52 protein-coding genes, 2 tRNA genes and 1 pseudogene (1 of these 55 only partly in view) are annotated in these 54942 nt (G+C 66.6%); 30 read left to right on the forward strand and 25 right to left on the reverse strand.

Features of this window, described 5'->3' with window-relative positions; all coding sequences use genetic code 11:
* Positions 1-189 precede the first annotated feature (189 nt).
* Both ACMZ91_RS04045 and ACMZ91_RS04050 read right to left on the reverse strand, forming a co-directional pair.
* Positions 190-2295 (reverse strand): phosphoglycerol transferase I, encoded by a 2106-nt coding sequence (locus ACMZ91_RS04045; protein ID WP_414578088.1) that lies wholly within the window; start codon positions 2293-2295, stop codon positions 190-192.
* A gap of 244 nt (positions 2296-2539) precedes the next feature.
* Positions 2540-4186, reverse strand: a pseudogene (locus tag ACMZ91_RS04050) (ABC1 kinase family protein); the annotation flags it as partial.
* Positions 4187-4394: 208 nt separating this feature from the next.
* On the opposite strand from ACMZ91_RS04050, the gene ACMZ91_RS04055 reads away from it, so the two are divergent.
* A complete protein-coding gene (locus tag ACMZ91_RS04055; protein ID WP_049463103.1) occupies positions 4395-5321 on the forward strand; it encodes a DUF808 domain-containing protein in 927 nt (308 codons plus the stop codon).
* Between the two features lie 355 nt (positions 5322-5676).
* Here ACMZ91_RS04055 and ACMZ91_RS04060 read toward each other — a convergent pair whose 3' ends face one another.
* Positions 5677-7215 carry a GGDEF domain-containing protein gene (locus tag ACMZ91_RS04060; RefSeq protein ID WP_032127140.1) on the reverse strand — a complete coding sequence of 513 codons (1539 nt, stop codon included), beginning with the start codon at positions 7213-7215 and terminating at the stop codon, positions 5677-5679.
* A gap of 105 nt (positions 7216-7320) precedes the next feature.
* On the opposite strand from ACMZ91_RS04060, the gene ACMZ91_RS04065 reads away from it, so the two are divergent.
* The 3 genes from ACMZ91_RS04065 to ACMZ91_RS04075 all read left to right on the forward strand — a co-directional run bounded on the left by ACMZ91_RS04065 (position 7321) and on the right by ACMZ91_RS04075 (position 9375).
* The gene (locus ACMZ91_RS04065) at positions 7321-7956 is read left to right on the forward strand and encodes an NAD-dependent epimerase/dehydratase family protein (protein WP_049401697.1); all 636 of its coding nucleotides are present in this window, start codon (positions 7321-7323) and stop codon (positions 7954-7956) included.
* On the forward strand, positions 7956-8663 hold the full coding sequence (locus tag ACMZ91_RS04070; protein WP_414578091.1) for a helix-turn-helix transcriptional regulator: 708 nt from the start codon (positions 7956-7958) through the stop codon (positions 8661-8663). Before ACMZ91_RS04065 ends, ACMZ91_RS04070 begins: the two co-directional genes overlap by 1 nt.
* 325 nt (positions 8664-8988) lie before the next feature.
* Positions 8989-9375 carry a VOC family protein gene (locus tag ACMZ91_RS04075; RefSeq protein WP_414578093.1) on the forward strand — a complete coding sequence of 129 codons (387 nt, stop codon included), beginning with the start codon at positions 8989-8991 and terminating at the stop codon, positions 9373-9375.
* 160 nt (positions 9376-9535) lie between these two features.
* Here ACMZ91_RS04075 and ACMZ91_RS04080 read toward each other — a convergent pair whose 3' ends face one another.
* Genes ACMZ91_RS04080 through pdhA form a run of 4 tightly spaced genes read right to left on the reverse strand, consistent with a single transcriptional unit; the run spans position 9536 to position 13415 of the window.
* Positions 9536-10921, reverse strand: coding sequence for a dihydrolipoamide acetyltransferase family protein (locus tag ACMZ91_RS04080; protein WP_414578095.1), 1386 nt, complete (start codon positions 10919-10921; stop codon positions 9536-9538).
* Positions 10918-11271, reverse strand: a complete 354-nt coding sequence (locus ACMZ91_RS04085; RefSeq protein ID WP_005411349.1) for an SH3 domain-containing protein — start codon at positions 11269-11271, stop codon at positions 10918-10920. Before ACMZ91_RS04085 ends, ACMZ91_RS04080 begins: the two co-directional genes overlap by 4 nt.
* Position 11272: 1 nt before the next feature.
* Positions 11273-12340 (reverse strand): alpha-ketoacid dehydrogenase subunit beta, encoded by a 1068-nt coding sequence (locus tag ACMZ91_RS04090; protein ID WP_414578097.1) that lies wholly within the window; start codon positions 12338-12340, stop codon positions 11273-11275.
* Entirely contained in the window at positions 12333-13415 is a 1083-nt protein-coding gene (pdhA, locus tag ACMZ91_RS04095; protein ID WP_414578099.1) for a pyruvate dehydrogenase (acetyl-transferring) E1 component subunit alpha, read from the reverse strand. The genes ACMZ91_RS04090 and pdhA overlap by 8 nt, the downstream gene beginning before the upstream one ends.
* Positions 13416-13750: 335 nt before the next feature.
* On the opposite strand from pdhA, the gene ACMZ91_RS04100 reads away from it, so the two are divergent.
* From ACMZ91_RS04100 to ACMZ91_RS04115, 4 genes are all read left to right on the forward strand, one after another.
* On the forward strand, positions 13751-14626 hold the full coding sequence (locus ACMZ91_RS04100; RefSeq protein ID WP_049401685.1) for a tryptophan 2,3-dioxygenase: 876 nt from the start codon (positions 13751-13753) through the stop codon (positions 14624-14626).
* 181 nt (positions 14627-14807) lie between these two features.
* Entirely contained in the window at positions 14808-16307 is a 1500-nt protein-coding gene (locus tag ACMZ91_RS04105; protein ID WP_014038761.1) for a peptide MFS transporter, read from the forward strand.
* A 19-nt stretch (positions 16308-16326) separates the two neighbouring features.
* Entirely contained in the window at positions 16327-16932 is a 606-nt protein-coding gene (locus ACMZ91_RS04110; RefSeq protein WP_336685333.1) for a thioredoxin family protein, read from the forward strand.
* Between the two features lie 226 nt (positions 16933-17158).
* A complete protein-coding gene (locus ACMZ91_RS04115) occupies positions 17159-18298 on the forward strand; it encodes a hypothetical protein (RefSeq protein ID WP_049461223.1) in 1140 nt (379 codons plus the stop codon).
* A gap of 82 nt (positions 18299-18380) precedes the next feature.
* Here the strand turns inward: ACMZ91_RS04115 and ACMZ91_RS04120 are convergent, their stop codons facing one another.
* Positions 18381-18938, reverse strand: a complete 558-nt coding sequence (locus tag ACMZ91_RS04120) for a MarR family winged helix-turn-helix transcriptional regulator (protein WP_005411341.1) — start codon at positions 18936-18938, stop codon at positions 18381-18383.
* A 66-nt stretch (positions 18939-19004) separates the two neighbouring features.
* On the opposite strand from ACMZ91_RS04120, the gene hppD reads away from it, so the two are divergent.
* Both hppD and hmgA read left to right on the forward strand, forming a co-directional pair.
* Positions 19005-20117 carry a 4-hydroxyphenylpyruvate dioxygenase gene (hppD, locus tag ACMZ91_RS04125; protein WP_414578103.1) on the forward strand — a complete coding sequence of 371 codons (1113 nt, stop codon included), beginning with the start codon at positions 19005-19007 and terminating at the stop codon, positions 20115-20117.
* A gap of 85 nt (positions 20118-20202) precedes the next feature.
* Positions 20203-21510: a homogentisate 1,2-dioxygenase gene (gene hmgA / locus ACMZ91_RS04130; RefSeq protein WP_414578105.1), complete on the forward strand. Its 1308-nt coding sequence runs from the start codon at positions 20203-20205 to the stop codon at positions 21508-21510.
* Positions 21511-21591: 81 nt separating this feature from the next.
* Here the strand turns inward: hmgA and ACMZ91_RS04135 are convergent, their stop codons facing one another.
* Complete coding sequence (locus tag ACMZ91_RS04135; protein WP_049422941.1) at positions 21592-22125, reverse strand: hypothetical protein; 534 nt, start codon at positions 22123-22125, stop codon at positions 21592-21594.
* A gap of 125 nt (positions 22126-22250) precedes the next feature.
* Between ACMZ91_RS04135 and ACMZ91_RS04140 the strand changes: the two genes are divergently transcribed.
* Together ACMZ91_RS04140 and ACMZ91_RS04145 are read left to right on the forward strand one after the other, a co-directional pair.
* Positions 22251-22907 (forward strand): hypothetical protein, encoded by a 657-nt coding sequence (locus ACMZ91_RS04140; protein ID WP_414578107.1) that lies wholly within the window; start codon positions 22251-22253, stop codon positions 22905-22907.
* Positions 22908-22980: 73 nt separating this feature from the next.
* The gene (locus ACMZ91_RS04145; RefSeq protein ID WP_032127153.1) at positions 22981-23946 is read left to right on the forward strand and encodes a sodium:calcium antiporter; all 966 of its coding nucleotides are present in this window, start codon (positions 22981-22983) and stop codon (positions 23944-23946) included.
* Positions 23947-24321: 375 nt separating this feature from the next.
* Here the strand turns inward: ACMZ91_RS04145 and ACMZ91_RS04150 are convergent, their stop codons facing one another.
* The 8 genes from ACMZ91_RS04150 to ACMZ91_RS04185 all read right to left on the reverse strand — a co-directional run bounded on the left by ACMZ91_RS04150 (position 24322) and on the right by ACMZ91_RS04185 (position 32518).
* A complete protein-coding gene (locus ACMZ91_RS04150; RefSeq protein ID WP_049401677.1) occupies positions 24322-24711 on the reverse strand; it encodes a Na+/H+ antiporter subunit G in 390 nt (129 codons plus the stop codon).
* A complete protein-coding gene (locus ACMZ91_RS04155) occupies positions 24708-24992 on the reverse strand; it encodes a K+/H+ antiporter subunit F (RefSeq protein ID WP_005411334.1) in 285 nt (94 codons plus the stop codon). The genes ACMZ91_RS04150 and ACMZ91_RS04155 overlap by 4 nt, the downstream gene beginning before the upstream one ends.
* Positions 24989-25495, reverse strand: coding sequence for a Na+/H+ antiporter subunit E (locus ACMZ91_RS04160; RefSeq protein WP_032127154.1), 507 nt, complete (start codon positions 25493-25495; stop codon positions 24989-24991). Before ACMZ91_RS04160 ends, ACMZ91_RS04155 begins: the two co-directional genes overlap by 4 nt.
* Positions 25492-27027 carry a monovalent cation/H+ antiporter subunit D gene (locus ACMZ91_RS04165; protein ID WP_277779212.1) on the reverse strand — a complete coding sequence of 512 codons (1536 nt, stop codon included), beginning with the start codon at positions 27025-27027 and terminating at the stop codon, positions 25492-25494. Before ACMZ91_RS04165 ends, ACMZ91_RS04160 begins: the two co-directional genes overlap by 4 nt.
* Positions 27024-27416 carry a Na+/H+ antiporter subunit C gene (locus ACMZ91_RS04170; protein WP_049401674.1) on the reverse strand — a complete coding sequence of 131 codons (393 nt, stop codon included), beginning with the start codon at positions 27414-27416 and terminating at the stop codon, positions 27024-27026. Before ACMZ91_RS04170 ends, ACMZ91_RS04165 begins: the two co-directional genes overlap by 4 nt.
* Positions 27416-30247: a monovalent cation/H+ antiporter subunit A gene (locus tag ACMZ91_RS04175; RefSeq protein WP_149908974.1), complete on the reverse strand. Its 2832-nt coding sequence runs from the start codon at positions 30245-30247 to the stop codon at positions 27416-27418. Before ACMZ91_RS04175 ends, ACMZ91_RS04170 begins: the two co-directional genes overlap by 1 nt.
* 333 nt (positions 30248-30580) lie before the next feature.
* Positions 30581-31066 (reverse strand): Mpo1 family 2-hydroxy fatty acid dioxygenase, encoded by a 486-nt coding sequence (locus ACMZ91_RS04180; RefSeq protein WP_032127158.1) that lies wholly within the window; start codon positions 31064-31066, stop codon positions 30581-30583.
* Positions 31067-31591: 525 nt separating this feature from the next.
* Entirely contained in the window at positions 31592-32518 is a 927-nt protein-coding gene (locus tag ACMZ91_RS04185; protein ID WP_032127159.1) for a phosphoribosylaminoimidazolesuccinocarboxamide synthase, read from the reverse strand.
* A 144-nt stretch (positions 32519-32662) separates the two neighbouring features.
* Between ACMZ91_RS04185 and ACMZ91_RS04190 the strand changes: the two genes are divergently transcribed.
* The 4 genes from ACMZ91_RS04190 (at position 32663) to yegS (ending at position 35497) form a co-directional block, all read left to right on the forward strand.
* Positions 32663-32992, forward strand: a complete 330-nt coding sequence (locus tag ACMZ91_RS04190; RefSeq protein ID WP_005411327.1) for a J domain-containing protein — start codon at positions 32663-32665, stop codon at positions 32990-32992.
* A gap of 30 nt (positions 32993-33022) precedes the next feature.
* Positions 33023-33697 carry a ribulose-phosphate 3-epimerase gene (rpe, locus tag ACMZ91_RS04195; RefSeq protein WP_032127160.1) on the forward strand — a complete coding sequence of 225 codons (675 nt, stop codon included), beginning with the start codon at positions 33023-33025 and terminating at the stop codon, positions 33695-33697.
* A 59-nt stretch (positions 33698-33756) separates the two neighbouring features.
* The gene (locus tag ACMZ91_RS04200; RefSeq protein WP_032127161.1) at positions 33757-34239 is read left to right on the forward strand and encodes a GNAT family N-acetyltransferase; all 483 of its coding nucleotides are present in this window, start codon (positions 33757-33759) and stop codon (positions 34237-34239) included.
* 322 nt (positions 34240-34561) lie between these two features.
* Entirely contained in the window at positions 34562-35497 is a 936-nt protein-coding gene (yegS, locus tag ACMZ91_RS04205; RefSeq protein WP_134950637.1) for a lipid kinase YegS, read from the forward strand.
* A 15-nt stretch (positions 35498-35512) separates the two neighbouring features.
* Here the strand turns inward: yegS and ACMZ91_RS04210 are convergent, their stop codons facing one another.
* The gene (locus ACMZ91_RS04210) at positions 35513-36376 is read right to left on the reverse strand and encodes an ankyrin repeat domain-containing protein (RefSeq protein ID WP_230080636.1); all 864 of its coding nucleotides are present in this window, start codon (positions 36374-36376) and stop codon (positions 35513-35515) included.
* Positions 36377-36481: 105 nt separating this feature from the next.
* On the opposite strand from ACMZ91_RS04210, the gene ACMZ91_RS04215 reads away from it, so the two are divergent.
* The 7 genes from ACMZ91_RS04215 (at position 36482) to ACMZ91_RS04245 (ending at position 44560) form a co-directional block, all read left to right on the forward strand.
* Positions 36482-38839, forward strand: coding sequence for a Tle-like phospholipase domain-containing protein (locus tag ACMZ91_RS04215; protein ID WP_134950636.1), 2358 nt, complete (start codon positions 36482-36484; stop codon positions 38837-38839).
* A 178-nt stretch (positions 38840-39017) separates the two neighbouring features.
* Complete coding sequence (trpE, locus tag ACMZ91_RS04220) at positions 39018-40493, forward strand: anthranilate synthase component I (protein WP_495497656.1); 1476 nt, start codon at positions 39018-39020, stop codon at positions 40491-40493.
* 67 nt (positions 40494-40560) lie between these two features.
* Positions 40561-41340 carry an SIMPL domain-containing protein gene (locus ACMZ91_RS04225; RefSeq protein WP_049461246.1) on the forward strand — a complete coding sequence of 260 codons (780 nt, stop codon included), beginning with the start codon at positions 40561-40563 and terminating at the stop codon, positions 41338-41340.
* A 2-nt stretch (positions 41341-41342) separates the two neighbouring features.
* Positions 41343-41930 carry an anthranilate synthase component II gene (locus tag ACMZ91_RS04230; protein ID WP_049424046.1) on the forward strand — a complete coding sequence of 196 codons (588 nt, stop codon included), beginning with the start codon at positions 41343-41345 and terminating at the stop codon, positions 41928-41930.
* A 16-nt stretch (positions 41931-41946) separates the two neighbouring features.
* The gene (trpD, locus tag ACMZ91_RS04235; protein ID WP_134950634.1) at positions 41947-42978 is read left to right on the forward strand and encodes an anthranilate phosphoribosyltransferase; all 1032 of its coding nucleotides are present in this window, start codon (positions 41947-41949) and stop codon (positions 42976-42978) included.
* A 74-nt stretch (positions 42979-43052) separates the two neighbouring features.
* The gene (gene trpC, locus ACMZ91_RS04240; protein WP_049401666.1) at positions 43053-43847 is read left to right on the forward strand and encodes an indole-3-glycerol phosphate synthase TrpC; all 795 of its coding nucleotides are present in this window, start codon (positions 43053-43055) and stop codon (positions 43845-43847) included.
* Positions 43844-44560, forward strand: a complete 717-nt coding sequence (locus ACMZ91_RS04245) for a haloacid dehalogenase-like hydrolase (RefSeq protein WP_032127168.1) — start codon at positions 43844-43846, stop codon at positions 44558-44560. Before trpC ends, ACMZ91_RS04245 begins: the two co-directional genes overlap by 4 nt.
* 65 nt (positions 44561-44625) lie before the next feature.
* Here ACMZ91_RS04245 and ACMZ91_RS04250 read toward each other — a convergent pair whose 3' ends face one another.
* Positions 44626-45387: a sulfite exporter TauE/SafE family protein gene (locus ACMZ91_RS04250; RefSeq protein WP_014038735.1), complete on the reverse strand. Its 762-nt coding sequence runs from the start codon at positions 45385-45387 to the stop codon at positions 44626-44628.
* 62 nt (positions 45388-45449) lie between these two features.
* On the reverse strand, positions 45450-46139 hold the full coding sequence (gene crp / locus ACMZ91_RS04255) for a cAMP-activated global transcriptional regulator CRP (protein WP_010482649.1): 690 nt from the start codon (positions 46137-46139) through the stop codon (positions 45450-45452).
* A gap of 149 nt (positions 46140-46288) precedes the next feature.
* Here crp and speD point away from each other — a divergent pair, with 149 nt between their 5' ends.
* On the forward strand, positions 46289-47083 hold the full coding sequence (speD, locus tag ACMZ91_RS04260) for an adenosylmethionine decarboxylase (protein ID WP_006473908.1): 795 nt from the start codon (positions 46289-46291) through the stop codon (positions 47081-47083).
* A gap of 168 nt (positions 47084-47251) precedes the next feature.
* Entirely contained in the window at positions 47252-47572 is a 321-nt protein-coding gene (locus ACMZ91_RS04265) for a DMT family transporter (RefSeq protein ID WP_005411314.1), read from the forward strand.
* Positions 47573-47609: 37 nt separating this feature from the next.
* Here the strand turns inward: ACMZ91_RS04265 and coq7 are convergent, their stop codons facing one another.
* Positions 47610-48254 carry a 2-polyprenyl-3-methyl-6-methoxy-1,4-benzoquinone monooxygenase gene (coq7, locus tag ACMZ91_RS04270; RefSeq protein WP_049401665.1) on the reverse strand — a complete coding sequence of 215 codons (645 nt, stop codon included), beginning with the start codon at positions 48252-48254 and terminating at the stop codon, positions 47610-47612.
* A gap of 197 nt (positions 48255-48451) precedes the next feature.
* Between coq7 and rplM the strand changes: the two genes are divergently transcribed.
* Positions 48452-48880 carry a 50S ribosomal protein L13 gene (gene rplM / locus ACMZ91_RS04275; RefSeq protein WP_005414692.1) on the forward strand — a complete coding sequence of 143 codons (429 nt, stop codon included), beginning with the start codon at positions 48452-48454 and terminating at the stop codon, positions 48878-48880.
* Positions 48881-48882: 2 nt separating this feature from the next.
* Entirely contained in the window at positions 48883-49275 is a 393-nt protein-coding gene (gene rpsI, locus ACMZ91_RS04280) for a 30S ribosomal protein S9 (protein ID WP_005411311.1), read from the forward strand.
* A 280-nt stretch (positions 49276-49555) separates the two neighbouring features.
* Here the strand turns inward: rpsI and ACMZ91_RS04285 are convergent.
* Positions 49556-49630, reverse strand: a tRNA-Gln gene (locus tag ACMZ91_RS04285).
* A gap of 55 nt (positions 49631-49685) precedes the next feature.
* Positions 49686-49762 (reverse strand) — tRNA-Met (locus tag ACMZ91_RS04290).
* Positions 49763-49881: 119 nt separating this feature from the next.
* Here ACMZ91_RS04290 and ACMZ91_RS04295 point away from each other — a divergent pair.
* The 3 genes from ACMZ91_RS04295 to bfr all read left to right on the forward strand — a co-directional run bounded on the left by ACMZ91_RS04295 (position 49882) and on the right by bfr (position 51434).
* Positions 49882-50502, forward strand: a complete 621-nt coding sequence (locus ACMZ91_RS04295) for an RNA pyrophosphohydrolase (RefSeq protein WP_032127170.1) — start codon at positions 49882-49884, stop codon at positions 50500-50502.
* A gap of 108 nt (positions 50503-50610) precedes the next feature.
* Positions 50611-50820 carry a (2Fe-2S)-binding protein gene (locus ACMZ91_RS04300; protein WP_005411309.1) on the forward strand — a complete coding sequence of 70 codons (210 nt, stop codon included), beginning with the start codon at positions 50611-50613 and terminating at the stop codon, positions 50818-50820.
* A gap of 143 nt (positions 50821-50963) precedes the next feature.
* Entirely contained in the window at positions 50964-51434 is a 471-nt protein-coding gene (bfr, locus tag ACMZ91_RS04305) for a bacterioferritin (protein ID WP_005419804.1), read from the forward strand.
* 58 nt (positions 51435-51492) lie between these two features.
* On the opposite strand, the gene ACMZ91_RS04310 is transcribed toward bfr, so the two are convergent.
* A complete protein-coding gene (locus ACMZ91_RS04310) occupies positions 51493-53691 on the reverse strand; it encodes an ATP-binding protein (protein WP_414578143.1) in 2199 nt (732 codons plus the stop codon).
* A gap of 1 nt (position 53692) precedes the next feature.
* On the reverse strand, positions 53693-54942 hold the 3' portion of the coding sequence (locus ACMZ91_RS04315; RefSeq protein WP_049424052.1) for an EAL domain-containing protein. 637 nt of this gene lie beyond the right edge of the window; 1250 of the gene's 1887 nt are visible here — the last part of the coding sequence; the start codon falls outside the window, past its right edge; the stop codon is at positions 53693-53695.

The raw sequence follows: 54942 nt of genomic DNA on the forward strand, positions 1-54942 counted from the left end.
CGGTGTCGGAGTGCGGGGTGTCAGCCGCATGGATGCGGCTGCCAAGCCTACAGGGACGTACTTGCGGCGTCCCCGCACTCCGGCACCGCCCCGCCAAACCACGGAATGCACTCTGTTGCTGTTGCTTCTGAGGTTGCCGGCCAGCGGCCGGCACTACCACGGGTGCAGGGCGCAGCCCTGCAAAGAACCCTATCCTCGTGGTCGGCTGCGCGAGGGCACCAGTGCGAACGTGTCCACCGCCAGCTTCTCGGCGTGGTTCAACCACGCGCGGATCTCCAGATCATCCACTTCGTGGTCCAGCCCGAACGACACGTTGATCTTGCCGTTGGCATCGGGCTGCACCCACTGCTGCGCCAGTACCACCTTGCGCTGCGAGGACACCGCCTCGATCCAGAAGCCGCGATCCGGGCGCGTGCTCGCCACCAGCTGCAGCATGTACTGGCCGGCACGGGTACGACGACCCTTCTGGGTGATCATGTGCGCCTGGCGCACGCTCGGGCGCGGGCCTTGGAACGCGTCCAGCGGTGCATCCACCGCGATGCCGCCACGCAGGTCGTTGTCGCGGTACAGCTTGATGCCGTTGTCGCGGTTGACCAGCAGGGCGCACCAGTCACCGTCGGCCGAGCCGTCCTCGAACGCGGTGCAGCGATCAACGTAGGCCAGGGTGTTGTCCGGGTTGGCATCATCGAACTGGCGCGAGGTGTTCTCCAGGTACACCGACTTCAACCCCCAGTCCTTGTCGTACTCCAGCAACACCGGAGGCTGCACGTGCTGCAGGCCGACCACCACCTGGTCATCGCCATCGATCTTCAGCTCGCGGGTCGGTTCGCCCAGCCACAGCGAACGGGCGAAGGCGAGGTATTGCGGGTAATCGCGGCCGCCGTCGCGCTGGGTGGCCACGCTGGCGCTGGGCGCGCGCTGGGTATCGATCAGTGAACGGCCGAAGCCCATCGTCTTCAGGTTCGGGTCCAGCAGGCTGAGCAGGGTCGCACCCGAATCCAGGGTGGTGCCGGCATCGGCGCTGAGCTGCTGCGGAGCAATGCCATCGCCCAGCAACAGCAGCAGGTTCTCGCGCTTCTGCCGGGTCAGGATGTGGGTCAGATCGTTGGGCATCGCCAGGTGGTCGGAGGCGATCACGATCAGCGTGTCCTTGCCGTACGGGCTGGCCTGGATGCGCTGCACCAGCTGCGAAATCAGCCGGTCGCTGCACTTGAGCGCGTTGAGCATGTTGATGTTGCCGTACTGGCTCTGGTAGCGCTCGCCCTTGCACGACACCGGCAGATGACCGGCCGGGTGGTGGGTGTCCATGGTCAGCGTGGTCAGCATGAACGGCGAACCGGCGCGCGAGAGCTGCTCGAAGCGCTGGTAGGCGGTATCCAGCAGCACGTCATCGTGCACGCCCCAGGCCGAGTAGTGGATGCGGCCGATCTTCTTCTGCTGCTTGAACCACGCCAGGTCATGCACTTCATCGAAACCATGGCTGGACAGGAACTGGCCCTTGCCGGCGAACTGGCCGTTGGCACCGCCCAGATAGTGGTTGGTATAGCCCTGCTGCTTCAGGTAATCGCCCAGGCACACGGCCTTGGGCAGGAAGCTGCCCATGCGGTCCATGCTGTTCTCATCGCCCTGCGAAGTGGTCAGCGGCACGCCGCACATCGATGAGACCAGGCCGGCGATGGTCCAGCCGCTGCCCTCGGCCGAGGCCAGGTTGCGCACGTCCAGCGACTCGGACGCCAGGCGGTTGAGGTTGGGCATCAGGCCGGGAAACACGGCCTCGTCCAGGTAGGTACGTTCCAGGCTCTCGCCGTAGATCCAGACGATGTTGCGCGGGCGCTGCAGCGGCTGCGTCGGCACCTGGTATTCGGGTGCGATGCGGGCGAAGTCGACCGGCCGCAGTTGCTGGTACAGGCGCTGGCCGTCGCGGGCCAGCGGACTGATCATGATCGTGGCCACCCACACGGCCGCGAAACCGGCGAACAATGCGCCACCATGGCCGGGCCGGCGCCAGCGCTTCACCCGCGTGGCGAACAGCGGCAGCAGCGAGACCAGCGCCAGCACGATGAAGCCGGCGATATAGCCCTTGAAGTCGGAGACACCGGCGCCTTCCATGTCGGCGCCGAGGTGGTACAGGGTGGCGGCATTGAGCCCATCACCGGACAGCTTGTCGATCAGCCACCACGCGCTGAGCATGAGCAGCAGCAGCGAGAACGCACCAGCCTTCCACCACACCCACTTGTCGGACGCGAGGAACAACCAGCACAGCAGCAACAACGACAGCAGCAGTATCCAGAGCATAGGCAGCTTCGGCAGTGACGGGGTGGTGGTGATGGACGTCGTACCGACGCGTGTCCATCCGACCGACGCTGCCAAAAGCACATGCACATGACAGGCCGATGACCCGATAGTGCATGCACGAACCTGACTGAAATGTTTGTTGAAACAACACGCGCGCAATCGCGCTCAGAAGGTAAAACGAGCGTGAAGGGCATCGTTGGATTGCATTAAAAACCGCATGAATACGGCGGTTTTCGCTGATGCGCTAGCGATGCCCGCGTTCTTCGCGTGCCCGCGCACGACGGTCGAACAGCAATGCACTGGTCACGATGCCAAGGCCGAGCACCACGCCGATGAACAGCAGAATCAGCGCAATGAGCGGGTAGCCGAACAGGTGCCAGCCGGTGTCGATCTTCATCATCATCGCCGCAGCCATGATCAATGCGGCACTGATGATGCCGGCAGCCACGCGGTTGGCGATCTTCTGCAGGTTCTCCATCAACCGCGATTCTTCCAGGCCGGTCACCTTCATCTGCAGGCGGTTCTCGGCCAGCAGCGCCATGATGTCCGACAGCTTGCGCGGCCCATCGCGCAGCAGCTGCTGCAGCTCCATCGCCTCGCTGGCGAGGTTGGCGGCAGACAGCGATTTCTTCAGGCGCGCACGCATCACGTGCTGCAGCTGGCGCTCAACGATGCGGCGGGTTTCCAGCTCGGGTGCCAGCAGCCGGCACACGGTTTCCAGATTGAGCAGCGCCTTGCCCAGCAGGCTCAGTTCCGGCGGCGTGCGCAGGCCGCAGGCGGTGGCGATGCGCACCATGTCCAGCACCACGCGGCCTTCGGAGAAGCTGCCGCTGGCGGCGTAGCGCGCGATCAGCTGTCCGGTCTCGCGCAGGTAACGCTCTTCGTCGAATGCCTCCAGCCGCGTGCTGATGCTGATCAGATCGTCGGCTACTTCCTCGCCACGGCCATCGACCGCGGCGAACAGGATCTTCAGCAGGCGCTCGCGCAGACGCGGCGGCATGTGCGCGACCATGCCCAGGTCGAAGATCGCCAGCCGTCCATCTGGCATCACCCGCAGGTTGCCCGGGTGCGGGTCGGCATGGATCTCGCCATGCACGAAGATCTGGTCCAGGTAGCCGCGGATCAGCGCCGCCGCCAGAGGATCCATCGATTGCTCGGTGCGGCGCACATCGGGAATCGCATCCACGCGCACGCCGGTGGCCAGTTCCATGGTCAGCACGCGCTGGCTGCTGTAGTCCCACAGCGGCTGCGGAATCCACAGGCGGCGGAACGGCTTCAGGTGCCGGCCGAAACGGGCCAGGTTCTCGGCCTCGGCGTGGTAGTCCAGCTCCTGCATCAGGGTCTTGGCGAACTCGTTGAGCCAGTCGCGCAGGCGCACGCGACGGCCCACCTGGGTCAGGTGGTCGGCGGCCAGCGCGAAGCTGCGCAGTGCCTCCAGGTCCGAGCGCAGCTGCGCGGCGACCTCGGGTTTCTGCACCTTCACCGCCACTTGGCGGCCATCGTGCAGCACCGCGCGATGCACCTGCGCGATCGAGGCACAGCCCAGTGGCTCGGGATCGAACGCGGCGAACAGCTTGTTCACCGGCGCGCCCAGCTCCTGTTCGACGATGGCATGGATGCGCTCGACCGGAATCTCGGCCACCTTTTCCTGCATGCGCTCCAGCGCCGTGGCGAACTCCACCGGCACCATGTCCGGGCGGGTGGACAGCATCTGGCCTAGTTTGACGAAGGTCGGTCCCAGCGCTTCCAGGTCGCTGACGAACTGTTCCGGGTTGCCATCGGCGGGGACGTCGGCCTGGTTGCTGGCCGCGTCCAGGTTCATGCCCGAGAACACGCCCGAATGGCGGTAGCGCATCAGCAGGCGCAGGATCTGGCTGCGCCGGTTCATGCCTTTGACCAGCGGAGGGTTGCCATTGGCGGTGGGCGGATTGCTCAAGCGACACTCCCATGCGACGAATACAGGTAGTGCCGGCCGCTGGCCGGCAATGTCCGGATTCCGCAGTGTCGCCGGTGGGCGGTAGGCACGCGGTGAATCCGACCGCTTCCGCAGCTGCCCCGGTATCGGTCAGAATCCGCTCATTCCCTCACTTGGACGCCCCATGGCCGGTGCCAGCCTGTTCGCCCTGCTCGACGATATCGCCTCCCTGCTGGACGACGTCTCGGTCCTGACCAAGGTTGCGGCGAAGAAGACCGCCGGTGTGCTCGGCGACGACCTGGCGCTGAACGCGCAGCAGGTCACCGGAGTCAACGCCAACCGCGAACTGCCGGTGGTGTGGGCGGTGGCCAAGGGCTCGCTGGTCAACAAGGTGATCCTGGTACCGGCGGCGCTGGCGATCAGTGCACTGGAGGCGTGGCTGCACAGCCGTGGCTGGAACGTGCCGCTGATCGTGCCATTGATGATGATCGGCGGTGCCTTCCTCTGCTTCGAGGGCGTGGAGAAGCTGGCGCATCGCTTCCTGCATTCGGCTGACGACGATGCCGAGCATCAGGCCGAGCGGCGCAAGGCGCTAGCCGATACCCAGGTGGACATGGTGGCGTGGGAGAAGGACAAGGTAAAAGGCGCGATCCGCACCGACTTCATCCTCTCGGCCGAGATCATCGTGTTGACCCTGGGCGTGGTCGCCACCGCACCGTTCACCAACCAGGTGGTCACCCTGGCCGTGGTTGCACTGGCGATGACGGTCTTCGTCTATGGGCTGGTCGCGGGCATCGTGAAGCTTGATGACGTCGGCCTGTACCTGTCGCGCAAGGGTGGGGCTGTGGCCGCCTTCGGTCGCGGCCTGGTGGCCTCGGCGCCGTGGCTGATGAAGTTCCTGTCGGTGGCCGGCACCATCGCCATGTTCCTGGTCGGTGGCGGCATCCTGGTGCACAACGTGCCGGCACTGCACCACGCGGTGCAGGCGCTGGGCGGCGAAGGGCAGTGGGGCTGGCTGATCAGCGCTGCGGCCAACATGGTGGTGGGCATCATCGCCGGTGCCATCGTGCTGGCGGCGGTGACCGGGTTCCAGAAGCTGCGCGGGAAGTAAGCGGCGGCCCATTGCCCGGTAGAGGCCGACCTTGGTCGGCGCTTTGTTTCCGCGTGTGCCAACCAAGGTTGGCACCTACCAAAGCGCTGTCCCTTGCGTTGGTAGAGGCCGACCTTGGTCGGCGCTTTGCCCCGGCGTGTGCCAACCAAGGTTGCCACCTACCGAAGCGCTGTCCTTTGCGTTGGTAGAGGCCGACCTTGGTCGGCGCTTTGTTCCGGCGTGTGCCAACCAAGGTTGCCACCAACCGAAGCGCTGTCCTTTGCGTTGGTAGAGGCCGACCTTGGTCGGTGCTTTGCCCCGGCGTGTGCCAACCAAGGTTGGCACCTACCGAAGCGGTTTGCGGTGGGCCGGGCGATCAACCCGCCTGTACGCGGTTCTTGCCCTGGCGCTTGGCGGCATACAGCGCGTCATCGGCGCGCCGCAGCAGGGTTTCGGTATCGTCGCCGGGCTGCCATTGCGCCAACCCGGCACTGAAGTGCACCGGCACGCGCTGGTCCTGCACGGTCAGCACGCGGTGCGCCAGTGAACGCTGCAGGCGCTGCACGGTGGCCATGCTGTCGGCACCCTGGGTCTCCGGCAGCACCAGCACGAACTCGTCGCCACCCAGCCGCGCGATGCCATCGGTGGCGCGCAGCAGCAGCTTGCACACGGCTACCAGGTGCTGCAGCAGCGCATCGCCACCGGCATGGCCGTGCGCATCGTTGGTCTGGTGGAAATCATCCAGATCGATTACCGCCACGCCCAGCGGCGAGTTGTTGCGCGCGGCGCGCGCCAGCTCGCGCTGCAGCAGTTCGTCCAGGCCACGGCGGTTCAGCGCCTGGGTCAGTGGATCGATGCGCGCCAGGTCACCGGCGGCGCGCAGTTCCTGCTCCAGCTCGGCAATGCGTTGCTCTGCACGTTCCACTTCCTGCCGCGCGTTGGCCAGGTGATCGCGCGCCTGTGCGGCCTGCTGCTGCACCTTGCCGGTATCGCGCATCACGTCCTGCAGCAGCTGATTGAGGTCGGCGATGCTGCGCGCTTCGCGCAGCTGCAGCGCATAGCTGCCAATGCGGTCGTGGTATTCGCCGGTGCTGGTGGCCATGCCGTCCATACGCTCGATGAACTCGCCCATCAACCCGCGCATCGCCGCCTTCGAATCGTCGATGCCCTGCCGCAGCAGGCCCTGCTTGTAGATCACTTCGCGCAGTTCGGCGCGGGTGCGCTCGACCGCCTCAGCTTCCAACGGCCCGTCCAGCAGCTGGCGTACTGCGGCGATCTGGCCCTGCAGCCAGCTGCGGTCATCCAGCAGCTCGCTCACGTTCTCCAGCAGCAGCGCGAACAGCTCAAGCAGCAGCGCCTGCTGCTCCTGCCAGCTCTCGGCACGCACGCCGACCTGGTGGCCGAGCTCGCGCACGCCCTGTTCGATCGGTTCCAGCGCCGTGCCCGGTTGCCACTGGCGCAGCTGCATGGCCAGCGTCTGCGCCTGCTCGCGCAGGTCCGGATCGTGCTGCAGCAGGGCCACCACCGCGCCGCCCAGCAGCAGGCGCAGCTGCTCGGACAGGCGCAGGCTTTCCGGCTGCCCATCCGGCGAATGCTGTTCGATGGTGCGGATGTACTTGTCGATCAGCTGCCGCATCGCGCGCCCATAGCGCGGCCAATCGGCGCTGGCCTGCGCCGACTGCAGGCGGTCGCCCATGTCGCCCAGTTCGCCGGGCAGGGTGGCCATGCCATTGGCGAATGCGGCCAGCAGCGGCTCCGGTGCGTCGGCCCCGGCGAACAGCTGCTGCAGCGCCACGCCACCGCCACCCTGCAGCACCACGCGGTCGCCCAGCCCATCGTCCACCACCGCGCGCACGCGTGCCGGCGGCCCAAGGGCGGTACCGGGGGCAGGGCGGTGGTCGGGCTGGTCCGTCATGGAGCAAATCCTGGGGCTGGCAGGGACTGGTTCCAGCATATCGGCGCGGCCGCCGACGGCTTGAACGGCTAGGATGGGCGACAGGATGCCGCAGTGGAGGTGGTGATGCGCGTGATGTTGCTGGGGGCGACCGGGCTGGTCGGTGGGCTGACCCTGTCCAGGCTGCTGGACGACCCGCGCTGCAGCGCCGTGATCGCGCCGACCCGCCGCCCGTTGGCTGTGGCCCACGCCAAGCTGGAGAACCCGGTGCTGGCCTTCGATGCACTGCCCGACGCAGCCGAATGGACGCGCGTGGACGCGGTCATCTGCGCGCTCGGCAGCACCATTGCCCAAGCCGGCAGCCGCGAGGCCTTCCACCGTATCGACCATGACTACCCGCTGGCGTTCGCCCGCCTGGCGCAGGCGCAGGGTGCGCAGACCTATGTGCTGAATTCCGCAGCCGGCGCCAACCCGCAGTCGTCGATCTTCTACAGCCGGGTGAAGGGCGAGCTGGAGCATGACCTGCGTGCGCTGGGGTTCAACTCGTTGACCCTGGTCCGCCCCGGGCTGATCGGCGGCGAGCGCACCGAGGTGCGACGTGGCGAGCGCCTGGCGCTGACGGTGTTGGGGGCATTGGGGCCGCTGCTGCCACGGGCGTGGCGGATCAATCCGGCCAGCGAGATCGCCAAGGCACTGGTCGAAGCCGCGCTGGCCCCACAACCGGGTGAACACGTGGTGGCATCCAGCGCACTGGTCGGCTGATGTCGCGCGCGCTGCGCCTGACCCAGCTTCAACAGCTGCTGCGCCGCCATCGACGGCCGGTGGCCGGGCAGGTGCTGGCCGAAGCGCTGGGCATCAGCTTGCGAACGCTGTACCGCGATATCGAGACCCTGCGCGAGCAAGGCGCCGACCTGCGTGGTGAGGCTGGCGTCGGCTACCAGCTGGCACCTAGCGATACCCTGCCGCCGATGACCCTGCCACCCGCAGAGATCGATGCATTGGTGCTGGGCCTGCGCTGGGTTGCGGCCCGCACCGAACCCGCGTTGGCCGAGGCCGCACGTGACGCTCTGGCGCGTATCGCGCATGTGCTGCCTGCCGCGCGTCGGGAAGCCTTGCGTGACAGTGGACTGCGCGTTGGCCCTTCGCGCGCTGCGGCCAAGATGCCGGCGGCACGCCTGCAGGCCGTGCGTGAGGCTGTGGGTTCACAGCGGCGCCTGAAGTTCGGCTACCAGGATGCACAGGGCCAGCGCAGCGAGCGCATTGTCTGGCCGTTCGCACTGGGCTACTTCGATGAAGTGCCGATGCTGGCGGCGTGGTGCGAAGGCCGCGAGGACTTCCGCCATTTCCGGCTGGACCGCATCCGCCAGGTGCGCGTGCTGGAGGATCGCTACCTCGTGCCGCGCGCCACCCTGCTGCGGCGCTGGCAGAAGGCACAGGGCATCGCACCGGACTGGCTGGACCGTTCGTAGGGTCGAGCGTGCTCGACTGCTTCCGTGCATCGCTTCCGGCTCCTGGGGACGGCGGCCTTCGCTCTTCGCTCCTGGTAGAGGTCGAGCTTGCTCGACCGCCTTTGATCTTCGCGAACAGCAGTCGAGCAAGCTCGACATCTACCAGAGCAACAACAACAGCAGTCGAGCAAGCTCGACATCTACCAGGGCAAGGGCAACAGCAGTCGAGCAAGCTCGACATCTACCAGGGGGGGGGGCAACAGCAGTCGATCACGCTCGACGCTACTGACAGAATCTGTCAGCAGGGCCGTACCACCATGAACGCTCCCAACAACGGAGGTTCCCCATGTTCACGCCCAGCACCCTGCTGCAGTACGTGCGCGACGTCGCCACCAGCGCCACGTTCTACAGCGGCATTCTCGGCAAGCCACCGGTCGAGCAGTCGCCCGGTTTCGCCCTGTTCCTGCTCGGCGATGGCGCCGCACTGGGCCTGTGGCAACGCGACGACGTGCAGCCACCTGTGTCTGCGCAGGCCGGTGCCGCCGAACTGGCGATGATGGTCGCCAACCCGGAGGCCGTGCAGCAGATGCACGATGCGTGGCGCGCATTCGGCGTGCAGATCCTGCAGGCACCGGTGACCTTGGAATTCGGCCATACCTTCGTCGGCGCCGATCCGGATGGCCACCGCCTGCGTGTGTACAGCCGCGCCGAAGGCATGGTCGCGCGCGATTGATCGCCCGCATTGTGTAGATCCACGCCATGCATGGATGCAGGCACAAAAAAACGCCGGGCATTGCCCGGCGTTTCTCCACTTCATGTGCCAACCAAGGTTGGCACCCACCAATCAGTTTCATGTGCCAACCAAGGTCGGCACCCACCGATAAGGTGGCCGATCAGCTGGCCAGCGCCAAATCGTCCATCATCGCGCGCAGGAAGCGGGCCGCTTCACCACCGGTAGCCGCGCGGTGGTCGAAGGTGACCGACAGCGGGATCACCTTGTGCGCTTCCACACCGCCCATCACCGGGGTCATCTGGTGGCGGGCACGGCCGGCACCGACGATGGCCACGCATGGCGGCACCACGACCGGGGTCGCGTAGCGGCCGGCGAACATGCCGAAGTTGGACAGCGAGATGGTGTAGCCGCTCAGTTCCGAGGCGGCGATCGAACGCGATTCGACCTGCTCGCGCAGGCGGTTGACGCCTTCACGGATGCCGCGTGCGTCGAGCATGTCGGCGTTGCGCAGGGCCGGCACGAACAGGCCGTCGTCGGTGTCCACGGCGATGCCGATGTCCACCTGCGCGTGCAGGGTGCGGGTCAGCGCTTCACCGTCGAACCAGGCGTTCATCGCCGGCACCTTCTGTGCGGCGACCACGATCGAACGCACCAGGCGCGCGGTGACGTCGTTGCCCGGCAGCCAGGCGTGGATGTCGGCGTCGTCGTTCAGCGTGGTCGGCACGACCTTGCTGTGCGCATCGGCCATCACGCGCGCCATGTTGCGGCGAACGCCCTTCAGCGGTTCCGGCTGACCCTTGGCGACCACGCCCGGCGGCTGGGTGCGCATCGGCTTGCCGGCGGCGGACAGCGGGGTGCGGGCTTCGCTCTGCACCGGGGCAGACACCTGCGCCGGGGCCGGCGCGGCATAGGCAGCAGCGGCCGGCGCCGGAGCGGCACCGATCTTTGCGCTGCCATCCGCAGCTGCCTGCTTGACGTCGGCCATGGTCACCGCGCCATCGGCGCCGGTGGCGCGTACGCGGGACAGGTCCACGCCCAGCTTGCGCGCGGTGGCACGCACGGCCGGTACGGCCTTGACGCCACCGACGGCCAGCGCCTGCTCGGCGTGCACGGCGTTGGAACTCTGCATGGCGCCGACCACGGTACCGGCGTCATCACGCTCGGCGGCGGCGGGCTTGGCCGCTTCGGCGGCCACCGGTGCGGCAGCGGCCGGCAGCGGCGGCGGGGTCGGTGCCGCGGCCGGTGCCGTATGGCCGTGGCTGTGGCCGGTGTCCTGGCCATCCGCGCGCTGCGGCAGGTTCGGGTCCAGCTCGAAGCTGGCCAGCACCGAGCCGGTCGGGATGATGTCGCCGGCAGCGCCGGACAGCTTCAGCACCTTGCCGGAGAACGGCGACGGCACCTCGACGACGGCCTTGGCGGTCTCCATCGAGACCAGCGGCTCGTCCAGCTTGATCACATCGCCTTCCTTGACGAACCACTCGACGATGGTCGCGTCCGGCAGGCCTTCGCCCAGGTCGGGCAGGTTGAAGTTCTTGGTCTGGCTCATTTGCAGTTCTCTTCCAGCAGTTCCAGTTCGCGGGCCGGCAGCCAACCCGTCGCGCCATTGGCGCGCTCGGACCACCACCACCCGCCGTGTTCGTGATGAAGCTTCACCATCTCGCCGCTTTCCACATCCAGCTCGCGGGCGTCGTAGTCGCACAGCGCTTCGGCGCGCCCCTCGTCCAGCAGCTGCAACCAGGCGATGGGCGCCCATCCAGCGCGCCCATCGTTGGTGCGTACCCAGGCAAACGCCGGCCATTCCTCGTCACGGACACCTACTTCGACGATCTGGCCGGTGTGGAACCGGAGCGGGTTGGGATACTGGCTGCGGTAAGCCCCCAGAAGGCGGGCCCGCATGTCAGCCGGCCGCCACCGCGCGCTTGGCCGCAGCCACGATCCGCTCAACGCTCGGCAGGTACTTCATTTCCAGGCGGAACAGCGGAATGTGGGTGTCGTAGCCAGTGACGCGCTCGACCGGGGCCAGCAGGTCGTAGATCGAGTCCTCGGCCAGGCGCGCAGCGATTTCGGCGCCGAAGCCCGCGGTCTTCGGGGCCTCCTGCACGATCACGCAGCGGCCGGTCTTGGCCACCGATTCGGCGATGGTGGCGAAGTCCAGCGGACGCAGCGTGGCCACGTCGATGACTTCGGCACTGATGCCTTCACCGGCCAGCTTGTCGGCCGCTTCCAGCGCTTCCTTCACCTGCGCGCCCCAGGTCACCAGGGTCACGTCGGTGCCGTCGCGCAGCACGAAGCAGACGTCCAGCGGCAAGGCCTCGCCGTCGTTGACGACCACTTCCTTGTACTGGCGGTAGATGCGCTTGGGCTCCATGTAGATCACCGGATCCGGCTCGCGGATCGCGGCCAGCAGCAGGCCGTAGGCGCGCTGCGGCGACGACGGCAGCACCACGCGCAGGCCCGGCACGTTGGTGAAGATCGCCTCGTTGGCTTCGCTGTGGTGTTCCGGTGCGCGGATGCCACCGCCCCACGGCACGCGCAGCACCATCGGGCAGTGCAGGCGGCCACGCGTGCGGTAACGCAGGCGTGCGGCGTGGCAGACGATATGGTCGACCATCGGGTACATGAAGCCATCGAACTGGGCCTCGGCCACGGGCTTCATGCCCTGCGCCGCCAGGCCGATGGTCAGGCCGGCGATGGTGGTTTCATCCAGCGGGGTGTCGAGGATGCGTTCGGAGCCGAAGCGCTGCTGCAGGCCGGCGGTGGCGCGGAACACGCCGCCGTTGACGCCCACGTCCTCGCCCAGCACCAGCACCGACGGGTCGTGCTCCAGCTCCCAGGCCAGTGCCTGTGTGATGGCTTCGATCAGGGTGATGGGGGTAGTGGTCATGCTCTCTTCTCCGCGCGCGCCGGCGGCGCTGTCGGCGGCGTTGGTGTGCGCGCCGGGCGCGCCGTTCTTGATCTCATCCATGGCGCTTCTCCAGGGCGATCGCCTGGGCACGCTGGGCCAGCAGGTCCTGCGGCGGATCGGCGTAGAGGAAATCGAACATCGCCTCGACCGGCTGCACCGGCGTGTTGAGGTACAGGTTCACTTCCTCGTCCACGCGCGCGCCGCACTCGGCGACCCACGCGGTTTCCTCGTCCTCGCTCCACACGCCGGCGTTGATCAGGTACTTGCGCAGGCGCAGCATCGGCTCGCGCTGCCAGGCATCCTTCACTTCGGCGTCGTCGCGGTAGCGGCGCGCGTCATCGGCGGTGGTGTGGTCGGACAGGCGGTAGGTCATCAGTTCCAGCACGGTGCCACCGTTACCGGCCAGCGCACGTTCGCGCGCCTGCTCCATCGCCGCCAGCACTGCGATCAGGTCGTTGCCGTCCACCTGCAGGCAATGCAGGCCACCGGCCAGGCCCTTCTGCGCCAGCGTTTCGGCACCGGTCTGGGCCGAACGCGGGACCGAGATGGCCCAGCCGTTGTTGACGATGCACAGGATCAGCGGCAGCTTGTAGGCGCCTGCCGAATTCAGTGCCGCATAGAAGTCGGTCTTGGAGCTGCCGCCGTCGCCACACACGGCCACCGCGATCTGCGCTTCCTTGTTGAGCTTGAACTTCAGCGCCGCGCCTGCGGCATGCAGGCACTGGGTGGAGATCGGCACGCAGAACGGGAAGTCCTTGGCCGCGTTGCCGCCGTAATCGTTGCCGCGTTCGTCGCCGCCCCAGTACATCAGCACGTCGTGCGGGCGCACGCCACGCATGAACATCGCGCCATACTCACGGTACGAAGGTGCGAACACGTCGTCCTTCTGCATCGCAGCGCCGATACCCACGTGCGCGGCTTCGTGGCCCAGGCAGGCGGCATAGGTGCCGAGCTTGCCGGTGCGCTGCAGCGCGATGGATTTGCTGTCGAACGTGCGTACGAACAGCATCTGCTTGAACAGCGGTACCAGGACCTTGGGGTCGCGCAGCGACGCGGGCAGGTCATCGCGGACGAGCGTGCCGTCCGTATCCAGGTACTGCAGGTATTCGATCTTGAATTCAGCGGCAACCGTCATTGCGTACTGCACCTTCGACAGAGAAGTTACAAATGATATGAATCGCCATGTTAAGGAACGCGTACGGAATAGCCTTCCTGCGCCGCAACACGGCGATTCCCCGTTTTACCCCTGCCGGCGGGTGGGGGGCCAATAACAACAACGTATTCAGTCGTTGCTGCAAAGCATCAGAATACGCCTCTGGCTGACCGCCAGTACAACGGCGCGGACGGTTCCACGCGCAGCCCCGGCATCGGCCGATGCTCCACGACCAACCGCACGCCCCGGTATGGACCCGGCGGCTGCCAGCGCGGCGGCAACGCGCTACCCTTGCCGCCCCCGATCTGGTCCCGCCCATGTCCGTCGACAACAACCAACGCGATCTCGAAGCCGGCATCCACACCGACCTGCAGGGACGCCTGACCTATGGCGGCTACCTGCGGCTGGACCAGCTGCTCAGCGCGCAGCAGCCGCTGTCCAGCCCGCCGCACCACGACGAGATGCTCTTCATCATCCAGCATCAGACCTCGGAGCTGTGGCTGAAGCTGCTGGGCCATGAGCTGCGTGCCGCAATCGGCTTCCTGCAGCGCGATGAAGTCTGGCAGTGCCGCAAGGTGCTGGCGCGCAGCAAGCAGGTGCTGCGCCAGCTGACCGAGCAGTGGTCGGTGCTGGAAACGCTGACCCCGTCCGAGTACATGGGCTTCCGCGACGTGCTGGGCCCGTCGTCGGGCTTCCAGTCGCTGCAGTACCGCTACATCGAGTTCCTGCTGGGCAACAAGAACGCACAGATGCTGCAGGTGTTCGAGCACGATGCGGCCGGGCAGGCGCAGCTGCGCACCGTGCTGGAGGCGCCCAGCCTGTACGAGGAATTCCTGAAGTACCTGACCCGTTTCGGCCACGCCGTCCCGGCGGTGTACGAGGCCCACGACTGGACCCAGCCGCATGTGGCCGATGACGCACTGCAGCCGGTCTTCGAACGCATCTACCAGGACACCGACCGCTACTGGCGCGAGTACTCGCTGTGCGAGGACCTGGTGGACCTGGAGACCGCCTTCCAGCTGTGGCGATTCCGACACATGCGCACCGTGATGCGGGTGATCGGCTTCAAGCGCGGCACGGGCGGCTCGTCCGGCGTGGGCTTCCTGGCCAAGGCGCTGGAACTGACCTTCTTCCCTGAACTGTTCCAGGTGCGGACCAGCCTGCAGGCCGGGCCCCCGGCAGAACAGGGCTGATCCGTATTCAGCTTGGATCCCGGCCGGCGGCTGGATCGTTTCAGATGCAAGTTCAGGGAGCAGGCTGGCACCTGCCTCAAACGGCGTGTATTTGACGTGAACGCCAGAAGTCGGTGATCCTCGCGCGTTGCTCCAACTGCACATCGGACGTGCTCGTCATCCACCGAACCAGGAAATCCGCATGAGCGTAAACGCCACTGCGAACACCCCAGAGCCGGCGCTGCCGGACTTCAAGACCACGCTGGGCCACCCGCGCCCGTTGTGGATGCTGTTCATGACCGAGTTCTGGGAGCGCTTTGCGTTCTACGGCATCCGCTGGGCCTTGGTGCTGTACATCGTCGCCCAGTTCTACAACGGCAGCGCTGCCGGTGAAGGCGACGCCAGCCGCATCTACGGCGCCTACCTGGCCCTGGTGTATGCCGCAGCGATCTTCGGTGGCTACGTGGCCGACCGGGTACTGGGTTACCAGCGATCGATCCTGACCGGCGCGATCATCATGGCCGCCGGCCTGTTCATGATCTCGCTGCCGCAGGAGCACATCTTCAAGCTCGGCCTGGCCACGATCATCGTCGGCAACGGCCTGTTCAAGCCCAACATCTCGACCATGGTCGGCAAGCTGTACGGCCTGAAGGACGAGCGCCGCGATTCGGGCTTCACCATCTTCTACATGGGCATCAACATCGGCGCGATGATCGCCCCGGTGCTGACCGAGTACCTGGCCCGCAAGGTCTTCGGTACCGACGCGATGCCGTCCTACAAGGTCGTGTTCATCGCCTCGGGCGTGGGCATGCTGATCTCGCTGGTGTGGTTCTACATCGGTCGCGCCGGCCTGAAGGGCATCGGTGCACCGCCGGCCGGCGCTGAAGGCTTCGGCCGCATCATCATGGTGCTGGCCGGTGCCGTGGTCGCCATCCCGGTCGCCTACTTCCTGCTGGCCACCGGCGCCACCGCACTGGCCTGGATCCTGGGCGCGATGTTCACCGCGCTGGCCATCCTGCTGCTGGTCGAGGGCATCCGCGAGGGCAAGGTGCAGCGCGACCGCGTGATCGCGATGCTGATCATCTTCGCCTTCAATGTGATGTTCTGGATGTTCTTCGAGCAGGCCGGCAGCTCGTTCACCTTCCTGGCTGAGAACATCGTCAACCGCCAGTTCGGTGACTGGACCTTCCCGACCGCGTGGTTCCAGTCGGTCAACTCGGTGGCCATCATCACCCTGGCACCGATCATCGCCTGGATCTGGGTGGCCATGGGCCGCGCCAATCCGTCCATCCCGCGCAAGTTCGGCCTGGGCCTGCTGTTCAACGGCGCCGCGTTCGCGCTGTTGATGTTCGCCCTGTCGCAGATGGTCGTGGACGGCAAGATCCCGTTCTGGACCCTGTTCATGGTCTACGTCATCCAGTCGGTGGGTGAGCTGTGCCTGTCGCCGATCGGCCTGTCGATGGTGACCAAGCTGGCCCCGGTGCGCCTGGTCGGCTTCGGCATGGGTGGCTGGTTCCTGTCCACCGGCATCGGCAACAACCTGTCGGGCATCTTCGCCGGCGTGGTCAGTGGTGAAGGCGGCATGACGGTCGAGTCGGCCCTGAAGGGGTATACCTTCGGGTTCTGGGCCCTGATCGGCTCCGGCGTGGTGCTGTTCCTGGTCGCCCCGCTGATCAACAAGCTGATGCACGGCGTCAAATGATGATGAGAGGGTAGTAGGCATGCGCAGCAAGCTCGGTGGTGCAGTGGTGGTGGTCTGTGTGGCGCTGATCGGCGCCTGTTCCCAACCGCAACCGCCTGCCGCCGCCGAGCCTACGCAGCCTTTGGATACCCGACCCACCGAGCCACCGGTCGCTGACCCCAGCGAACCGGTGGCCTCGGGCAACACCCCGGTGGCGGCGGACATCGCCGCCATCGCAGGGCTCGGCGCGCAGTTCGACCCGGCCCGCAACCCCGCCGACGATCTGGCCACTGCCAAGGTGGAAGCCCAGCGCGGCAAGAAGCGCATCCTGCTCGAGGTCGGCAACGCCGCCTGTGAGCGCTGCCGGGCGCTGGACGAGGTGGTGGAAGGCAACGGCGACCTGCGCCGCTTCCGCGATGCCCACTACGTGTGGGTGAAGGTCAACACCAGCGACGAACAGCCCAACACCGCTTTCTTCGCCCAGTTCCCGATGATGGAACGCGACTACCCGTACCTGCTGGTACTCGATGCCGATGGCGGACTGCTGGTGTCGCAGGCGACCGGCGAGCTGCGCAAGGGCGAAGCCTTCCAGCCCGCGCGCGTGACCGCGTTCCTCAAGCAGTGGGCACCTGACAAACCGGAATAGGGTAGTGCCGGCCGCTGGCCGGCAGCTTCGGTGGATGCCGACCGCTGACCGCCCCCCCCGGTGGGTGCCGACCGTTGGTCGGCACTGAGGCACATCCACGCATGAAGTGGGTCGATTGCGCGCGCCGTCACACTCTCTGAAACGGCGTCTCAACTTCATCGCACGTACGCCGTTACCGGCAAGGACCTCAGTCGACATCCCGTCGATGCAACCTTCCGGAACGCCCATGCACAGCGACCACGCCGAACGACTGCCCGAACCTGCCAGCGACCTGGCCGAGGCTGGGGCAGGCGAGGGCGTGACCCTGCCGCCGCAGGAGGCGTTGCTGGATGACGCCGGTACCGGCGAGGACACCGTTGAACTGGCACCGCCGCGTCACCGCCTACCGCAGATCGCGCTGCCCGACAACGTGGTGCTGAAGGGGGCGGTGCAGAAACTGGTCGAGCAGAAGTCACGGCTCGATGCATTGGCCGCCGACGGCCAGCTGGCCGGGCTGCTGCCGCCGGAATGGCAGGGCCATGGCGTGCGTGCGATCGAACTGTCCACGTTCATCCAGGGCGTGCTGCCGTTCCTGCAGCCGGGCGAACGTGGTGAAACCGCGTCGGCGCGCCTGCCGGTGCGCCACGTGCTGGGTGACGACAGCCGCTGGGGCCTGGAGGACGTCTCTGAACCAAAGTCGCTGGCCTGGTACCTGGCCAGCGACGAGCGCGCCACCGCCGGCAGCAAGGACGTGGCGGAGGCCTATCTGGTGGGTGCACTCGGTCTGGCGTGGATGCAGGAAGGGCGCAGCCGTCCTGGCTTCCTGCGCGCGATGGGCCAGGACAGCCTGGCCGCGCGGGTGACCATGCTCGGCTATCCACCGGCCAACGAACTGGCGCTGTACAGCGTCACCGCGCACGGCCAGCCGCAGATCTGGTGCGTGCATGGCCGTCGCCGCATGCGCCCACTGGTGGCGCCGTGGCTGAGCGTGCCGCTGCTGACCGCCTATGGCGTGCCGGCGCCGGTTGCGTGGCCGTCCAGTTTCCCGCCGGTGGAGGCGGTGGCCGAACTGCTGGCGACTACACGGCAGGGGCGTGCGGTGCCGGAGGTGGACCTGGGCAAGGTCGTGGCGAAGATCGCCGAAGACACCGCATCCGACGCCTGGCAGCCGGTCAGCCTGCTGCAGCTCAACACCTGGTCACCGCGTTGGCACTTCTTCCTGGGCACCTTCGTCGGCCTGCCGTCGCTGCTGCTGGTGGCTGCCGCGCTGGCGCTGCCGGGCGCGGTTGAAGCGGCCACGGTTGCCGCATCGCTGGGCTTCGCCGGCGGTGCCATCGCTGCGCTGGCGGTGCCGTGGATCCATGCGCGGCGCAAGCATCTGAGCTGAAAAAAGGGGACGGAGGGGATTAAGTCGTATCACGCACATATGTGCCGATTGCGGCTTAATCCCCTCCGTCCCCTTTTTTCTTTCAGACCCCTTCGCCCATCCGCTCCAGGCCTTCGCCGGCCAGGCGGAGGATCAGTTTTTCCAGCACCTGCTCTTCCTCTTCGCTCAGCACCGACATCAGTTTGCGGGTGATCTCGATCACCATCGGCGCGATGGTCTCGTAGACCTCGAAGCCGGCCGCCGACAGCGCCAGCACCGAGCGGCGGCGGTCGTCGCCGTGGGTCTCGCGCTTGATGAAGCCGCGCTCCAGCAGGCGGGCCACGGCGCGGCTGACCGCCACCTTGTCCATTGCCGTGCGGTCGGAGACCTCGCTGGCCGAGGAGCCCGGGTACAGCGCCAGGATGGTTATCACCCGCCACTCGGGAATCGCCAGACCGTAACGATCGCCGTATAGCTTGGCGATGTTGCCGCTGACCCGGTTGGACAGCACGCTCAGCCGGTACGGCAGGAACTGTTCCAGGTCGAGCAGGACGTGCGAGGAACGCAGGCGGGTCGAAACGGGATCGGCGGGGCTCATGTTGCGGTGCACCTTGCTGGTGGTTTCAAGTGTAACTATAAGGGGTAGGTCCAGACCCTGCATTCTCGCCGGGTCCCTACCTGCCCGCACCTGGTTTGTACCGATGCGGTACCGATTCGGAGCCACGCCATGAATACCGCAGTCCCGACCGCCTCGCACCCCAACCCCGGCATGCAGGTCACCACCTTCGAGAACCCGATGGGCATCGACGGCTTCGAGTTCGTCGAATTCGCCGCCCCGGCCGGCCGTGGCCAGGAGCTGCACGAGTACTTCCGGAAGATGGGCTTCAGCGCGGTGCTCAAGCACAAGCAGCGTCCGATTACCGTCTATCGCCAGGGCGACGTCAACTTCCTGGTCAATGAAGACCCGGATTCGTTCGCCTCGGACTTCGCCGAAAAGCACGGCCCGTGCGCCTGCGGCTTCGCCATCCGCTTCAAGAAGCCGGGCCAGGAGGTCTACCAGACCGCGCTGGGCAACGGCGCCGAAGCCATCGCTTTCAAGCCGGACAGCAAGGCGGTCAGCGCGCCGGTCATCAAGGGCATCGGCGACTGCATGCTGTACCTGGTCGACCGCTACGGCAGCGCCGGCAGCATCTTCGACGGCGACTACGAGCCGATCGCCGGTGCCGACCTGCACCCGGTGGGCTTCGGCCTGACCTTCATCGACCACCTGACCCACAACCTGTACTTCGGCAACATGCAGCAGTGGTCGGACTACTACGAACGCCTGTTCAACTTCCGCGAGATCCGCTACTTCGACATCAAGGGCCTGAAGACCGGCCTGGTGTCCAAGGCGATGACCGCGCCGGACGGCATCGTGCGCATCCCGCTGAACGAATCGTCCGACCCGAAGAGCCAGATCAACGAGTACCTGGACGCGTACAAGGGCGAGGGCATCCAGCACATCGCCTGCTTCACCGAGAACATCTACGAGACCGTCGAAGCGATGCGCGCGCAGGGCGTGGACTTCCTCGATACGCCGGAGACCTACTTCGACGTGATCGACCAGCGCGTGCCGAACCACGGTGAAGACGTGCCGCGCCTGGCGAAGAACAAGATCCTGATCGATGCCGATCCGGAAACCCACCAGCGCAAGCTGCTGCAGATCTTCACCCAGAACTGCATCGGCCCGATCTTCTTCGAGATCATCCAGCGCAAGGGCAACGAAGGCTTCGGCGAAGGCAACTTCACCGCACTGTTCGAGAGCATCGAGCGCGACCAGATCCGCCGCGGCGTGCTGTAAGGTCTGCAGGCAATGTCGGCGTCCCGCCGGCATTGCCTGTCCGAATGGTCGTGCCGGCCGCTGGCCGGCAATCTCTGGAGTTCCCATGTCCCCCGCCATCACCGCCCGCGGCTACCAGTCCGGCTTCGGCAACGAATTCGCCACCGAGGCCGTTGCCGGCGCGCTGCCGGTCGGGCAGAACTCACCGCAGAAGGTGGCCCACGGCCTGTACGCCGAACAGTTGACCGGCACCGCCTTCACCGCGCCGCGTGGCAGCAACCGCCGCAGCTGGCTGTACCGGATCCGCCCGGCGGTGACCCATGGCGAGTTCAGCCCGTTCGCGCAGTCGCAGCTGCAGTGTGATTTCGGCGCACAGCCGGCTTCACCGAACCAGCTGCGCTGGAGCCCGTTGCCGCTGCCGGAGCTGCCGACCGATTTTGTCGAAGGCCTGTACACGATGGGTGGCAACGGCTCGCCCGATGCGCATGCCGGCGTGGGCATCCACCTATACGCTGCCAACCGCGACATGGTCGGCCGCTACTTCTACGACGCCGACGGCGAGCTGCTGATCGTGCCGCAGCTGGGCGCGCTGCGCCTGCTGACCGAGCTGGGCGTGATCGAGATCGAGCCGCAGCAGATCGCGGTGATCCCGCGCGGCGTGCGCTTCCGCGTCGAACTGCCCGATGGCCCGAGCCGCGGCTATATCTGCGAAAACTACGGTGCGCTGCTGAAACTGCCGGACCTCGGTCCGATCGGGTCCAACGGCCTGGCCAACCCGCGCGACTTCGAAACCCCGCACGCGGCGTTCGAGGATGTCGATGGTGATTTCGAACTGATCGCCAAGTTCGAGGGCCGCCTGTGGCGTGCGCCGATCGACCATTCGCCGCTGGACGTGGTGGCCTGGCATGGCAATTACGCGCCGTACCGCTACGACCTGCGCCGCTTCAACACCATCGGTTCGATCAGTTACGACCACCCGGATCCGTCGATCTTCCTGGTGCTGCATTCGCCCAGCGACACGCCCGGCACCAGCAACATGGACTTCGCGATCTTCCCGCCACGCTGGCTGGTGGCGCAGAACACGTTCCGTCCGCCGTGGTTCCATCGCAACATCGCCAGCGAGTTCATGGGCCTGGTGCATGGCGCCTACGATGCCAAGGCCGAAGGCTTCGTGCCCGGCGGCGCGTCGCTGCACAACTGCATGAGCGGTCACGGTCCGGATGCGCCGACCTTCGACAAGGCCTCCAATGCGGACCTGTCCAAGGCCGATGTGATCAAGGACACGATGGCTTTCATGTTCGAGACCCGCGCGGTGATCCGCCCGACCGCACAGGCGCTGGCCGCCGGCCATCGCCAAGGCGATTACCAGCAGTGCTGGAACGGCCTGCGCAACAACTTCCGGTCGTCCCGCTAGCTTGGTGGGTGCCGACCTTGGTCGGCACGGATCCTGATCGCATCCACGCCATGCGTGGATGCTCTCCGCCGGAACCTGCGCTTACGCCACCTCCGCGAACGCGTCGCAATGCTCCAGCGGCAGCGCTTCCAACAGGCGCTGGCGTACGCGCTGGCAATAGCCGTCCGAGGTCAGCCCGGGCAGCATCTGCATCGCCGACTGCAGCCGCTGCAGCACCTCGTCTTCCGCACGCGCCTGCTGCAGGTCGCGGAACAGTGCTGCCGCCTGCGGGTGGCGCTGCATCTCCAGGATGCCCAGCACATAGATGCGCGCGGCCACCAGCGAGCGGCGGCGTTCGACCGCGGGTGCAGCAAGTGCTGCAGGTGCGGCTGCCGGCGGTGTGGGCACCGGCGCTACCGCGGTTGCGGGCGACGGTGCTGGGACGCCAGTGCTCAGGTACCCCGCCTGCACAAGCTGGATGACCATCGCAGGTGCGTCCTGGCCGAGCAGGCCGGTCAGGTCGGCAATGGTGCGCTGGCCGTCGCACAGGATCAGCAGCCGTCGCTGGCGCATGTCCAGCGGCGCGCGGTGGGCCTGCAGCGCGGTTCGGGCGAGATCGGTCTTGCGCGGTTGCATGGAAGGGACGGCCAGGTCGGTGCTCGCCGAGCCTGAACGAAGGCGATGAAACCGCGATGACAATGCAGCGCCTGCACACAGGATGGGCTAGCGTGCAGCCACCTTCGTGCCAGGGAACCGCACCGATGAAGCAACTTCCGCTTGCTGGTCTGTTGCTCCTTTCGCTCACCGCCTGCAGTGCTGGCTCCGACAGGCAGGGGGCGGCCGGCAGCGGCAGCGATACCCCGGCCGAAACCGCCTCGGCGACCGGGCCCGCGCAGTCGACGGATCCTGATCTGGCAGCCCGTCCAGCCAATGACCGCCGCGAGGACAGTCCCGCGCACCTGGAGGGCTTCGCCGGCGCGAAGCTGGGTGCCGGCATCGCTGAGGTCCGCAGTGGCTTCGGCGCACCGTTGCAGGGGCTGGGCACCGATGCCAGTGGCAAACCGCTGCCGGCCGACGACAGCAACGATGGCTGCTATTTCCTGCGACCGCAGAATGCCGAAGACCCGCGCCTGATGATCGAGGGCCGCAAGCTGGTGCGCTACGACGTGCGCAGCGCCGCCATCATCGCACCGGGCGGCGGCAAGGTCGGCATGACCCTGGGCGAGCTGCAGGTGCTGTACCCCGACCGCGGTGACGTCGGCCCCGACAAGTACGACGAGAAGGCCCAGCACCTGCGCGTGCGTCCGGCGCAGGAGGGTGGGGCGGTGATCGATTTCGCACTCGGTGCGGACGGCCGGGTCGGTGCGTGGCGGGTCGGGCAGACCCCGCAGGTCGATTATGTGGAAGGCTGTGGCTGATCCTTGATCCACGGCCCAGCCATGCGCGCGGGGCCAGCGTAGAATCGCGCCACGACCGCAGGGGGAGTGCTCGATGATCGCCATTGCCATTGCCTGGTTCCTGCTCGGCCTGCTGCTGCTGGCGCTGGGCGGGGACTCCATCGTCAAGGCCGTGTCCGGCTTGGCGCAACGCTTCGGGGCCAGTCCGTTCACGGCTGGCCTGTTGCTGCTCGGCGTGACCACTTCGCTGCCGGAACTGGCGGTCAACGCGCGCGCGCTGGCGGTCGGTCAGCCGGAGCTGGCGCTGGGCAACGCGGTGGGCAGCAGCATCGTCAACCTGGGCCTGACCCTGGCCGTGGCGGCCATGGCTGCGCCACTGCTGCTGCGCGCGCGCCTGCAGACGGTGCTGTGGTGGTCGCTGCTGGCGGCCGGCGTGCTGCTGATCCTGTTCGGTCTTGATGGTGGCCTGGCGCGCTGGGAGGGCGGCGTGCTGCTGGCCGGCTTCATCGTGGTGCAGGTGCTGCTGCTGCGCCGTGGTCGCAGCGAGAGTGCGGAGGTGCAGGCAGCCATCGCCGAGTCCGCACTGAGCCGCACCAGCCTGCCGTTGAATGTACTGCGGGTGCTGATCGCCGCGCTGGCCCTGTACTGGGGCGCACGCCTGGTGGTGGGGGCCGCAGCGGACTTCGGTACTGCACTGGGTTGGACACCGCTACTGGTCGGTCTGCTGCCGGTCGCGATCGGTACCGCGCTGCCGGAGGTGGCAACCGCGATTGCTGCCGCACGCCGTGGTCATGGCGACATGGTGCTGGGCCACGTGCTGGGTTCCAGCGTGGTCAACCTGTTGCTGGTGATTGGTGCGATGGCCGTACTGCAGCCGCTGGCCCTGCCGGCCTCGTTCGTGCGCCTGGAATTGCCGGCGCTGCTGGCCTTCGCACTGGTGCTGTACCCCATGCTGCGCGGCGACCTGAAGATCAGCCGCGGCGAAGGCGCGATCCTGCTGGTCGCGTTCGCGGGCTGGTTCGTGCTGGAGCTGCTGCTGGTGGGCGCACCGGCGTTGTAGATCCACGCTCTGCGTGGATGCGGTTGGTTCCGTGCCGACCAAGGTCGGCACCCACCGGTCCACCCACCGATGATGCGGTAGCTGCCAACCTTGGTTGGCACTCGGGGAAACAGAGCGCCGACCAAGGTCGGCACCTACCGGTCACCTCGCCGATGATGCGGTAGCTGCCAACCTTGGTTGGCACTCAGGGAAACAAAGCGCCGACCAAGGTTGGCCGCTACCGGGCATTGCGGTCGGTAGATCCACGCCATGCGTGTATGCGGTTGGCTCCGTACCGACCAACGGTCGGCACCCACCACCAATCACCCGGTAGCTGCCAACCTTGGTTGGCACTCGCAGCAACGAAGCGCCGACCAAGGTCGGCCTCTACCGGATTCACCGGTTCTGCGTGGTTTCTTCTTCCCGCACCGGTTCCGGCGGCGGCAGCTGCTCTTCAGCAGCCGGCTCGTTGCCGGGCAGGCTGGGGCGGGTTTCCATCAGCAGCGACAGCGCGGCCTTGGCCATCATGTGCGCGCTGATCGGTGCGGTGATGAACAGGAACACGGTGATCAGCAGCTCGCGCGGCTGCGGGTCCTGGCCGAGGAAGATGTGGTAGCACACCGAGCACACCAGCACGCAGCCCACGCCCAGCGTGCTGGCCTTGGTCGGTGCGTGCAGCCGCTTGAAGAACGTGGACAGCTTCACCAGGCCCAGTGCACCGACCAGGATGAAGAAGCAGCCGAACAGCAGCAGGATCGACAGGCCGATCTGGATCGCGGTGATCATTCGACGATGTCCCGGCGCAGCACGAACTTGCTCAGCACCACGGTGCTGCCGAAGCCGAGCATGGCGATGATCAGCGCCGCCTCGAAGTAGATCGGCGAGTTGAGGTACATGCCGAACAGCATCAGCTCGGCAATCGCGGTCACCGACAACGTGTCCAGCGCGAGGATGCGGTCGGGCACGGTCGGCCCGCGCAGCAGGCGCCAGGTGGCCAGCAGCATGGCCAGGCCGACCACGTGCATGCACACCACCAGGGTGGTCTGGATGACTTCAAAACCGGTCATGGGAAGATCTCCATCAACGGCGCCTCGTAACGGCGCTTGATCGTATCGATCAGGTCCTGCGGGTCCTCCAGGTGCAGCACGTGCACCAGCAGGAACTTGCGGTCGTCACTGAGCGCGGCCGAGACCGTGCCCGGGGTCAGCGTGATCATGCTGGTCAGCGCGGCGATGCCGTGGATGTTGGCGATGTCCAGCGGCAGCCAGATGAAGCCCGGATGGATGTTCTTCTCCGGGCCCAGCACCTGCACGGCAACGCGGATGTTGGACATCAGGATGTCCCACAGGGTCACGCACAGCAGCTTGGGCAGCGGTCGCAGGGTACCGATGCGGGCGAACTCGCGGTCCAGGCGCGCGGCGAACAGCGGCACCACCACGCCCAGCACCAGCCCCAGCACGAACTGGCCGAGGGTGAAGCTGTCGGACATCAGCAGCCAGAACGCCACCACCATGATGCTGAGCATCGGCGAGGGAATGATGCGGCGGAACAGGGAACGCTGGGCGGTCATGGCTGGCGGATCTCCGGCGTGGTCGCGCGCAACTGCTGCACGTACTCGCTGGGGTGCAGCAGCTGTGCGGCGGTGGCGTCGGTGTAGCGCATCAGCGGTGCAGCGGCCAGGGTCATGCCGATGCCGCAGGCCAGCAGGATGCAGGCCGCGTACAGCTCGACCCGGCGCAGGCGTGCCTTGCGCGGCTTCGGTGCATCGGCCTCGACCGGCGGCACGCGCCAGAACAGGCGGATGCCGCCTCGGGTCAGGCCCATGATCACCAGCAGGCTGCTCACCAGCACTGCCGTCCACACCGGCGCGGTGTACTGCGCCGGCATGCCGGCCAGCAGTGCGGCCTTGGCCAGGAAGCCGGACAGCGGTGGCAGGCCGGCCACGGACACCGCGCCGATCAGGAACAGCACCGCCGGCGTTTCCTTGCCCGGCATCGGCGCGACTACTTCCTTGCGGTCGCTGGCGCCACCGCGGCGGCGGCGGATCAGGTCGGCAATCAGGAACAGTGCGGCGGCGACGAAGCTGCTGTGCGGCAGGTAGTACAGGCCGGCGGACAGCACCTGCGGCGTGCCTACCGAGAAGGCGATGAACAGCGTGGCTGCCGAGACGATCACCAGATACGAGATCAGCACGCGCAGGCGGGTCGCGGCCAGCGCACCGAGGCCGCCAAGCACCAGCGTTGCCACGCCGGCCCACAGCAGCCAGTCGCGGCCATAGCCGGCCATCGCACCGGCATCGTCGCCGAACCACAGCATCTGGATGCGCAGCACCGAGTACAGGCCGACCTTGGTCATGATCGCGAACAGGGCGGCCACGGCGGCCGGTGCGCGCGAATAGGCTTCCGGCAGCCACAGGTACAGCGGCATCAGTGCAGCCTTGGCGCAGAACACCAGCAGCAACAGGCCCATCGTGGCCTTTACCAGAGTCAGCTGCGCCGGCGGCACCTCGGCAATGCGCTGTGACAGCTCGGCCATGTTCAGCGAGCCCAGCGAGGCGTACAGCAGGCCCAGTGCGATCAGGAACAGGGTCGAGGCGGTGACGTTGAACACCACGTAGTGCAGGCCGATGCGCATGCGCAGGCCGCGGCCGCCACTGAGCAGCAGGCCGTAGGAGGCGATCAGCATCACCTCGAAGAACACGAACAGGTTGAAGATGTCGCCGGTCAGGAATGCGCCATTCAGGCCGACCAGCTGGAACTGGAACAGTGCATGGAAGTGTGGTGCACGACGGTCCCAGCCCGAGCAGGCATGCAGCAGGCAGGGAATGGCCAGCAGCAGGGTGGTCAGCAGCATCCACGCCGACAGCCGGTCGGCCACCAGCGCGATGCCCAGACGCGACGGCCAGTCGCCGAGCAGGTAGACGTTGATCTCACCAGTGGCGGTGGTGGCAAACAGCAGGCCCACCGCCAGCGCCAGCGCCGACAGCGCAGTCCAGGCCACCGCGCGCTGCACCTTGGGGCCATAGCGGCGGTGTTCGACGAACAGCGACAGTGCAGCACCCAGCAGCGGAATCAGGATGGGCAGGATCACCAGGTGGTTCATGCGCGGTCCTCGCCCTGGCGCGGCGGCATGCGCTCATCCTGCAGGTCGTCATCCGGCTCGTGGGCGTCCACGTGGTCGCTGTGGTTGTCGCTGCGGCTGCGCATGGCCAGCACGATGCTGACCGCGGTCATCGCGAAGGCGATCACGATCGCTGTCAGCACCAGCGCCTGTGGCAGCGGATCGGTGTAGTTGCCCAGGTGACTGTCCACGCCTTCCTGCAGCACCGGTGCCTTGCCCAGCACCACGCGGCCACCGGCGAAGATCAGCAGGTTGGTGGCGTAGGACAGGAAGGTCATGCCGAGGATCACATCGAAGCTGCGCGCACGCAGCAGCAGGTAGATGCCGATGGCGGTCAGTACGCCGATCGCGGTAGCCAGGGCCAGTTCCATCAGTGCATCTCCCCGGTGCGTGCCGAACGGCGTTGCAGGTCGATCTCACCCTTGCGGGCAGTGCGGGTACGCGACGGCTTGATCGTGCCCATCATCGACAGCATCAGCATGGCACCACCGAACACCACCAGATAGACGCCGATGTCAAAACCAATCGCGCTGGCCAGCGGCACGTCGCCGATCAGCGGCAGGTGCAGGTCGAGGTGGCCGCTGGTCAGGAACGGCACGCCGAACAGCATCGACGCGCTGCCGCTGAGCAGGGCGATCAACAGGCCCATGCCGATGCAGCGGATGTAGTCGAAGCCGAAGCGCGACTCCACCGACGCGGTGCCCTGGATCACGTACTGGATCAGCAGCGGCACCGCCAGCACCAGGCCGGCGATGAAGCCACCGCCCGGCGCGTTGTGGCCGCGCAGGAACAGGAAGATCGATACGGTAAGCGTCAGCGGGAACATGATCTGCGCCAGGTCGGCCGGCACCGGCAGCTTGATCGGCGGGCCGGGCATGATCTGCTCCGGCGCCATCCGCGTGCGACGCAGCAGCGCATGCACCACCAGTGCGGCGATGCCGAACACGGTGATCTCGCCGAAGGTATCGAAGCCGCGGAAGTCGACCAGGATCACGTTGACCACGTTCTGGCCATAGGCCTCGGGCAGGGCGCGGGCGAGCAGCTCGCCGGCCATGGTGTTCGGCGGCAGCGTCATCGCCGAATAGGCCAGTGCACCCAGGCCGGCGCCGGCGATGATCGCGATCACCGCATCGCGGCGCTTGCGCCAGCGCGGCCGCTCCGGCCCGGACTGCGCGGGCAGGTAGTTCATGCCCAGCAGCATCAGCACCAGGGTCACCATCTCCACCAGCAGCTGGGTCAGCGCCAGGTCCGGTGCGGACAGGAACACGAAGGTCAGCGCCACCATCAGGCCGACGCCGCCGACCAGCAGCACCGCCAGCAGGCGCTGCTTGTAGACACGGAGGGTGGCAACGGCGCAGGCCATCATCACCAGCCACAGCACCCAGCCCAGCAGCGGGATCGGCTGCGGCGCGGTCCAGTTCGGCGAGGCCGGGTTGGCCACGAACGGCGCGGCGGCGACCGCGATCGCCACCAGCACCAGGCCCAGCAGCATGCGCTGCAGGCTGCCATTGGCGATGCCGTTGGTCAGGCGCATGGCCAGCGCGGAAAGGGCATCCAGCTGCGCATGGAACACGTTGCGGCCGGTGGTGCGGGTTTCCACCCCGTGCAGGTTGATCAGCTTGCGCAGGCCAAAGTACAGCGCCACGCCACCGACCACGCCGATCGCGCTCATCGCCAGCGGCAGGTTGAAGCCGTGCCATACGGCCAGGCTGTACTCGGGCATGGCGTTGCCGAGGATCGAGGCCGCAGCGGCATGCAGCACTGGCGCCACGGTCAGTGCCGGGGCGATGCCCACCGCCACGCAGATCACCACCAGCAGTTCCACCGGCACCTTCATCCAGCGCGGCGGCTCATGCGGCACGCGGTCGAGGTCGTGCGGGCCGGGGCCGAAGAAGGTGTCGTGCACGAAGCGCAGGCTGTAGGCCACGCCGAACACACCGGCCAGCAGCGCCGCGATCGATACGGCCGTGCGCATCGCGCCCGGGCCGCCACCGGCGGTCAGCGCTTCGGCGAACAGCATTTCCTTGGACAGGAAGCCGTTGAGCAACGGGATGCCGGCCATCGCCAGCGAGGCGATGATCGCCAGCGCGCTGGTGAATGGCATCAGTTTGCGCAGGCCACCCAGCTTGCGCATGTCACGGGTGCCGGTTTCGTGGTCGATGATGCCGGCGGCCATGAACAGCGAGGCCTTGAAGGTGGCGTGGTTGAGGATGTGGAACACGCCGGCCACCACCGCCATCGGCGTGGACAGGCCGAACAGCAGGGTGATCAGGCCCAGGTGGGAAATGGTCGAGTACGCCAGCAGGCCTTTCAGATCGTGCTGGAAGATCGCATTCCAGGCACCGATCAGCAGGGTCAGCGCGCCGATGCCGCTGACCGTGTAGAAGAACAGGTCGCTGCCGGCCAGTGCCGGGTGCAGCCGCGCCAGCAGGAACACACCGGCCTTCACCATGGTGGCCGAGTGCAGGTAGGCAGAGACCGGGGTCGGCGCCGCCATCGCGTGCGGCAGCCAGAAGTGGAACGGGAACTGCGCGCTCTTGGTGAAGATGCCGGCCAGCACCAGGAACAGTGCGTACGGGTACAGCGCGCTGGCGCGGATCTGCTCGCCGGCGGCCAGCACCACATCCAGGTCGAAGCTGCCGACGATGCGGCCGATCAGCAGCACGCCACCGAGCAGGGCCAGGCCACCGCCGCCGGTGATCACCAGCGCCATGCGTGCGCCTTCGCGGGCGTCCTGGCGGTGCGACCAGAAGCCGATCAGCAGGAACGAGCTGATGCTGGTCATTTCCCAGAAAATCATCAGCAACAGCAGGTTGCCCGACAGCACCATGCCCAGCATGGCGCCCATGAACAGCAGCAGGTAGCAGTAGAAGCGGTGGGCGTTGTCCTGCTGGCTCAGGTAGTAGCGCGCATACAGCACCACCAGCGCGCCGATGCCGAGCACCAGCCCGGCGAACATCCAGGCCAGCCCGTCCAGGCGCAGGGTGAAGTCCAGACCGATCTGCGGCAGCCAAGGGACCATCGTCTGCACGACCTGGCCGTCGAGCACCGACGGAGTCAGCCAGCCGAGGATGGCCAGTCCGCCCAACGGCGCCAGCGCCGCCAGCCAGGCAGCAGTCGAGCGCGAACTACGGGGGAAGGCCGCAACAGCCGCTGCCATCAGGAACGGCAGGGCCAGCAGCAGGGGCAGGCTGGGGAGCATGCAGGGAATCCATGATTCACGAGCAGGTCAGGGAGGATAACAGGCTGCGAAATGTCGCCGAAACCCATCGAACAGCGATCAATTGCAGGTAACGTCCGCTGATTCATTTTTTCTGCAGCGCAGCATCACTTTGCTGCGGTCCCTCCCCGGTTGCTCTCGGGGGACACCCTACGCCGACGCAGGGAGACCGCAGGCCCTGTCGCACAGGGGCTGCCGTCGACGGGCGGGCGATGGGGAACGGATCACCGGTGCAGGCTGGCAGGGCCGTCGTGGAGTGCGGGTGACGGAATCTGCCCGTTCAGGAAACGAGGGGCAGCGTCGGCCACGGGCAGGTCAGTAGCGCCAGTCGAGCTTGCGGTAGAACTTGGCCATCACCCAGGCCGGGCCGATCAGCAGGTAGGTCAGGTCGGTCAGGAAGCTGGGCTTGCGGCCCTCGAACTTGTGACCGATGAACTGCGCGATCCAGGCCACCACGAATACACCCACCGCCAGCCAGAACAGGTTGTGCAGGCCGATCTCGGCCTCCAGCAGCCTGCACAGGCAGCCGAATACGAAGAACTGGATGAGCATGCCGATGCCCAGCGGGCGCGACAGCTTGTTGTAGAAGCACCAGGCGCTGAACATCGCGAACGCCGACCAGATGCCGTACTGGAACCAGGTGATCAGCGGCGGCAGGCACCACAGCAGGGCCACCACCGACCACAGGATCGCCGGCACCGCCACCACGTGGATGCGCTGGTTGATCAGATTGCGGTGGTCGTCGGAGTAGCTGGCGAAATAGCGGTCGATCGGCCGCGCAAGCTCGGTGGATGTCTGCATGCTGCGTTGCTTCCTCGGACAACGGTGGTGCCGGCCGCTGGCCGGCAATCCAGAGCATAGCCGAGTTCGCGAGGCTGCCGGCCAGCGGCCGGCACTACCCCAGGCAACCGGCAGTAGAGCCAGGCCATGCCTGGCTGCAGGTTCGCGAGGCTGCCGGCCAGCGGCCGGCACTACCCCAGGCAACCGGCAGTAGAGCCAGGCCATGCCTGGCTGCAGGTTCGCGAGGTTGCCGGCCAGCGGCCGGCACTACCCTCAGGCAACCGGCAGTAGAGCCAGGCCATGCCTGGCTGCAGGCTTGCGAGGTTGCCGGCCAGCGGCCGGCACTACCCCAGGCAACCGGCAGTAGAGCCAGGCCATGCCTGGCTGCAGGTTCGCGAGGTTGCCGGCCAGCGGCCGGCACTACCCCCAGGCAACCGGCAGTAGAGCCAGGCCATGCCTGGCTGCAGGTTCGCGAGGTTGCCGGCCAGCGGCCGGCAGTACCGCATTCAGAACGCCCCCAGCCAGACCGGCGTGGGGCGCAGGGCATCAGTCGACGCTGATCCCGGCCAGGCGCTGCAGCGCCTCGGCGTACTTGGCGCGGGTGCGCTCGATGATCTCGGCCGGGATGGTCGGGCCCGGGGCGGTCTTGCCCCAGTCCAGCGTCTCCAGGTAATCGCGCACGAACTGCTTGTCGTAGCTCGGCGGGCTGGTGCCCACTTCGTACTCGTCGGCCGGCCAGTAACGCGAGGAATCCGGCGTCAGCATCTCGTCCATGATGTACAGGCGGCCATCGGCGTCGGTACCGAACTCGAACTTGGTATCGGCCAGGATGATGCCGCGCTCGCGGGCGTATTCGGCGGCGAACTTGTAGATGCGCAGGGTGGCATCGCGCACGCGCTCGGCCATCTCGGCACCGACCTGCTTCACCATCGCATCGAAATCGATGTTCTCGTCATGGTCGCCCACGGCGGCCTTGGTCGAGGGGGTGAAGATCGGCTCGGGCAGCTGCTCGGCCTGGCGCAGGCCGTCGGGCAGGTCGATGCCGCTGACCTTGCCGGTGCGCTGGTAGTCCTTCCAGCCGCTGCCGATCAGGTAGCCGCGGGCGATCGCTTCCACCGGCACCGGCTTCAGCTTGCGGGTGACCACCGCGCGCTTGGCGTACAGGGCCGGGTCCACGCCTTCGGGCAGCACGCTGGCCACGTCGATGCCGGTCAGGTGGTTGGGCATCAGGTGCGCGGTCTTGGCGAACCAGAAGTTGGAGACCTGGCAGAGCATCTCGCCCTTGCCCGGGATCGGGTCGGGCAGGACCACGTCGAACGCCGACAGGCGATCGGTGGCCACCATCAGCAGGTAGTCGCCCGGCGGGGTCCCTGCTGGCAGCCGCTCGCGCGGGATATCGAACACATCACGCACCTTGCCGCGATGGCGCAAGGGCAGGCCGGGGAGATCGGATTGCAACAGCGTGGTTGGCACGGGCACTCCTGGGGCGTTGTCGATACGGCTGCTGCCCAACGGACCCGGCGGGCCCGCTGACCAGCGGGCGGCCTAGTGTAAAGCCGTCCGGGCCCGCTGTGACGTAAAATGAGCGTCCATTTCGTCGGTCGACCCCGGAGCGCCATGCGCTGGTACGGAAAACTGCTCGGATTCATCGCCGGCGCCCTGCTGTTCCGGCCCAATCCGCTGTTTGGCGCGGTGGTCGGCCTGTTGATCGGCCATGCCTTCGATTCGGACTGGTTCCGCCTGAACAAGGAAAACCCGTACCGGGAGCTGGGGCTGACCTCCGAGGCCACCGATGCCGAGGTCGAGCGCGCCTACCGCAAGCTGATTTCCCAGTACCACCCCGACAAGCTCGGCGGCGCGGCCCCCGAGCTGCAGCAGCAGGCCGAGCAGAAGTCGCGGCGGATCAACGCCGCCTACGACCGCATCAAGACCCTGCGCAAGCGCTGACCCTCTTTCCTACCGTTGCAAGGCCCGGCCATGTCCAACTGCCTCATCGCCCCCTCCATCCTGTCCGCCAACTTCGCCCGCCTCGGCGAGGAAGTCGACAACGTCCTCGCCGCCGGCGCGGACTGGGTCCACTTCGACGTGATGGACAACCACTACGTGCCGAACCTGACCATCGGCCCGATGGTCTGCCAGGCGCTGCGCAAGCACGGCGTGACCGCGCCGATCGACGTGCACCTGATGGTCGAGCCGGTGGACCGCATCATCCCGGACTTTGCCGAAGCCGGTGCCACCTACATCAGCTTCCACCCGGAAGCGAGCCGCCACGTGCACCGCACCATCCAGCTGATCCGCTCGCTGGGCTGCAAGCCGGGCATCGTGCTCAATCCGGCCACCCCGGTGGACATCCTCGACTGGGTACTGGACGACCTGGATCTGGTGCTGCTGATGTCGGTCAACCCGGGCTTCGGCGGCCAGGCCTTCATTCCCTCGGCGCTGGACAAGCTGCGCGTGGTGCGCAAGATGATCGATGCCAGCGGCAAGGACATCCGCCTGGAGATCGACGGCGGCGTGAAGGCCGACAACATCGGCGAGATCGCTGCGGCCGGTGCCGACACCTTCGTCGCCGGTTCGGCCATCTTCAACGCCAAGACCAGCTACCAGGACGTGATCGCGCAGATGCGCGCGAACGTCGCTGCGGCACGCTGACAAAAAAGGGACGGAGGGGATTAAGCTCGCCTGATTCCCTCCGTCTCCCTTTTCCGCCCATGGCTCTGTTGAACATCCGTCCGGCCACTGTGGCCGATGCCGGCCTGATCCTGCATTTCATCCGCGAACTGGCCATCTACGAGAAGGCCGAGCATTCGGTGCAGACCGATGAGATCGGCATCGCCGAAAGCCTGTTCGGCGCCGACGCAACGGCCCGCGCGCTGATCTGCGAAGCCGACGGCGAGCCCATTGGTTACGCCGTGTATTTCTACAACTACTCCACCTGGCTGGGCCGCAAGGGCATCTACCTGGAAGACCTGTATGTCAGCCAGGAAAAGCGCGGCGCAGGCGCCGGCAAGGCGCTGCTGAAGTACATCGCACGCCAGGCCGTGGCCGAGGGTTGCGGTCGTTTCGAATGGTCGGTGCTGGACTGGAATACCCCGGCCATCGAGTTCTACACCGCCGCTGGCGCCACGCCGCAGGACGAGTGGACCGTGTACCGGCTGCAGGGCCAGGCATTGCACGATTTCGCCAACGGTTGAGGCGAAGTGCATCCACGCATGGCGTGGATCTACCCACCCGGTGTGCGCGAACCGCAACCCGGTGGGTGCGAACCGCAGCCTGGTGGGTGCGAACCGCAACCCGGTGGGTGCGAACCTTGGTTCGCACTCCCTACGCACCAAAAAAAAGCCACGCCAATCACTGGCGTGGCCTCGCTGCATGCGTGGGAGGCTGATCCTGCCTCCATCCGTCGTCCCTGCTATGGCCTTCCATTCTCCAGCAGCTGAATGACACCTGCGTGACATTCACTGCGGACAAACGGCGCATTGCTAGCCTGTGCCACCCCCGTCCTGGAAGCACCGCATGACCACCCCGCGCTGGCGCCTGATCCTCAACGGAAAATCCGCAGGCAATGACGAGCTGCGCGACGCGGTCGGTCATTGGCGTGGGCAGGGCGTGCAGCTGGAAGTGCGTGTGACCTGGGAAGACGGTGACGCCGAACGCTACGTGGCCGAGGCGATCGATCATGGCGTGGACGTGATCGTGGCCGCCGGTGGCGACGGCACGCTCAGCGCGGTGGCCGAGACACTGGCGCATCGTGAGGAGCCGGCAGATGCGTTGCCCTCGCTGGCGCTGATCCCGATGGGGACCGCCAACGACTTCGCGACTGCGGCCGGCATCCCGACCGAGCCGAAGGCGGCCTTGGCCTTGATCGGGCAGGCCACGCCGCATGCCATCGATCTGCTGCGCGTGGACGCCGATGGCACGCAATGGTGGTGCGCCAACCTCGCCAGCGGTGGCTTCGGCACGCAGGTGACGGTGGAGACCGATGCCGGCCTGAAGAAGATGCTGGGCGGGCTGGCCTACGTGATCACCGGCATTGCCAAGCTGGGGCGGATCGAGCCGATCCATGCGCGCCTGTCGGGCCCGGATTTCGCGTGGGAAGGCGACTTCATCGCGCTCGGCATCGGCAATGGCCGCCAGGCCGGTGGTGGCCAGCAATTGTGCCCGCAGGCGCTGATCGATGATGGGCAGCTGGACGTGACGGTGCTTCCGGAGCTGGAAGGTGAAGTCACCGCCACGCTTGGCCAGATGCTGAAGTCCGGCACCCAGGCCGCGCTGGAACAACTGGCGACGCGCGCGCGCCTGTCGTGGCTGCAGGTGGAATCCGAGCGTCCGTTGACGCTCAACCTGGACGGCGAACCGGTACAGGCGCGCCAGTTCCGCATCGCGTGCGTGCCGGGCAGGGTGCGGATGCACCTGCCCGTGGGCTGTGCCCTGTTGTCCGAGCCGCGCTGAGCCGGACCGGAAGTCCTACAACGGGGGGATGTCCTGCTCCTTCGCCGGGAACCCGAATGCTTCACGCTTCTCGCGGATGTACTGCGGCAGCGGCGGCCGGGCAATGCCGTGATCGATCAGCCACTGCTGGCACTTCTTCTGCCAGGGCAGCAGGTCCGGTGTGGTGATTTCCCAGTAGATGGCTTCGACCATGGCCATCCGATCGGGCGCGCCCGGTTGCGCCGATGACGGCGATGCAATCGTGGGGTCCGCACCATGCTCAAGCAGCCAGTAAGCCTGCTCGAAGCCGCCACGGCCGGTGTACCAGCTGAGAACGGTATCGGCCTGGCCGATGTTGGATTCGTTGACGTGCGCGCCTCGCTCCACCAGCAGCTGGATGTTCTTCCACAGGTTGCCGGAAATGAAAGCCTGGAACAGCAGCGTTTCGGTGTTGGAGGTGCGCGTGTCCGGGTCGCCGCCATGATCCAGCAGCAGGGCCAGGTAGCGCGGATCGTCCATCTTCGCGGCATAGACCATGGCGTTGTTGTGGCGGAACGTCTCGCCGTCCAGCGTTTCAATACGCCGTGCATTCGGGTCGGCGCCGTTGTCGAGCATCGCGCGCAGGCCTTCCAGGTTCTGTGCGCGCAACGGCCACGCGATGAGCGGAATGCCATCCTGCTTCGAGAACTCCTTGTCGGGGTTCACGCCTTCGGTCTTGATCAGGCGCGTGATCGTCGCTGCATCACCCTGTTCGGCGGCGATGGCCAGTTCAAGTGCCTTGCCCTCGAAATAGCGCTCCGCGCCATGTGAAGACGTGCGCGCGCAGGCGCTCAGCAGCATCAGCAGCATCAGCGCCAGGCAGGAAAATGGCGTAAAGGAACTGTGAGGGTGACGGTGCATGTGATCCCTTGACATGGACGCGTTCGGGGGATGATAGCGTTGGCTGTGGTCATTCCAGCAGGTCCTGGATGACCGTGTCTTCACTGATGAGCAATGGAGTCTGCCATGAGCGGTCACGATCCCGAGCAGCAGGAACGCCTGTTGCAGGCCCGCGCCAAGAGCGTCCAGGCGCAGCAGCACCTGGTCGAGCAACTGCAGGGAGGTGGACATGCCACCGAGGCGGCGCGCTTGCGCGAGACCTATCACGCCCGCGAGCTGGGTTCGCTTGCTGGTGATGTGTATGCCTCGGCAAAGGGCAAAGGTGAGCCGCCGGTCGGGTGGACGCGCGCCAGTGCCGTGACCGACCCGGACACGCTCAAAGCGGCGGGCATCAGCCTGGGAGCGGCCGACCTGAAGAAGCTGATGCGGCCGAACGACTCGGGTTTTCGCGCAGAGATCTACATTCCGGACAAAAGGGTGTTCGGTGATGACGCCAAGCCTGTGCTGGTGTTCAAGGGCTCAACGGGCGAAATCATCGATCCCCGGGCGAAAGGCGGGCGGCGTGAATCCGGAGGCGAGGATTTCCTCAACAATGGACGCCAGGGCGTAGGCATGCAGAGTGACTACTACGATCGGGCCATGGCACTGGCGAGTCGCTTGAAGACCTCTGGTACCCAGTTTGAACTCGCCGGTCATTCGCTTGGCGGCGGCATGGCCTCTGCCGCTTCGGCGGTTACCGGTGTACGTGCGACCACCTTCAATTCGGCCGGGCTGCATCCGGCCACCGCCGATCGCTACGCGAAATCCCACGGATTGCCGGTGTTCAACACGCGCGACACGGTGCACACCTACCAGACGTCGGGTGAAGTGCTCAACGATGTGCAGAATGGATTGAAGCGGCTCAACGAGCATCACCGGCAGGGCTTTGGCCTGTTGGCCAGCGAGACCAGCCAGCTGCTGCGTCAGCCCGGCGTGCAGCAGATGGTTACCCGCAAGCTGCAGGAGATGATGCCGGCGGGTGCGCAGACGGCCACGGCCCAGCTGGTTGACCAGCTGGCGTCGAAATCCGGGGCAGAGGCATTGCGCAATGTTCCGGTGGCCGCGGGCAGGATGGAACTGTTGCTGGACGCCAAGACCGAAGTGAACGGAAAGGTGGTGGATCGCCGTCATCGAGAAGCGCCAAGCCAGCTTGCCGAATACGGTGGCCCGCTGGCCGAGGTGCTGATCGCAGGTGCGCGCGGCATGCGTGCCGGACGGGTTGCCGGTGAACATGTCGAGCAGGTCGGCGCGCTGGCGGGCCGGGGCATGAGCTTGTCCGGCGTGGCCGTCGAGCGTGCGTCGACCCTGCAGGGAAATGCGATCGGCACCGTGGTCGACTACGGTGGCAAGAGCATGCGGGTGGGCATCGAAGGCGGTGCGACGGTCATTGCCAAGGGTCGCGAGCTGCAGGGTCTGGTCGAATCGGTCAGCCACCGCGTGCAGGCCAAGGGCAGTTACGGCTGGAACATCGGGGCCAGCGTGCTGGGTGCGCTCGGTGCCGACGACATGGCCAGACAGATGCGTGAGCACGGTGATGCGGCGCGCAATCAACACGAAACCAAGGCCCGTGAAGCCACCCGTGAAGCGGCGGCGGATGCCGGCCGCATCCGTGCCGGCGGCCATCATCTGGGCGGCCAGCTGCAGCAGGGCGTGCATGGCGTGGCCAATGGGCTGCGCAACGGCTATGCCGTGTACGGCGCGACTTTCCACATGGGCATGAACTGGAGCAGCCATCAGATCACCGGGCTGACCTCGCAGGCGCCGGCCGTGCTGGCCGGCACCGTCGGGCTGGGCGCGATGGCCAACAAGGGCATTGCCACGCACCTGCCCACGCCGGCACTGCCGCAGAACCTGGTCAACCTGGCCAAGACGTCGTGGGTGATCGGGCGCGGCAGTGCCACCATGGGGGAGTCGGTGGACCGGCATGGCATGAGCGAGACGATGAACCCCAGTCTCGACGCGGCAATCGCGAGCCAGGAGGCGGCCGCGCGCAAGCTGCTTGGGCGGCCGCATGCGCAGCTGCAGGAGGGGGGCGCGAAGATGCCCGCGCTGAACGATCCGGGGCACATCGATTTCCATCTGTTCAAGGGCGCGCAGACCGGCGTGCACGGCCTCGATGTGGCACATGGCCGCATCCCGAACCTGCAGAGCGATCAGCTGGCCGGGGCGTTGGCTGCGCAGGCCAAGCGCGAAGGGTTGCAGGCCATCTCCCATGTGCTGCTCAGTGACGACCGCACGCGGGCATTCGCGATCGACACCCCGGATCTGCAGGCGGCCCACCGCCGACATGCGCATGTGGACGTGGCGGCCGGCATGGCCCAGCCGCTGGCCGTGAGTACGGCGCAGGTTGACGCCCTGAACACCGGTCGCGAACAGGCGACGGCAGCCGGACTGGCCCAGCAACAGGGGCTGGAGGCCCAGGAGAACGCCCGGCGGATGGGCTAATGGCCGAATGAACCGCGACGCCGCGACGGGGTTCCCCTCCCGCCCCGGCTGCGATACAGTCAAGGGGTGTCCAGCCTGACGACCCCGCATACCCTTTCTTCCGCACGCCGTTGGTGGCGATGGTGGCCCGTTGCCGTCGTCCGCCCCCATAACGCTGTGTCCCGGAAGGAAAGTCGTCTTGAACTCGCACGCTCAGTTTCAGCTGCAGGCCGCTGAAGGCCACACCCATATTCCCGTCGTCCGTGAAGTGCTGTCCGACCTGGACACGCCGCTTTCGGTCTATCTGAAGCTCGCCGACGGCCCCAATACCTACCTGTTTGAATCCGTCGAAGGCGGCGAGCGCTTTGGTCGTTACTCGATCATCGGCCTGCCGGCGCGCCGCGTGTATGCCTTCCATGGCCACACGCTGACCGTGCGCGAAGACGGCCAGGTGGTGGACACCCGCGAGGTGGCCGACCCGTTCGCCGAAGTCGAGGCGCGCCCCCCCCCCCACTCGGTGCCCAAGCTGGAAGGCCTGCCGGGCTTCACCGGCGGCCTGGTCGGCTGGTTCGGTTTCGAGTGCATCGGCTACATCGAACCGCGCCTGGCTCCGCCGGCAGGCCGCGACGAGCTGGGCACGCCGGACATCCTGCTGCTGGACTCCAACGAGCTGGCGGTGTTCGACAACCTCAAGGGCCGGCTGTACCTGATCGTGCATGCCGACCCGCGTGTCGAGGGTGCGTTCGAGCAGGCCCAGGCACGCCTGGATGCGTTGACCGCCAAGCTGCGCGCACCGGGGGCCGGCTATCCCGCACCGCTCAACAGCGACGTGCTGGACGAGTCCGATTTCGTCTCCGGGTTCACCCGCGAAGGCTTCGTCGATGCGGTCCAGCGCAGCAAGGAATACATCCGTGCCGGCGACATCTTCCAGGTGGTGCTGAGCCAGCGCCTGAGCGTGCCGTTCAAAGCGCGCCCGGTGGATGTGTACCGTGCGCTGCGTGCACTGAACCCGTCGCCCTACATGTATTTCCTTGATGTCGGCGACCTGCAGGTGGTCGGTTCCTCGCCGGAAATCCTGGTGCGTTTGCAGGATGGCGAAGTGACGGTGCGTCCGATCGCTGGCACCCGGCCGCGCGGTGCCACTGTCGAACAGGACCTGGCGCTGGAAGCCGAGCTGCTGGCCGATCCGAAGGAGCGCGCCGAGCACCTGATGCTGATCGACCTCGGCCGCAACGATGCTGGTCGCGTGTCCAAGGCCGGCACCGTGGAAGTGGGCGAGCAGTTCGTGATCGAGCGCTACAGCCACGTCATGCACATCGTCAGCGAAGTGACCGGGCAGCTGCAGCCGGGCCTGAGCTATGCCGACGTGCTGCGTGCCACCTTCCCGGCCGGTACGGTCAGCGGTGCGCCGAAGATCCGCGCGCTGGAAGTGATCCGCGAGCTGGAACCGATCAAGCGTAATGTCTACGCCGGCAGCATCGGCTACATCGGCTGGCACGGCGATGCCGATACCGCGATCGCGATCCGCACCGCCGTGATCAAGGACGGCCGCCTGTATGTGCAGGCCGGCGCCGGCATCGTCTACGACTCGGACCCGGACAAGGAATGGGACGAGACGATGAACAAGGGCCGCGCGCTGTTCCGCGCCGTCGCCCAGGCCGCCAAGGGCCTGTAAGCCTGCCTCACCACGGTCGCTGCGCCGTGGTCGTTCCGCCGTTCCCGTTCAAGACAAGGAGTACCGCATGAAGCTGCTGAGCGCATTGCTGTGGTCGTCACTGCTGGCCACGATGGCCCCGTCTGCGTGGGCGCAGGCCAATACCATTCCCTCGCAGCCGCACCTGCTGGTGAAGGGCGAGGCGCGCCGCGAGGTGATGCCGGACCGGTTCGGCCTGCAGTTGAACATCGAAGAGACCGACATGGATGCCGACGCCGCGCGCCGCCGCGTGCAGGACAACGTCGCGCGCGTGCTGGCGCTGTTCAAGCAGCACAAGGCGGTGGAGGGCAGCGTGCGTGCGGACAATCTGCGGATCGGCCCGGCCACGCGCTATGAGCAGAACCGGCAGGTCTTCGTCGGCACCCGCGTGTCGCGCCAGCTGCGTGCCAGCTTCGCCAGCGTGAAGGCGATGCAGGACGTGCTGGGTGCACTGAAGGCCAACGAGAACCTGCAGGTCAGCAGCGTGGCCCCGACCTACTCGGGCGAAGTGGCGCTGCGGCGCGAACTCAAGGGTGAGGCCGCCGCGTCGACGCGCCAATCCGCGCAGGGCCTTGCCAATGCCTACGGCACGAAGCTGCGCGGGCTGTACAGCATCTCCGATGTGGCGCCGAACTTCGCCTATGGCGTGCAGGCGGGCAATTGGCCCAGAAGCGACGACATGGTGACACCGCCATCGCCGCCGTCACCTGCGGCGCAGATGGACATGATCGAGACCACTGGCTCACGCCTGCGCGAATCCATCGAAGCCGGCCCCATCACCTACACCGAAAACGTGTACGCCATTTTCCTGATAAGCGACGGAACCTGACCATGTTGTGGATGATCGACAACTACGACAGCTTCACCTACAACCTCGTGCAGTACCTGCAGACGCTGGGCGCCGAGGTCAAGGTGGTGCGCAACGATGCGATGAGCGTGGACGAGATCGCCGCGCAGAAGCCTGAGCGCATCGTCATCTCGCCCGGCCCGTGCACGCCCAACGAAGCGGGCGTGTCGCTGGAACTCATCCAGCGCCTGGGCCCGACCACGCCGATCCTCGGCGTGTGCCTGGGCCACCAGGGCATCGGCCAGGTCTACGGCGGTACGGTCATCCGCGCCGGCAACATCATGCATGGCAAGACCTCGCCCATCCGCCATCAAGGCAAGGGCGTGTTCGCCGGCCTGCCGGACCGTTACCAGGCCACCCGCTACCACTCGCTGGTGGTGGACAAGAACAGCCTGCCCGATGTGCTGGAAGTGACCGCCTGGACCGAGAACGACGACGGCTCGATCGAAGAGATCATGGGCCTGCGCCACCGCCAGTTCCCGGTGGAAGGCGTGCAGTTCCATCCCGAATCCATCCTCACCGAACATGGCCACGCCCTGCTGCGCAATTTCCTGCAGCGTCCGGCGGCCTGATCCAAGGAGCATTCCCATGAGCTTCTCCCCCCAGGAAGCCCTGCAACGCACCATCGAACACCGCGAAATCTTCTTCGACGAAATGGTCGACCTGATGCGGCAGATCATGCGCGGCGACGTGTCGCCGATGATGACCGCCGCCATCCTCACCGGCCTGCGCGTGAAGAAGGAAACCATCGACGAGATTGCCGCGGCGGCCACGGTGATGCGCGAATTCGCGCTGGCGGTGCCGGTGGCCGACAGCACCCACCTGGTCGACATCGTCGGCACCGGCGGCGATGGCTCGCACACCTTCAACATCTCTACCTGCGCGATGTTCGTCGCCGCTGCGGCCGGTGCGCGCGTGGCCAAACATGGCAACCGCAGCGTGTCGTCCAAGTCCGGCAGCGCCGATGCAGTCGAAGCACTGGGTGCGGCCATCGAGCTGCAGCCGGCGCAGGTCGCCGCGGCCATCGAACAGACCGGCATCGGTTTCATGTTCGCGCCGATCCATCACCCGTCGATGAAGGTCGTCGCGCCGGTCCGCCGCGAGATGGGTGTGCGTACCATCTTCAACATCCTTGGCCCGCTGACCAACCCGGCCAGCGCACCGTCGGTGCTGATGGGCGTGTTTCACCCGGATTTAGTGGGTATCCAGGCACGCGTGCTGCGCGAGCTGGGCACCGAGCGCGCCATGGTGGTCTGGGGCCGCGACAACATGGACGAGATCTCGCTGGGCGCCGGTACCCTGGTGGGCGAGCTGCGCGACGGCAAGGTACGCGAGTACGAGATCCACCCGGAAGACTTCGGCATCGCCATGTCGGCCAGCCGCAACCTGCGCGTGGATGGCCCGGAGCAGTCCATTGCCATGCTGCGTGCGGTGCTGGACAACACCCCCGGCCCGGCGCTGGACATCGTGGCCCTGAACGCAGGCGCCGCGCTGTACGTGGCCGGCGTGGCCAGCGACATCGGCGACGGCCTGGCCCGCGCCCGTGCCGCCATCGCCAACGGCAGCGCCCGCCAGCGCCTGCAGCAGTATGTAGAGACCACCCGCGCGCTGGTTGCCTGAGCGCGCGGTTCAGCCTGACCCTCTTGATGGCCGATAATGGCCGTCCTCACCGCCCCCGCACCGAATCGAAGACGATGAGCGACATCCTGCAGACGATCCTGGCCCGCAAGGCCGAAGAAGTGGCCCAGCGCCGTGCCCAGCGTCCCCTCGAGGACCTGCAGGCCGCCGTGGCCAGCGCCCCGCCGGTACGTGGCTTCGTGCGCGCGCTGCAGGCGGCGGTGGCCAACGGCGACCCGGCGGTGATCGCCGAGGTGAAGAAGGCCAGCCCGTCCAAGGGCGTGATCCGCCCGGATTTCCGCCCGGCCGACATCGCGGTCAGCTATGAGTTCGGCGGCGCCAGCTGCCTGTCGGTGCTGACCGATGTGGACTTCTTCCAGGGTGCCGATGCCTACCTGCAGCAGGCCCGTGAGGCCTGCACGCTGCCGGTGCTGCGCAAGGACTTCGTGATCGACGCCTACCAGGTGTACGAGGCGCGCGTGCTGGGTGCCGACTGCATCCTGCTGATCGTCGCTGCGCTGGACGACACGCAGTTGGCCACGCTGTCCGAACTGGCGATGTCGCTGGGCATGGACGTACTGGTGGAAGTGCACGACATCGACGAGTTGGAGCGTGCGCTGCAGGTACCGGCACCGATGATCGGCATCAACAACCGCAACCTGCGCACCTTCGAGGTGTCGCTGCAGACCACGCTGGACATGCAGAAGGCGGTGCCGCGCGATCGCCTGCTGGTCACCGAGAGCGGCATCCTCGGCCCGCAGGACGTGGCGCTGATGCGCGATGCCGGCATCCACTCGTTCCTGGTGGGCGAGGCCTTCATGCGCGTGGAAGAGCCGGGCGAGGGCCTGCGTCAGCTATTCTTCGCGGCATGAAAACGCACTATCCGACGCCGCGCGACGATGCGCCGCTGGTGGTCTTCGATTTCGACCACACCCTCTACGACGGCGATTCGGGTACTCACCTGTTCGCTTCGCTGATCAAGCGCAACCCGCTGCGCATGCTGGCGGCGCTGCTGGTCACGCCGATCGCCGGGCCGATGGTGGCGCTGCTGCCGACCCGCCGTACCGGCATTTCGGTCTATGTGTGGATCGGCAGCTTCGGCCTGCACCGTGCGCGCGATTTCAACAAGGTCATCGACGCCTATGTGCTGCGCAACGAGGCGCAGATGCGCGCCAAGCTGCTGCCACAGGCGCTGGAGGTGTTCGCAGCGCACCGGGCCAAGGGTGACCGCGTGGTGGTTGCCACGGGCGCGCCACCAGAGCTGGCACGCGCGATCCTGGCCTTCGTCGCCCACCAGGACGTACCGGTGATCGGCACCGAGGTCGGCCCACGGCTGGGTGGCGTCGGCCCGACCCGCCACTGCCACAACGAAGAGAAGATGCGCATGCTGCGCGAGCGCGGCTACGGCGACATCGATATCGCCTACTCCGACAGCACCGCCGACCTGCCGCTGCTGCTGGCCGCCAAGGCGCCGGTGGTGGTGAACCCGAAGCCGGGCAGGGTGGACTTCTTCCGCCGCGTGCTGCCGGCCGGCACCCGCATCCTCAACTGGGGCTGCGTGGACCGCGGCGGCGACAAGGCCTGACCTCGCCGCACGGTGACGGATCTGCCGGCCGCTGGCCGGCAAATGGTCCTGCGCCCGGCGAGCGCTCAGCGCGCCAGATACCCGGTCAGCGCATGCCCGATCTGGAACAGGCTGATGCCCAGCACCAGCACGCCCACGGCCACCAGCACCCAGCGCTCCTTCAGGCGCTTCACCAGCAGTGCGGCCACCGGCGCGGCCATCATGCCGCCGATCAGCAGGCCGGCCACGATCTGCAGGTGATGCAGCCCCATCGACAGCAGGAACGTTGCTGAAACTGTCAGGGTGACCACAAACTCGGCCGCGTTCACCGTGCCGATGGTGGTGCGTGCCTGGCCGCCGCGGGCCAGCAGGGTGGAGGTGGCCACCGGCCCCCAGCCGCCCCCGCCGCTGGCATCCAGGAAGCCGGCCACGAAGCCCAGCACGGGCACCCGCTTGACCTCGCCTTTGGGCATCAGGCGGCCGGCGGCACGTGCCAGGATGATGATGGCCAGCACCAGCAGGTACAGGTAGATGAGCGGGCGGATCACCTCGCCGGGCAGCTGGGTCAGGCCGTAGGCACCCACGGCGCCGCCCACGGCGCCGGGCAGCGCCAGGCGCAGGAACAGGCGCTTATCGACATTGCCGGCGACCAGATGCGACACGCCGGAGGCGCCAGTAGTGAACACCTCGGCGGTGTGGATGGCTGCACTGGCCTGCGCGGGCGGAATGCCCATGGCCAGCATCACCGACGACGACACGAGGCCGAACGCCATGCCCAGCGCGCCGTCCACCAGCTGGGCGCCCAGGCCGATGAGGATGAACCACCAGAATGCGCTGCTCAGTTCCATGCACCGAGCCTAGCGCGTGAAAGAGTGCGGACCAAGGTCCGCACCCACCGGCTGCTCAACGATCAACGGGTGCCGTACAGCACCACGGTCTTGCCGCGGGCGTGCAACAGGCCATCGGTCTGCAGCTTCTTCAGCACGCGGCCGGCCATTTCGCGCGAGCAGCCGACCAGGCGGGCCAGTTCCTGGCGCGAGACGCGCAGCTGGCTGCCCTGCGGATGGCTCATCGCCTCCGGCTCCTGCGCCAGGTCGTGCAGGGTGCGCACGATCCGGTCGGTAACGTCCAGGAATGCCAGGCGGCTGGCCTTGCGGCTGGTGTCGAGCAGGCGCTTGGAGATCTGCTGGCCCAGCGCGTACAGCAGGCGCGGGGCATCGGCCGACAGCGGGCCGAGGAACAGCTGGTGCAGGCGCTCGTAGCTGATTTCGGCCAGCTCGCAGGCGGTACGGGTCCTCAGGATCACCTCGCGGCGGTCCGATTCAACGAACAGGCCCATCTCGCCGACGAATTCGCCGGCACCGAAGTAGCCCAGCACCAGCTCGCGATCGTCATCTTCCTCGGCCATGATCGAAACCGAGCCGCTGATGACGTAATACAGGGTTCCCGCCGGGTCACCGGGTCGGAAGACGTCGGTACGGGTGGGGTATCGCCGCCTGTGGCTGTGCGCCAGGAAACGATCGATTGTGGCGATATCCAGGGCCAGTGGACTGCTAGCTAGGCGCACGGTTGACACGATAGGAGCGCTCCCTCTGCGCATGAACGGATTCACGGGGTCGATAGCGGAGCTTAACCAGCGCAATTGTTAAGGGCAAACAGTGTGCCAGATGTGAGCGCTCTTCACGTTCCCCCCGGGGACAGTTTGCCCCATAATTCCCCCTTTCCCTTCTTACACAGGAATCGACCGCCGTGGTCAAGCCGTTGCCTCGCCTGAGGCTGCAGGGTTTCAACAACCTCACCAAGGCGCTGAGCTTCAACATCTATGACGTGTGTTACGCGCGCACCGAAGAGGAGCGTCAGCGTTACATTGAATACATCGATGAAGAGTACAACGCCGACAGGCTGACTCAAATCTTGACCGATGTCGCCGAGATCATCGGCGCCAACATCCTGAACGTGGCCCGCCAGGACTACGATCCGCAGGGTGCCTCGGTGACCATCCTGATCTCCGAAGAACCGGTGATCGACAAGAAGCAGGCCGGCAAGGAGCTGATCTCCGATGCCGTGGTCGCGCACATGGACAAGTCGCACATCACCGTGCACACCTATCCGGAAACGCACCCGCAGGAAGGTATCGCCACCTTCCGCGCCGACATCGACGTGGCCACCTGCGGCGTCATTTCGCCGTTGAAGGCGTTGAACTACCTGATCGAAAGCCTCGAGTCGGACATCGTGATCATGGACTACCGCGTCCGTGGCTTCACCCGCGATGTGAAGGGCAAGAAGCACTACATCGATCACAAGATCAACTCGATCCAGAACTTCCTGGCCAAGAACATCAAGTCGCGTTACGAGATGTTCGACGTCAACGTCTATCAGGAAAACATCTTCCACACGAAGATGCACCTGAAGGACTTCGACCTGGACCAGTACCTGTTCGAGGAAAAGGCCAAGAACCTGTCGTTCAAGGAACGCATGAAGATCGAAGCGCTGCTCAAGCGCGAGATCGAAGAGCTGTTCCACGGCCGGAACCTGTCCGAGTAAGCCCCATGTGCGATGCCCGCAGGCATCGCCGCCCAGGCGGGACGACCCGCCCCGTGGAACCAGTGCCCCGCACGCGTTACAGTTCCACGGTGATGTACCGACCCACGGCCCGGTGTGAAAACACCGGGCCGTTTCGTTTTTCTCAAAAAAGGTAAGGAGCCCCCACCCATGCCCTGGATCTACCTGCTGCTGGCCGGCCTGTTCGAGATCGGTTTCGCCCTCGGAATGAAGTACTCCGAAGGCTTCAGCAAACCCCTTCCCACCGCTGCCACGGTCGTGTCCGCGCTGATCAGCCTGTACCTGATGAGCCAGGCGATGAAGAGCATCCCGGTCGGTACCGCCTACGCGATCTGGACCGGTATCGGCGCCATGGGCGTGGCGGTGCTGGGCATCTACCTGTTCAACGACAGCGCATCGCCGGCCCGCCTGGCCTGCGTGGGCCTGATCGTGGCCGGTGTGATCGGCCTGAAGCTGGTCTCGCCCAATTAACTGGTAGTGCCGGCCAGCGGCCGGCACTACCTGGCGGTCACAGCCGGTAGGCGATGGTCTTCATGACCTTGGAAGCCAGCGCCATCGCGCCCGGGATCGGGAACGGCAGGCGGCGTGCGCCGGCCTGCTCGGCGTGGTCCGCATGGCGGGCCTCGTCTTCCTTCATCACGGCGATGACCGCGCGGCTGCGCAGGTCGCCGGCCGGCAGGTCGACCAGGTGCTCGTCCAGATGAGCTTCCACCTGGCGCTCGGTCTCGACCACGAAGCCCAGGTTCCAGCCGTCGCCGCGCAGCCCGGCCAGGGTGCCGATGGTGTAGCTGCCGGCGTACCAGAGCGGGTTGAACAGGCTCGGACGGCTGTCCAGTTCGCCCAGGCGGGTGGCGCACCAGGCCAGATGGTCGGTTTCTTCCTGGGCCGCTTCCAGCAGGTGTTCACGCGTGGCCGGGTCGCGGGCCACGGCCGCCTGGCCGAAGTACAGGCCCTGTGCGCAGACCTCGCCGACGTGGTTGATCCGCATCAGGCCGGCCGCGTGGCGGCGTTCGGTGCTGTCCATGCCCGGCTCGTCGGTGTCCGCAGCCGGATAGGGGCGGGCCGCCGGCGGGTTGCCGAACACCGTGTCCAGGGCGCGCTGCGCCTCGGTCAGCAGGTGGTCCAGCGGGGTGATCTGGCGGAGCACGGTCATGGCGGTACACGGTGGGGCGGAAGACCCCGCGATTCTCGCCCGACCCCGTCCCCCTGCCAACCCGGTCAAGGGCCGGCTTGCAACGGGGGGCTGACCTGCGTACAATCCCGCCTCTTACGCTTCACCTTTTCACAACGCGTGGCAGAGTTCCGGCGAGCCTTTCGCCGCAATGAGCCCGACCTAACCTAGAGTTCTTCATGAGCACTTTCACTGCCAAGAACGAGACCGTCCAGCGCGACTGGTACCTCGTCGACGCCGAGGGCAAGACCCTGGGCCGTCTCGCCACCGAGCTGGCCCGCCGTCTGCGTGGCAAGCACAAGCCGGTCTACACCCCGCACGTTGATACCGGCGACTACCTGGTCGTCATCAATGCAGAAAAGATTGCCGTCACCGGCAAGAAGCTGCAGGACAAGATGTATCACCGTTTCACCGGTTACATCGGCAACCTGAAGACTGAATCCCTGGCACAGGCGCTGGAGCGCCACCCGGAGCGCGTGATCGAGATCGCCGTGAAGGGCATGCTGCCGAAGGGCCCGCTGGGTCGCCAGATGTACCGCAAGCTCAAGGTCTACGCCGGCACTGAGCATCCGCACGCCGCACAGCAGCCGCAGGTTCTGGATATCTAATCATGGCTATCACTCAAAACTACGGCACTGGCCGCCGCAAGTCCTCCACCGCTCGCGTGTTCCTGCGCAAGGGTTCGGGCAACATCACCGTCAATGGCCGTCCGCTGGACGAGTTCTTCGGTCGTGAGACCGCGCGCATGATCGTGCGCCAGCCGCTCGAGCTGACCAAGAACACCGAAAGCTTCGACATCCTGGTCACCGCCGCTGGCGGCGGCACCACCGGCCAGGCCGGTGCGATCCGTCTGGGCATCGCCCGTGCTCTGGTCGAGTACGACGAAACCCTGAAGTCCGAGCTGCGCAAGGCTGGCTTCATGACCCGTGACGCCCGTGAAGTCGAGCGTAAGAAGGTCGGTCTGCACAAGGCCCGCCGCGCCACCCAGTTCTCCAAGCGCTGATCTACCGCGCCTGGTTGGGCTCCTTCGGGGGCCCGCTGGTTGGACAAGCAAAAGCCCGGCTTCGGCCGGGCTTTTGTCGTTCTGGGGTCGTGGATTTCCTGGTTGCCGGCCAGCGGCCGGCACTACCCGTGGTCCGCATGCCTGACCCCGGTCTCTGTCTGGAGAAGAGCCCCCTTGTTGTTCAAGGGGGTGCGCCGACAGGCGCGGGGATAAGGTGGAATGCGCGACCAAATTAAAAACAAAAGGCCAGATCTTTCGATCTGGCCTTTTGCTTTTAATTTGGCTGCCCCGGATGGATTCGAACCACCGAATGCCTGAGTCAGAGTCAGGTGCCTTACCGCTTGGCGACGGGGCAAAACGTGCAACTATTTTCTCACTTTTCACGCTGAAAAACAACTTGATTTTCAGTGTGGTGGCTATGGGTGGACTCGAACCACCGACCCCAGCATTATGAGTGCTGTGCTCTAACCGGCTGAGCTACATAGCCTTGGTGAGCCCGCTATTCTGCGGATGTGTATCGCCCCTGTCAACACTTTTGTATCGTGCTTGTGGGCCGACAGGCGGCATGGGATAGTCCCGACCAGTAGATTTTTAGGAGTCCGCATCGTGATCGATCCGGACGGCTATCGACCGAACGTCGGCATTGTGCTGATGCGGCAGGACGGCCAGGTGTTCTGGGCACGACGTGTGCGCCGGGACGGCTGGCAGTTCCCGCAGGGTGGCATGAATACCGACGAGACGCCTGTCGAGGCCATGTATCGTGAACTGCAGGAAGAGACCGGCCTGCTGCCTGAGCACGTGGAAGTGCTCGGGGCAACGCCCGGCTGGCTGCGCTACAAGCTGCCGGCGCGGGCCATCCGCCGCAACGAGCGGCAGGTCTGCATCGGCCAGAAGCAGGTCTGGTTCCTGCTGCGCCTGACCGGCGACGAGTCCCACGTGAAGCTGGACCACACCGACTCACCCGAGTTTGACCACTGGCGCTGGGTGGACTTCTGGTACCCGGTGGAGCACGTGGTGATGTTCAAGCGTGGCGTCTATGCGCGCGCCTTGCGACATCTGGCGCCGTTGGCGCGCGGGGTGGCCGGGCAGGGCGTGACCGCCATGCCCAAGAGCGCTGCGGAGGCCTGGATGCCGGGCCATACCGCCGGGCATGACCGCCCACGCAAGCGCCCACGGACCCGCGGCTACTGGCCGAAGAAGGCCACCGGCGATGGTCCGGCCACGTGACCGGCTGAACCGTATCGAGAATGGTTCAGGTCTCTGATTGACAACCATTCTCGTTTCCATTGGAATAGCCAACAGGCCACTCTTGGCCTGTCAGCCCGGTTCACGCCTGTGTACGTCTGCATCTGCAACGGAGTCACCGACCACCAGATCCGCGAAGCCGCCAGCCATGGCGTCAGCACGGTGGCCGAACTGACCATGCGTACCGGTTGTGGTGCCACCTGCGGTTCCTGCCTGGACATGGCCGGCGATCTGCTGGCCAAGGCGCGTGCCACCCACGATCTGCCGCTGCCGGTCCTCGGTCTGGCCCAGGTCGCCTGATCGTCTCTTTCGCGGCGCGTTGACGCCGCGCTTTCGCATCCTTCACGTGCGGCCGCACAGGCCAATGCGCACGATTCGCGTTCCTTCACGGCCGCGCGCAAGGCGTTAAAGTGCCTGCGTTTTCAGCGTGCAGGAGCACCCCCATGAAGGGCGACACCAAGGTCATCGAATTCCTCAACAAGGTCCTCTACAACGAGCTGACCGCGATCAACCAGTACTTCCTGCACGCCAAGATGCTGAAGAACTGGGGCATCAAGGAGCTGGCCGAACACGAGTACAAGGAATCGATCGACGAGATGAAGCATGCCGACATGCTTGCCGACCGCATCCTGTTCCTCGAAGGCCTGCCGAATTTCCAGGCGCTGGGCAAGCTGCGCATCGGCGAGAACCCGACCGAGATCCTGCAGTGCGACCTGTCGCTGGAGCGCGACGGCGTAGTGACCCTGCGCGAGGCCGTGGCCTACTCCGATTCGGTGGGTGACTACGTCAGCCGCCAGCTGTTCGTGAAGATCCTCGACTCGGAAGAAGAGCACATCGACTGGCTGGAAACCCAGCTCGACCTGATCGAGCGTATCGGCGAGCCGAAGTACCTGCTCAGCAAGCTGGAAGAGTGACGTAGCGTCGAGCTTGCTCGACTGTGATCAGCATGGCGATGGTCGAGCAAGCTCGACGCTACCGATGCTGTGCCAGGTAGCCCGTCAGCGCCACGCGCGCCCGGGCGAATTCGGCAACCAGCAGCGCCACCGCCACTGCGGGGCGCTGCAGGCTGCCACTACGGGCTTCGTGCTCGATCCGCTGCGCGATTGCCGACAGCGACAACGCCCCCACGTTCGCACTCGATGATTTAAGGCTGTGGGCGATTGCCTGCAGTCGCGGCTCGTCGCTGCTCTGCGCGGCCTGCTGCAGCTGCTGCACCATCGCCGGCGCATCCTCCAGGAACACCGAGACGATCTGGAGGGCGGTATCGCCGATCACCGCGTGCAGTTCGTCCAGCACATCACGGTCCAGCACCGGTTGCGTCACCGCTTGGCTTTTCGTCTCTTGTAGAGCCGGGCCATGCTCGGCTGGCGGGATCCCACTGGCCCCGGATGCATCGCCGTCGAGCAAGCTCGACGCTACGACATCGCGTGATCGCTGCCCCCAGCGCCTCAACAGCGCATGCAAGGTGGCGCGTGCGATCGGCTTGGACAGGTAGTCGTCCATGCCGGCCTGCAGGCAGCGTTCGCGGTCACCGGCCATGGCGTTGGCCGTCATCGCGATGATCGGCAACCGCGAGCGCCCTGTTTCCGTTTCTTCCGCACGCCAGCGGCGCGTGGCGGCGTAGCCGTCCAGCACCGGCATCTGGCAATCCATCAGCACCACGTCCACGCCGCCCTCGCGCAGGGCGGCCAGTGCCTGCTCGCCGTCGGCGGCGTTGCGCACCTCGCACTGGAACACGCGCAGCAGATGCTCGGCCACCATCCGGTTGACCGTGTTGTCTTCCACCAGCAGCACGCGCAGGTGCAATGGCGGCAGCGTCGGTGCGGGCAAGCCGTCTTCGGCATTGGCCAGCAGGGCGGCAGGGCGGGCAGGCGTGGCAGGCGCCGCCAGCAGTGCATGCAGGGCTGCATCATCGAAATGCGGGAGCAGCTGGCGTTGGCGCGGGCGTTGTGCAGGCGTGTCTTCCTGCAGCCACAGTACCTGCAGTGCATCATCGTCGCCGCGCTCGGCCAGCGCCTGCTGCAGCGTGACCTCGCCGTTGCGGCGGGTGCGGGAATCGACAATCAGCCATGCCGGTGCTGGTTGTCCGGGCCGCGCGGGAGCGCGCAGGCGCTCGACCACGGCATCCAGCTGTGCCAGCACCTGCACCTGCAGCCCATGGTGGGCGGCGATGCGCTCGATGCGTGCCTGCAGCGTTGCATCGGCGCTGAACAACAGTAGCGCTGCGGGGGCGCGCGCCATCGCAGGCAGGTCGCCGGGTACTTTCAGCAGCGGGATCTCGAACCAGAACGTTGCGCCCTGGCCGGGCGTGGACTGCACGCCGATCTGCCCGTGCATCAGGTCGATGATGCGCTTGCAGATGGCCAGGCCCAGGCCGGTGCCACCGTAGATGCGCGTGGTCGAGGCATCGGCCTGGCTGAAGGACTGGAACAGGCGTGCCTGCAGTGCCTCATCGATGCCGATACCGGTGTCGATGATCTCGAAGCGCAGCTGGTGCTGTGCCGCACCTTCGCCCAGGCGCTGCACGCGCAGCTGCACCTGGCCGCGGGCGGTGAACTTGATGGCATTGGCCAGCAGGTTGCTCAGCACCTGGCGCAGGCGTACCGGGTCGCCGCGCACCGGCAGGCGCACCGATGGGTCAAGCTGCAGGGCCAGGGACAGGCCCTTGGCATCGGCGGCGCGTTGCATCAGCTGCACCACGCCATCGAGCAGGTCGCGCAGGTTGAAGCTGGTGATCTCCAGTTCCAGCGCCTGCGCTTCCAGCCGGGAGTAGTCGAGGATGTCGTCGACGATGCGCAGCAGCTGCTGTGAACTGGCCGAAGCGGTGGCCAGCATCTGCCGCTGGTCTTCACCCAGCGGCCCGCGCGCGATCAGCTCCAGCATCGGCAGGATGCCGTTGAGCGGCGTGCGGATCTCGTGGCTCATCGTGGCCAGGAACTCGCCCTTGGCCAGCACGGCCGCTTCGGCGGCCTGCTTGGCCTGCAGCAGCTGCTGTTCCAGCTGGCCCTGGCGTTCGGTGGTGCGGCGCAGCTGGTCGCGCTCGCTGGCCAGCGCGCTGTGCTCGCGCTGCAGCTGGGCCAGTGCCCGGTTGCGCGCGCGCAGGCGCAGGCCCAACAGCAGCAGTGCGACGGCCGCAGCAAGGGCAACCAGCAGCACGCCCCACAGCGGCACCTCAGAGCACCGCGTTGTGGAAGTCGAAGTTCAGGTCACTGCCGGCCGACTGCACCATGTTGCCCTGGATGTAATCGACGCCGCCGACCCACATCGCTGCCGCGGCCTGCGGGTCCTCGATCTGCTGGCCGATGATCTGCAGCCCGGCGGCATGCGCCTGTTCGATCGCCTTGCGCAGTTCCTCGCGCGTGGCCGGGTTGGAATGGCTGCTGGAGAACCGCGCGGCCATGCGCACGAACGACAGCGGCAGCTGGGTCAGCAGTGCATCGGCTTCGCCACTGGGTTCGAACTGGCTCAGGCAGAAGCGCACGCCGGCGCCGGCCATGCGCTGGCAGAACTGCTGCAGCGGCACGGTGTGGATCAGCGCGTCGGGCAGGCGCACGTCGATCACCAGCGCACTGCCGGGCAGGTCACGCTGCTGCAGTGATTCCAGCAGCCAGTCGCCAAAGGCATCGCGCTGCAGGGTGCGCAGCGACTGCGAAACGAACAGGTTCAGCGGTTGCGTTGCGTGCCTGTACAGGTCCAGCAGGCCCAGCGCATGGTCCATCACCTGCTGGTCGAGGTCGGCGATGCGGCCTGCCGCTTCGGCGGCGGGAATCACCTGGCCGGCCGCCAGCACCGTGCCGTCGGCCTGGCGCAGGCGCAGCAGCAGCTGGTACTGCGCGGTGTTGCCACCGGCGACAGCGACGATCGGCTGATAGGCCAGCTCCAGCTGGCCTTCCAGCAGTGCCAGGTGTTCCTGTTCGGTGACGGCCTGGCGATGCACGTGGCCCGCCACGCCGGCGCTGAGCAGACGTGCCTGCAGGGTGGTGCGCTCGACCGCTTCCAGTGCAGCGTTGGCATCGTCGAAGCCCGGCGACAGCGGCGCGTAACCCACCACGCCGCGCAGATGCACCGATTCATCATCACGGATCACGAAGGCGCGTGCCGAGAGCTGCTCACGCAGGGTCGCGGCGATGCTTTCCAGGCTGTCTTCATCGGTATTGCGGGCCAGCAGCAGGAAGCTGTTGTCGTTCAGGCGTGCCAGCAGGTGCGGATGGCCGGCCTCGGCCAGGCGCTGCCCGGCCTGCACCATCAGGCGCTCGAAGGCGGCGTAGCCATAGCGTTCGCGCAGGCCCAGCGCGCTGGCCACTTCAATGAAGAACACGCCGCCCCGGTCGCGATGGGTGAGGGTGGCGTTGAGTTGCTGCAGCACGTGGTGACGTGTCGGCAGGCCGGTTTCCGGATTGCTGGTGGCCGGTGCGCCGGTAG

Origin of the sequence: Stenotrophomonas sp. FR024 (assembly GCF_047500745.2) — a bacterium.
Classification (GTDB): domain Bacteria; phylum Pseudomonadota; class Gammaproteobacteria; order Xanthomonadales; family Xanthomonadaceae; genus Stenotrophomonas; species Stenotrophomonas maltophilia_A.

What these genes read in the sequence shown, in the direction of transcription:
- rpsI (WP_005411311.1), top strand. Translation starts at nt 48,883, where the DNA reads ATGGCTATCACTCAAAACTACGGCACTGGCCGCCGCAAGTCCTCCACC.
- ACMZ91_RS04055 (WP_049463103.1), top strand. Translation starts at nt 4,395, where the DNA reads ATGGCCGGTGCCAGCCTGTTCGCCCTGCTCGACGATATCGCCTCCCTG.
- ACMZ91_RS04090 (WP_414578097.1), bottom strand. Translation starts at nt 12,340, where the DNA reads ATGGATGAGATCAAGAACGGCGCGCCCGGCGCGCACACCAACGCCGCC.
- ACMZ91_RS04105 (WP_014038761.1), top strand. Translation starts at nt 14,808, where the DNA reads ATGAGCGTAAACGCCACTGCGAACACCCCAGAGCCGGCGCTGCCGGAC.
- ACMZ91_RS04075 (WP_414578093.1), top strand. Translation starts at nt 8,989, where the DNA reads ATGTTCACGCCCAGCACCCTGCTGCAGTACGTGCGCGACGTCGCCACC.
- rplM (WP_005414692.1), top strand. Translation starts at nt 48,452, where the DNA reads ATGAGCACTTTCACTGCCAAGAACGAGACCGTCCAGCGCGACTGGTAC.
- ACMZ91_RS04060 (WP_032127140.1), bottom strand. Translation starts at nt 7,215, where the DNA reads ATGACGGACCAGCCCGACCACCGCCCTGCCCCCGGTACCGCCCTTGGG.
- ACMZ91_RS04210 (WP_230080636.1), bottom strand. Translation starts at nt 36,376, where the DNA reads ATGCACCGTCACCCTCACAGTTCCTTTACGCCATTTTCCTGCCTGGCG.
- crp (WP_010482649.1), bottom strand. Translation starts at nt 46,139, where the DNA reads ATGCGCAGAGGGAGCGCTCCTATCGTGTCAACCGTGCGCCTAGCTAGC.
- ACMZ91_RS04080 (WP_414578095.1), bottom strand. Translation starts at nt 10,921, where the DNA reads ATGAGCCAGACCAAGAACTTCAACCTGCCCGACCTGGGCGAAGGCCTG.
- ACMZ91_RS04145 (WP_032127153.1), top strand. Translation starts at nt 22,981, where the DNA reads ATGATCGCCATTGCCATTGCCTGGTTCCTGCTCGGCCTGCTGCTGCTG.
- ACMZ91_RS04160 (WP_032127154.1), bottom strand. Translation starts at nt 25,495, where the DNA reads ATGACCGCCCAGCGTTCCCTGTTCCGCCGCATCATTCCCTCGCCGATG.
- ACMZ91_RS04100 (WP_049401685.1), top strand. Translation starts at nt 13,751, where the DNA reads ATGTCCGTCGACAACAACCAACGCGATCTCGAAGCCGGCATCCACACC.
- ACMZ91_RS04150 (WP_049401677.1), bottom strand. Translation starts at nt 24,711, where the DNA reads ATGATCACCGCGATCCAGATCGGCCTGTCGATCCTGCTGCTGTTCGGC.
- ACMZ91_RS04070 (WP_414578091.1), top strand. Translation starts at nt 7,956, where the DNA reads ATGTCGCGCGCGCTGCGCCTGACCCAGCTTCAACAGCTGCTGCGCCGC.
- ACMZ91_RS04065 (WP_049401697.1), top strand. Translation starts at nt 7,321, where the DNA reads ATGCGCGTGATGTTGCTGGGGGCGACCGGGCTGGTCGGTGGGCTGACC.
- pdhA (WP_414578099.1), bottom strand. Translation starts at nt 13,415, where the DNA reads ATGACGGTTGCCGCTGAATTCAAGATCGAATACCTGCAGTACCTGGAT.
- ACMZ91_RS04135 (WP_049422941.1), bottom strand. Translation starts at nt 22,125, where the DNA reads ATGCAACCGCGCAAGACCGATCTCGCCCGAACCGCGCTGCAGGCCCAC.
- hppD (WP_414578103.1), top strand. Translation starts at nt 19,005, where the DNA reads ATGAATACCGCAGTCCCGACCGCCTCGCACCCCAACCCCGGCATGCAG.
- ACMZ91_RS04165 (WP_277779212.1), bottom strand. Translation starts at nt 27,027, where the DNA reads ATGAACCACCTGGTGATCCTGCCCATCCTGATTCCGCTGCTGGGTGCT.
- ACMZ91_RS04170 (WP_049401674.1), bottom strand. Translation starts at nt 27,416, where the DNA reads ATGGAACTGGCCCTGGCTACCGCGATCGGCGTACTGACCGCCATCGGC.
- ACMZ91_RS04110 (WP_336685333.1), top strand. Translation starts at nt 16,327, where the DNA reads ATGCGCAGCAAGCTCGGTGGTGCAGTGGTGGTGGTCTGTGTGGCGCTG.
- ACMZ91_RS04265 (WP_005411314.1), top strand. Translation starts at nt 47,252, where the DNA reads ATGCCCTGGATCTACCTGCTGCTGGCCGGCCTGTTCGAGATCGGTTTC.
- ACMZ91_RS04245 (WP_032127168.1), top strand. Translation starts at nt 43,844, where the DNA reads ATGAAAACGCACTATCCGACGCCGCGCGACGATGCGCCGCTGGTGGTC.
- ACMZ91_RS04120 (WP_005411341.1), bottom strand. Translation starts at nt 18,938, where the DNA reads ATGCAGGGTCTGGACCTACCCCTTATAGTTACACTTGAAACCACCAGC.
- ACMZ91_RS04225 (WP_049461246.1), top strand. Translation starts at nt 40,561, where the DNA reads ATGAAGCTGCTGAGCGCATTGCTGTGGTCGTCACTGCTGGCCACGATG.
- trpD (WP_134950634.1), top strand. Translation starts at nt 41,947, where the DNA reads ATGAGCTTCTCCCCCCAGGAAGCCCTGCAACGCACCATCGAACACCGC.
- trpC (WP_049401666.1), top strand. Translation starts at nt 43,053, where the DNA reads ATGAGCGACATCCTGCAGACGATCCTGGCCCGCAAGGCCGAAGAAGTG.
- ACMZ91_RS04190 (WP_005411327.1), top strand. Translation starts at nt 32,663, where the DNA reads ATGCGCTGGTACGGAAAACTGCTCGGATTCATCGCCGGCGCCCTGCTG.
- ACMZ91_RS04215 (WP_134950636.1), top strand. Translation starts at nt 36,482, where the DNA reads ATGAGCGGTCACGATCCCGAGCAGCAGGAACGCCTGTTGCAGGCCCGC.
- ACMZ91_RS04045 (WP_414578088.1), bottom strand. Translation starts at nt 2,295, where the DNA reads ATGCTCTGGATACTGCTGCTGTCGTTGTTGCTGCTGTGCTGGTTGTTC.
- ACMZ91_RS04200 (WP_032127161.1), top strand. Translation starts at nt 33,757, where the DNA reads ATGGCTCTGTTGAACATCCGTCCGGCCACTGTGGCCGATGCCGGCCTG.
- ACMZ91_RS04180 (WP_032127158.1), bottom strand. Translation starts at nt 31,066, where the DNA reads ATGCAGACATCCACCGAGCTTGCGCGGCCGATCGACCGCTATTTCGCC.
- ACMZ91_RS04140 (WP_414578107.1), top strand. Translation starts at nt 22,251, where the DNA reads ATGAAGCAACTTCCGCTTGCTGGTCTGTTGCTCCTTTCGCTCACCGCC.
- bfr (WP_005419804.1), top strand. Translation starts at nt 50,964, where the DNA reads ATGAAGGGCGACACCAAGGTCATCGAATTCCTCAACAAGGTCCTCTAC.
- yegS (WP_134950637.1), top strand. Translation starts at nt 34,562, where the DNA reads ATGACCACCCCGCGCTGGCGCCTGATCCTCAACGGAAAATCCGCAGGC.
- coq7 (WP_049401665.1), bottom strand. Translation starts at nt 48,254, where the DNA reads ATGACCGTGCTCCGCCAGATCACCCCGCTGGACCACCTGCTGACCGAG.
- ACMZ91_RS04155 (WP_005411334.1), bottom strand. Translation starts at nt 24,992, where the DNA reads ATGACCGGTTTTGAAGTCATCCAGACCACCCTGGTGGTGTGCATGCAC.
- hmgA (WP_414578105.1), top strand. Translation starts at nt 20,203, where the DNA reads ATGTCCCCCGCCATCACCGCCCGCGGCTACCAGTCCGGCTTCGGCAAC.
- ACMZ91_RS04250 (WP_014038735.1), bottom strand. Translation starts at nt 45,387, where the DNA reads ATGGAACTGAGCAGCGCATTCTGGTGGTTCATCCTCATCGGCCTGGGC.
- ACMZ91_RS04230 (WP_049424046.1), top strand. Translation starts at nt 41,343, where the DNA reads ATGTTGTGGATGATCGACAACTACGACAGCTTCACCTACAACCTCGTG.
- rpe (WP_032127160.1), top strand. Translation starts at nt 33,023, where the DNA reads ATGTCCAACTGCCTCATCGCCCCCTCCATCCTGTCCGCCAACTTCGCC.
- ACMZ91_RS04175 (WP_149908974.1), bottom strand. Translation starts at nt 30,247, where the DNA reads ATGCTCCCCAGCCTGCCCCTGCTGCTGGCCCTGCCGTTCCTGATGGCA.
- ACMZ91_RS04115 (WP_049461223.1), top strand. Translation starts at nt 17,159, where the DNA reads ATGCACAGCGACCACGCCGAACGACTGCCCGAACCTGCCAGCGACCTG.
- ACMZ91_RS04085 (WP_005411349.1), bottom strand. Translation starts at nt 11,271, where the DNA reads ATGCGGGCCCGCCTTCTGGGGGCTTACCGCAGCCAGTATCCCAACCCG.